This is a genomic window from Streptomyces sp. NPDC006552 (assembly GCF_040611655.1).
GTDB lineage: Bacteria > Actinomycetota > Actinomycetes > Streptomycetales > Streptomycetaceae > Streptomyces.
This window is the reverse complement of sequence record NZ_JBEXOS010000029.1, coordinates 1-56,545: the sequence shown is the minus strand read 5'-3', so window position 1 is coordinate 56,545 and position 56,545 is coordinate 1. Positions and strand designations below refer to the sequence as shown.

Genomic DNA, 56,545 nt, shown 5'->3' with positions numbered 1-56,545 from the left:
GGGACTCGCGCAGCGGCCGGATCAGCGGGATCGCGCCGGCCACGGCCGCTTCGTAGTACAGGTCGCGGCCGTGCTCGACGGCGGCCGCGTGCAGGGCCGCGCCGTCCTGGGCGAGCAGCGCCTTGTTGGCCGAGACGACGGAGGCGCCGTGCTCGAAGGCGGTGGTGATCAGGGTCCGCGCGGGCTCGATCCCTCCGATGACTTCGAGCACCACGTCGATGTCGCCCCGTTTGACGAGGGCGGTGGCGTCGGTGGTCACCAGGGCGGGGTCGATGCCCTCGCGCACCTTGGAGGGGCGGCGCACAGCGACTCCGGCGAGCTCCAGCGGAGCACCGATACGGGCGGCGAGGTCGGCGGCGTGCGTCGTCATGATGCGCGCCACCTCTGAGCCGACTACCCCGCAGCCCAGCAGCGCCACCTTCAGCGGACGCGTACGCATCATCCGACCTCGTTTCCTCTACTACTTCCGCCGCCGCGCCTGCTCGCGCGGTTCTCTACGGTCTTCGGTTCTCTACGGTTCTCTACGGTTCTCTAACGGTGCAACCAGTCTCACCCACCGGACCGGGCTTTCTGTCCCCGGTCCGGATGATGAGACAGATATTTCATCATCCGACGTCGAGACGCAGGAGATCTTCCTCCGTCTCGCGCCGCACGATCACCCGGGCCTCGCCGTCGCGCACGGCGACGACCGGCGGGCGCAGCGCGTGGTTGTAGTTGCTGGCCATGGAGCGGCAGTACGCGCCCGTGGCCGGGACCGCGATGAGGTCACCGGGGGCGATGTCCGCCGGCAGGAAGGCGTCCTTCACGACGATGTCGCCGCTCTCGCAGTGCTTGCCGACGACGCGGACCAGCATCGGCTCCGCGTCGGAGCGGCGGGAGACGAGGGCGACCGTGTACTCGGCGTCGTAGAGCGCGGTCCTGATGTTGTCCGACATGCCGCCGTCGACGGAGACGTACGTGCGCAGCCCGTCGAGCGGCTTGACCGTGCCGACGGTGTAGAGCGTGAAGGCGGTCGGCCCGACGATGGCGCGCCCCGGTTCGACGGAGATCCGCGGCGTCGCCAGCGAGGCCGCGTCGCACTCGCGCGTGACGATCTCCTCGAGCGCCTTGGCGATCTCCTGCGGCTCGCGGGGGTCGTCCTCGCTGGTGTACGCGATGCCGAGGCCGCCGCCGAGGTCGATCTCCGGCAGCTCGACGCCGTGCTCGTCGCGCACCTCGGCGAGCAGGCCGACGACGCGGCGGGCGGCGACCTCGAAGCCCGCCATGTCGAAGATCTGCGAGCCGATGTGCGAGTGGATGCCGATGAGTTCGAGGCCATCGAGCTTCAGGGCCCGCCGCACGGCCTCCGCGGCCTGGCCGCCGGCCAGCGCGATACCGAACTTCTGGTCCTCGTGCGCGGTCGCGATGAACTCGTGGGTGTGCGCCTCGACGCCCACGGTCACCCGGATCTGCACGCGCTGACGCTTGCCGAGGCTGTCGGCGATGTGCGCGACGCGGACGATCTCCTGGAAGGAGTCGAGGACGATGCGCCCGACGCCGGCCTCGACGGCGCGCTCGATCTCCTCCTCGGTCTTGTTGTTGCCGTGGAAGGCGATGCGCTCGGCGGGCATCCCGGCGGAGAGGGCGGTGGCCAGTTCGCCGCCGGAGCAGACGTCGAGGTTGAGCCCCTCCTCGTGCAGCCACCGCACGACGGCGCGGGAGAGGAACGCCTTGCCGGCGTAGAAGACGTCGGCGCCCGGCCCGAAGGCGTCCCGCCAGGCGGCGCACCGGGCGCGGAAGTCGGCCTCGTCGAGGAAGTAGGCCGGGGTGCCGAACTCCTCGGCGAGCCGGGCCACCTCGATCCCGCCGACGCGCACGCCACCGTCGGCGCTACGGGTCACGGTCTGCGCCCACACCTTCGGATCGAGGGCGTTGAGGTCGGTGGGCGGGGCGGTGTAGTGCCCGTCGGGCAGCACGTCGGCGTGACGGGGGCCTGCGGGGTGTGCGGAACGGCTCATGACTGCGGGGCGCTCTCTTCGTCTTCTCTACAGGTGTGCGGGGGCGTCGATGCCGAGCAGGGTCAGGCCGCCGGCCAGCACCGTCCCGACGGCTTCGGCGAGCGCGAGCCGGGCGCGGTGGGCGGCCGAGGGTTTCTCCTCACCCTGGGGCAGCACGGTGGCGTCGAGGCGCGCCAGAAAGAGACCGGCGACCTCGACGAGGTGCCGGGCGAGCCGGTCCGGGGCGCGGTGGCGGGCGGCGTCGCGCAGGACGCGGGGGTGATCGGCGAGGGCGGCGAGCAGGTCTTCCTGACCGTGCACGGCACCGGGCTCGGCGCTGAACCCCAGGTCGGCGGCGTTGCGGCGCAGGGCGTGGGTGCGGGCGTGTGCGTAACGGACGCGGAAGAGGGGGTTGCTGTCCCGCTGGAGGAGGTGCGGGTTGTCCCGCTGCTGGTCGCCGAGGTGCGGGGGGTCGTGCGGAGCGGGATGGAGCAGGGCCCAGCGGGCGGCGTCGCGGCCCAGGGAGACGGGGTCCAGGGCGGGGGGGCCGGCGGGGGTGCGGGGGCGGGCTGGGGTGGGGCGGATGGTGAGGGTGCCCGGGGTGTCTGGGGTGCCCGGGGTACGGGTGGCGGCGTCGACCTCGACGCCGAGGATCCGGGTCCACTCCGGGCGGGGCGCGGCGTCGCAGCTCGTCCGTACGGGGGTGCCCTGGGAACGCAGGATGCGGGCGGTGGCGTCCATGACGACGAGGGCCCGGATCTCGTGGGGGGCGTGGAGCGGGACGGGGTGGGGCTGGGGGGTGGGGGGTGTGTAGGGGGCGGGCCCATCGGGGTCGGGCCCGCCGAAATGATCAGGCTCATCGTGCTCATCGTGCTCATCGTGCTCATCGTGCTCATCGTGCTCATCGGCGAACCCGTAGCGGGGGCCGCTGCGCAGGATGCGGGTGACGAGGGCGGAGGCGGCGGAGTCCCGCAGGCGGAGGTTGAGGAACCCGGGGCCGGTGACGCTGACACCGGCGATGCCCTCGCTCTCCCCCAGATAGACCTTGAGGACCTCGGCGACGTGCCGCGGGGGCCGACCGGCGGGCCGGGCGAGCTGCAACGCGGCGTTCGTGGCGTAATCCCCGTACCCGCCGGGCCGGGGCCGCTCCACGACGATCCGCCCGGCACCCGGCTCCGCCGCGGCAGCATCGAGCTCACCATCGTCGACCGCGCGCCGCACGGCACGCAGGACGGTGTGGGAGAGCTCTGCGGGGGTCACGGGGTCAAGCGTAGGGGAGGAGGGGGGTGGGTAGGCGAGTTCATTTGGCGGATGGTCCGGGATACGGACGGGTGGGCGCCGCCCGGGGCCGGATCAGGCTCGGCCGGGGTGGGGGGATCGGCGGGGGTGGGCCGGGCTCGGCTCGGGGTGTAGGGCGTCGGTAGATCGGCCGCACGCCGGGAGCGGGCTGGGTGACGGGGAGAGGCTGACGGGCGACGAAGTCAACCGAATGCCGAACGGAAACCTCATCCAGACCTCAGCTGTCCGCGATACCGCCGGCGCCGGAGCCGGCGCCACCGCCACCGTCCTCCTCCACCGCGGCGACGGTCCCACCCTCCGAGGAGACCGATGACGCGGAGGATGCAGAGGCGAGGGAGGCAGGGGACGCGGGCGCTACGGGAGATGTGGACGCCGACGCGGAACGCCCCTGCGCACACAACTTCCGTACAACGCCCACGAGTTCATTGGGCTCGAAGGGCTTGGCGAGGAAGGCGTCGACACCGGCTTCGAGCCCGCTCTCCACTTCGTACTGCGAACTCGCGCTGACGACGACGATGGGGAGCCCGCTGGTCCGCGCGTCCTCGCGCAGGTACGCGGCAGTACGCATACCGTCGAGACGCGGCATGACCACGTCCAGCGTGACGACATCGGGCCGCACCTGATGCACCACGTCCAGGCATTCGGCACCATCGGCCGCGGTCACGACCTCGAAGCCCTCAAGCTCGAGGTTGACCCTGATCAGTTGCCGGATGACCTTGTTGTCGTCGACAACGAGGACCCGGCCGGTAGCGCCTGGCACAACTCGAGAGTAGGTCGGCACCGGCCACCGCGTCCGGGTTTTCCCCACTTCCACCCCGTACAGGGGAACTGGGCCGCCCCCACCCCCTCCCCCGGGCCCGCTCCCGGCCCGTAATACCTGTTCATGAGGACCCCGGATGAGCTGGTAGGGTTCTACCCGTCGCCGCACACCAAGCGGCACACGCCCCCGTAGCTCAGGGGATAGAGCAACGGCCTCCGGAGCCGTGTGCGCAGGTTCGAATCCTGCCGGGGGCACCTCTCATGAGGTGCCCAAAGACCCCGTCACCAGCGGAAACGCTGAGGCCGGGGTCTTCGCGTATGTGCAGGCAGATGCAGTCCGAAGCGGCTCCATGTCAGGGTCTGTGGACGAGGCGTGGACGGGATCTTGAGGCATTCCCGCAGGTGACGCCGCGCATCGAAGCCAAGCAGCTGTGCCGCTCGCTATCGTCGTCCCGGCATTGGATGGCGCCGCGGGTGGGAAGCCTGAGCGTTGCTCAGTGCTGTCGCGCCGCCTTCGACCGCCGCGGGCGGACAGACGATCGGACGAGGTGGGGGATCTCGTGGACGTGACCACGCTTGCAGTCGCGCTTATCGGCGTCGGAGGAACACTGGGCGGAACCCTGGGCGGGGCACTGCTCAGCCAGCGCGTCACCCGGGAGCAGAACCAGCGCGCGGATCGGGAACGAGCAGAAGACCGTCACGACCGAGCGCAAGAAGCCAGACGGGATCTCTACGCCCGCCTGAACACCACGGCGCGCGCTTACCGAGTCGCTGCCCGAGACTCCGTCCGAGCAGCTGAGCGCGGTGAAAGCATCGAGCCAGCAGTCCTGGCAACCGCCAAGGACGCTTGGTTGGAGCAATACTCTTCGGCGCAGATGGCGCTGCCGAAGGATGTTCACGAGGTTGCCTCGACCCTCAACAGGGCGCTCGGAGTCGGATACTCCGTCGTCAAGCAGCTGCCGAGCAGCCCTGCCCCAGCCGAGTCGTACAACCGTGCCAAAGCTTGGTTCAGCGGCCCAATGTCCGACGGGGTGTACCTGTTGCGGGTCACCCTGCGCCATGACCTCGGCGTCGAGGTCGAGCCTAACTTCGAGCACACCCGTACGCGGATGCTCACTGTGCTCGACACAGAGCGTAGGAGTCTTGAGCGGCAACTCATCTCCGAACAGGCTCAGGCCACCAGGCCCGTTTAACAGGCCTGGCAGGCAACAAGGCTCCCGGATATCGCGCCACAGGCCTCAAACACGAGCAAAAGTCATGTCGTCCTTGGCAAGACCTGGCTCCAGGCCTGTCGATGGCGTGCGACGCCGTACACCTGCTCTACCTGCTCGGCCGTCAGCACCCCTGAGAGCGGCGCCAGCGCCGCCACCTCACGCTCCTTGTACACGCGCACGCTGAGCTGTGTCGCGACCACCTTGAGATCGGTCACGCCGACGAAAACGAGCACCGGCTCCACCGATACAGAGAACCCGCAATAGTGCTCAAGCACTCGGCCTACTCGCTTGGCTTCCGCCCGGCTCTTGCGCGCGTATGGTGCCGGCTTTCCGTGATCGACCTTCACGGAGTCATCGCCGACCCAGACAGCCCTTTTGTGGTGGTGCTTCGTATTGATACTGAACACGCCACCGGGACCGATCAGCAAGTGATCGACATCCACCTTGTCGGCCAGAGGGATGGAGTGCAGGACGCGCCAGCCGTGGCGCGATAAGCGGTTCAGCTCTGCTCCCACCCTCTTCTCCCCCGCCAGGCCCTTCCGCCAGGAGTCCCACTCTGCAGGGCGCCGCAGGAGCTGCGAGACGACTCGCTTGATCAGGCCGGGCCCGGATTTGTCGAGCAGAGACTCTCCGGGACGGTTGGCGGACAGGTCGTCGGCCGCCGTCAGAGGCGGCAGCAGCGGGGGCACCTCAGCCTCGGGCGTCCTGGGCGTCGCGTGTGGCGGGACCGGTTCGGGGTTGTTCCGTAAGTGGTCTGTCAGTACGGCGATCACGTCGTCGCGATACTCGGCGACCAGGACTGTGATGTCCCCCGTCTTCACATCCGCCCAGCCGACCGCCGTGCCATCAGGCAGGTTCGCGTACAGGCGATCATGTCCGTACCGCTTCCAGCGCGTGACCTTCAGCTCCACGAGTCCCCCCTCGTCCGCTCTCGGCTCGAAGCGTCGCAGCAGGTAGGGCTCAAGACGAGAGAGGCCCCGGACAAGTTGTCCGGGGCCTCGGTGGGGTGCAGGGTGTCTCACTCGTATTCGCGGAGCAGATCCTCGATACGCCGGTTGGCGACGTCCTGCCGTCCGTCGAGGCACTTCGCGTAGCGGGTCAGCAGGACCTCGACGCTGTTGCCGGCGCGCTCGGCCACCTCGGTCGGCTCAACCCCCGCATTGAGGTTCTTCGAGTTGGCCACCGATCGGGTGATGGGCCGTGAAGCGCAACGAGCGAGGCCCCCGGACCGTTGATCGAGATGTCTGACGTCTCAATCTCGTTGCTCGGGGGCCTCGTCGGTCATCCATCCTGCCGCACTCGACCTGCCGCACGCACTCGTGGAGTGGGTCAGCATGCTGATCGTCACCCGTGAAGGCGACCGACGCTGTAAGCTCCGGCCGTCCCAGTGCGCGATGGTGGCACTGGTGTACCCCCTGCTCGACGGCACCCTCGCCGAGTGCGACCGGGTCGGCGACGGCCGAGCCGATTACTCCCACAAACACCGGCGCCACGCCGTGAACGTGCAGGTCGTCACCGACCCCGCTGGTCGGCTGCTGTGGCTCTCGCCCGCCCTGCCGGGGCGCACTCACGACCTGACCGCCGCACGCACCCACCGGATCATCCGCATCTGCGAGCGCCAGGTCGTTCCGATCGTGGCTGATCTCGCCTACCAGGGCGCCGGGCCCTGGCTGACCACCGGCATCAAACGCAAGCCTCTGCAGGAACTCACTCCCACCGACAGGACCCGCAACCGTGCCCTGGCCGCGGCACGAGCACCCGTCGAACGAGGCGTCGCACGCCTGAAGTCCTGGCGGATCTTCCGCAGCTCCCGATGCAGCCCCAATCGCATGACGTCAATCGCCAAGGCCATCCTCACACTGGAGGGGCAACGCTGAAGAAGCTCACTGGAAGCGACTGGAGTACAACCACCCTTGGGTGATCGAGCTGTCTGCGCTGCTCCAGACCATGCCGATCTACCCCGAAGCAGCACGCACCGAGCTGTTCCGGAATCCCAACGGCGTGGCCCGCAAGACCGTCAACATCACGTGCCGACACGCGGACTACCCCGGGAAGCCAACTAACGGCAACGCACTCGATGTCGCAGTCCTGAACGATTTCCTAGCCCGGCCGGTCGGGATGACGAAGATGGCTCAGCACATCCGAGACGGCCTCACCGCAGGTGAATTCCAGGCCGTACCGCCGGGGGTCAGAGGAGGAAGACGACTACAGCGCACCCGAGGGCAGGTTGTTGATACGCCGCCACAAGAGTCGTGAGCGGGACAAACGGCTGCGCAAGAAGAAGATTGACGCCGTGCTGCGTCAGGGCCACCGCCTCGCCTGTGCGGCATGCGGCTTCGACTTCGAGGCGACGTACTGCCCGCGGGGCACGGGATAGATACATTGAGTGTCATCACGTCGTGCCCTTGCACGAGGCCGGCGAGGGGCGGACCAAGCTCAGCGATCTTGCACTGACCTGTGCCAACTGCCACCGATGATCCACCGCCACGCCCCGTGGCCTAACCCCAACGAACTCCGAGAATTCACCCGGGAAGCAGCGCTTCAAAGCGGCGCACAAATTCCCGACCTGCAATGAACCGCGAAGCTCAGCCCTTCATCCAAGACTCTGAATGCCACCGGCTCGCCGCCGCTAGTCGATTGACATCAGATTGCGGGGGCCAACCCGCGGGCCAGACCTCCGCAAGTCCGGAACTTAGCTGACGTTTGGATACTATTGAGGACGGGCGACAAAAGCTGACCAGTAGCGACTAGAACAAACGACCCAACTGAGCAGGACCACTGGATACCAGCTCACCCGTATCACCGGCCTCATAAGCGCGTACATGGTCAGTGAGGCATTGCCCAATCACCTCACCGAGGCGTACCGGGACAGCGTTGCCAATCATCCGTCCCAGTCGGCTGAAGGTTACCTGCTCACCCCGCTTGAGGAACTTGTAGTCCCGAGGAAATGTCTGCAGCATCGCTGCTTCACGGAGCGAGATTGCGCGATCTTGAGTGGGATGCCCGAATCGCCCATTCCCGTAACCAAAGCACTGCGTGGTAATGGTAGGCGCCGGCGCATCCCACTCCATGCGCCCATAGACGCTCGGATAGGTTGAGCCGGTCTTTTTGCGGTGACAAGCCGCGATCAATTTCGGATCCCAGTCGCGCCAGGTACCTCCCGGCTTAGAGGCCTGGATCCGCTTCATGTTGGTTTCACTAAGAGATGAGGCAATGTGCAAGGAATCCCCCGGATGCTGCCCCCCCGCGGCAATCGGCGGAAGCTTGCCGATCTCATCGCGAACCGTTCGCGGTGATTGCACGAACTGTGGCGTGAGGTCTAGTCCGTGTGCACCGAGCTTAGAAGCCAGAAGAACAAGCCGCTTGCGGGACTGAGGAATTCCGATTTTTGTGCACTCGACCTTTGCCCAGCTTACGGAGTATCCATTTAGTGACTCTAGGAACTCTGAGAAAACTCCATGGTCCGCGAGCTGTACAACATTCTCCATGGTCACAAGATCAGGCTGCAGGTCAGCAACAATGGATCCGAAATTGAGGACGAGACGCCAATCCATGCCTCGCTTCTTGCTTCGACCTTTTTGGCTGTAAGTCGAGAAAGGCTGACACGGTGCGCAGCCAGCGAGAAGAGAGTACTTCCCATCAGCGAAATATGGCTTAAGGTCGGCAGCCTTGAGATCTTTGACGTCCCGCTCAATGAATGGCGCCGAGTTGTTGGCCTCAAACGGATAACGGCAATGCGGGTCTAGGTCAACGCCAGCCGTGACGTTGATTCCACTACGCACCAGACCATGAGTGAGCCCTCCGACACCGCAAAACAGATCAACCGCTGAAATGGTAGGGGAGTCATCACTCATGCCGTATCACCGCTCGGTCTGCTATCTGGTCGGAGGAAATTATGGGAATCGATGTAATCTCTAAAGCATGTGATCACTTCACGTAGGTACGCCTCTACGCACTGTGACATCTCACGCAGCTCCCGCACTACGACGCCATCCGCGCAGTCCACGAACGAGATCGAACCGTGAGCCAGGCCGTTCCTGCGGCTCTTGACCAGCTGGAGTGGGCCGAGCCCATCACGCCGCTTCCGCTTAACGCTAGCTTGCGTTGTTACACTCAGCGACAAGGGGCAACCCAGGCGCTCGGCCATCTTGTAGATTACCTCATCGTCCCAGTTGCCTCCGCCACCGACGTCTATGACGAACGGCTTGACCGGTAGCTGCTGAACAATGTGCGTACTCATCTCAAGTGCGTGCTTTAGCCGACTCGGCGCAGACATGTCTGCGTGAGTACGAGCAGTGGACCTAACCCATTCCTGCAGAAGATGGTCGTTCAGCTGATGCGGCAGCCAGGTTCCGGCAGAGGACGTCGCTTCAGTCAGCTCGGAGACACATCTCGCCATTGTGGCTTCTACCAGATTATAAAGCTGCAGATAGACGCTCGAATAGAGAATTCTCTGCTGCTTAGCAGTGATTCTGTACTCGGACACGGCAAGGCGAGGAATTCCGTTTTGGGTAGCCTCCTCAAGCTTCTCAAGGAAGTCGACGTAGGAATCAACCTCACTGAACCGCTCCTCGAAGAACGGGAAAAGGTCCGCAGTGCTCATGCTTCCACCAGCTTTTCGCGCACGAACCCAATTCGCCCCTCCAGACGCGAACGGGCATTCGCTCCGTCAGATCCAGTGATCTCCACGAAAGCACTGCTTGTGAGCCACTCTGTGACGTTGAATCGCTCTCGCCCGAAATCTTTGATCTCAGGGCGCTCTTGCAATGCTTGATAGGAGCCGAGGATGATGGATTCATATCGTGCGCGAGGTGTGGCCTTGCCGTTCGATGTCTTCCGGAAACCATAGGGGAAGACCCTACTTACGAACTCCAACGTATCGCGAAAACGTCGACTGTAGGAAATCGACAAAGTCGAGTCAGTCGCAAAAGCAAGGTTCATTTTCTTCGCGTATTTAAAAATGAAATCAGATGGACGATCCTTGTAGTCACCAAGGCCATCTCCATAGGCAAAGAACCGCGTCACCAGTTCGTCATACCCACGCTCGTCCTTCTGCTTTTTACTCATCGGAGCAAGGGAATGGAGAAGCTGGTCGTCGGCAAGCTCGATCACTAGGTCCAGGAATGGGCCAGCAAGCGCCCCACGCCGTACTTCTGCCTTGTTTGCAATCTTGCTGCCAGTATTGATGCGCTCAAACATGTCGAGCCGTGCCGCTTCATCTGCGTGCTCGTTAAGAACGATTCCCCTAATCGACTTATTCTTGATCTTCCTCTGGCGAGATTCAGGCAGGTCAGTAAACCTGAAGCCGGAAATATTCGGGAGCTGGTCGAGCTCTCCAAGGCGGAAGTCACCTAGGATGAACTCCTCCAGTGTACGGAGCCGTTGAGACCCGTCCACCACTTCCAGCTTGCCTGTGTCCTCCATCTCCCAGAAAAACACAAACGGGATGGGCAGTCCCATGATGACCGATTCGAGAAATTTCGACTTACGCTCGGGCTCCCAGGTGAACTCTCTCTGGTAGCGAGGCACGACATACTCATTCGCCCGCATCTTGTTAGCCAAGATCTCGACCGTGTATTCGGTGATGTAAAAGTCGATGCGCTTGGATTGCTCCACGATCTGCTGCTCGGCAGCGGCCTGCTCCTCCGGGCCGATCAGGATGTCACCGTTCGTCATCATTCATCCCCCACCTACGAGTTCCGCCACACCAACTAGCCCACCTGATACACGATCATGCCACGCTCTGTCAGGTCGTTTCCAAGGTTCGCCTCCGGTGCCTGGCACGCGTCGCCCGGGGCCGGCATCTCGCGCAGCTAGGCACAGCCACTCGCCTGCAGTCGCTGCGGTAGGTCATCCTCGACGGGGACTCGAAGCATGCCGACTTCGGCACAGGGGCTGCGCACTATTCGTGGACTGGTCCGCACCCGAATGCCCTCCACACTGCACTGACCTCGTGGATCGCGACTAGATGACACACCCTCCGGAGCCGTGTGCGCAGGTTCGAATCCTGCCGGGGGCACAGAAGCCGGGACAGCGTGATCAAGTCGCCGACCAGCTGAAGTGCCACATACGAAGAGCCGGATCCAGGATCACTGGGTCCGGCTCTTCGTCGTAGTCACGCCCGTCGAGTCTCAGCCGCGCACCTCGCGCACCAACTCGTCCGCGTCATCGCTCGGTTCCAGGACGAACCCGAAGCCGGAGCGGCTCAGTAGGGTCGCCAGGGTGTTGACGTGCTCGGGGTCTGTCACGCCGTTCAGTAGGACCTCTTCCCCCTCCAGCGGATCGAGTTCGAGCCGTGCCCAGCTCGTCCACACCTCGTAGCCGTCGTAGGACGACGAGCGTGATGACCAGCCCGCGCGGACGAACGCAGCGGCTACGGGGGCGGCGTCTCGGCAAGCGCGTGCGATACCGCTGATGTTGTTGGCGGCGTCGTGCCAGTGGGGAGCGAGGTCCGGGCCGTCGTCGGATAGGTCCATCGTCGGATTGTTGCGCGTCTGCTCGGCGGCACCAACACGGGCCCCGTCCGACTTGCGGGGCGATGTCCGGCTCGCTCGCGTCGGTGGGTGTGACAGCCGCCACCCATCGTCGGCTCAGGTTTACGCGTGCCTCGGTGGGTGACTACGGTGCGTGGGATGTCGCGCAGCCACTTGAATCCCGCAAACCTGAGAAGACGCGAATTCGGGAGCCGGGGTTCCACGCGGGAGGGATCGTGAGCGAACCGGTAAGGCTGGTCCGCTCGCGGGCGCCGTTGCCTGCGCAGAGTGGCGACGTCACGGCCCCGCCCGTGCGCAGCGAGGCGGTCTCCGCCGCCGCGCCCAAGCCCGGCAAGAAGCGGGACGCGTACTTCGACAACGCCAAGTACCTGGCGATCGTGCTGGTCGCCATGGGGCACGCCTGGGAGCCGCTGCGCGGTGACAGCCGGGCCGCGTCCGCCCTGTACATGACCGTGTACGCCTTCCACATGCCGGCGTTCATCGTCATCTCCGGCTACTTCTCGCGCAGTTTCGACGCGAGCCCGGAACGGTTGAAGCGGCTGGTCACCGGGGTGGCCGTGCCGTACGTCGTCTTCGAGGTGGCGTACACGCTGTTCAAGCGGACAGCCGGGGGCGACCCCGATTACCCCTTCAGTCTGCTCGATCCCTGGTACCTGACCTGGTTCCTGATCGCGCTGTTCGTGTGGCGGCTGAGCACCCCGCTGTGGAAGGTGATCCGCCGGCCGCTGCCGGTGGCCCTCGGCGTCGCGGTGCTCGCGTCGGTCTCCCCCGACATCGGTGACGACCTGGACCTCCAGCGCGTCCTGCAGTTCCTCCCCTTCTTCGTGCTCGGCCTGTGCCTCAAGCCGGAGCACTTCCGGCTGGTGCGGCGGCGGGAGGCGCGCCTGCTGGCGGTGCCGGTGTTCGCGGCCGCCCTGCTGTTCGCCTACTGGGCGGCGCCGCGGATGAACGCCGCCTGGTTCTACCGGCGGGACAGCGCCCAGGAGTTGGCGGCGCCCGGCTGGAGCGGTGTCGTGATGACGCTCGCCATGTTCGGCTGCTCGATGCTGCTGGTCGCCTGTTTCCTGGCCTGGGTGCCGGGACGCAAGCTGTGGGTCACCGCACTGGGCGCGGGCACGTTGTACGGCTATCTGCTGCACGGTTTCCTGGCCAAGGGTTCCCGGTTCTGGGACTGGTACGACGTGCGGTGGGTGCATACGGCGCTCGGTGAGATCGGGGTGACCCTGATCGCCGCGTCCGTCATCACCGTGCTGTGTACGCCGCCGGTGCAGCGGATGTTCCGGTTCGTGATGGAACCGAAGATGGAGTGGGCCTTCCGGCGGGACGCCGCGGCGGTGGCCCGGCGGCGGTGATCGGATTGATCGCCGAGGACTCCAGCGGCTTCGCAGCCTGAGGAGCGGCGCGAGGGTGGTCCCGGGCCACCCTTGCGCCGTTCCTCAGGCCGACGTCTTCTTCCGGGGCTGACTCTTCTTCGCCGCCGACTTCTTCTTCATAGCGGCCGGAGCGGGCTTCTTCGTAGCGGCCGGAGCGGGCTTCTTCGCCGCACCTGCCTTCGATGTCGCTGACTTCTTCGCCGACGACGCCGCAGATGCCGTCTTCTTCGCGGGCGGCGCCGCTTTTCTCGCGGGCGGCTCCGCGCTCTTGCCAGGCTTCTTCCTGGGTGCCGTCTTCTTTCGGGAGCGGCCCGCGATCGAGGTCACCTCGGCCATGTCCCCACCGGTGCCGGGCTTCCCCTGCGCCTGTTTCGCGGCCCGCACGCTGCTCTCCAGCGCGGCCATCAGGTCGAGGACCTTGCCTCCGGAGTCCGGCGCCGACGGCGTCTCCGGCACGTCTCCGCCGGCCACCTTCGCCGCGACCATCTCCTCCACCGCGGCCCGGTAGTCGTCGTGCAGAGTCGCCATGTCGACTTCGCCGAGCGTGTCCATGAGGGCGTCCGCCAGGTCGAGTTCGGCGTCGCGCACCGTGACGTGGGTGTCCGGCGCGACCTCCTGTGGCGAGCGGATCTCGTCCGGCCACATCAGCCCGTGCAGGGCGATGACGTCACCGGTGACACGCAGCATGCCGAGCCGCTCACGGCCGCGCAGCGCGAACCTGGCGATGGCCACCTTCTGGCTCTGCCGCAGCGCTTCGCGGAGCAGGGTGTACGGCTTGGTGGCGTGGGCGCCGTTGGCCGAGAGGTAGTACGCGGTGTCCATCTGGAGCGGGTCGATCCGGTCCGCCGGGACGAACGCCAGGATCTCGATCGTCTTCTCCGTGTGGCTGGGCAGCGCCGCGAGGTCCTCGTCGGTGATCGGGACGACCGACCCGTCGGCGTCCACGTACCCCTTGCCGATCTCGGCGGACCCGACCTCCTTGTCCTCCAGCTCGCACACCTTGCGGTAGCGGATGCGTCCGCCGTCCTCCAGGTGGACCTGGCGGAAGGAGACCGCGTGGTTCTCGGTGGCGTTGATCAGCTTGATCGGGATGCTGACCAGACCGAAGGAGACGGCGCCGTTCCAGATGGAGCGCACGAGGTCCTCCCGTTCCGTGATCGTTCCGCGTCGTGCCGTGTCGTCGTGCTGTGTCGTCGTGCCGCGTGGTTGTTCTGCCGTCGTTCTGCCGTCGTTCTGTCGTACCGAGGGTGGCGTGTGGGGCGTTTTGCACGGAATGTCAGAGTATTACGGTATGACGCCCATCACAGAAGTCGAGGGACGGCGGCTGCCGCTCAGCAATCTGGAGAAGGTGCTCTACCCGGCCACCGGTTTCACCAAGGGCGAGCTGCTGCACTATTACGCGACGACGGCGGACGCCCTGCTCCCCCATCTCGCGGACCGCCCGATCTCCTTCCTCCGGTTCCCCGACGGCCCCGACGGCCAGCACTTCTTCGCCAAGAACGTGCCGCCGGGAGCACCCGCCTGGGTGAAGACGGCGGAGGTGCCGCGGTCCGACGGCGTCTCCCGGCAGGTCCTCGTCCAGGACCTGGCGACGCTCATGTGGGCGGCGAACCTCGTCACGGAGTTCCACACCCCGCAATGGCGGGCCGGCGCCCCGGCCCGGGCCGACCGCCTCGTGTTCGACCTGGACCCGGGGGCTCCGGCCGACATCGTCCAGTGCTGCGAGGTGGCCCGGTGGCTGCGCGCACGCCTGTCGGCCGACGGTCTGCACGCGTACGCCAAGACCTCCGGTTCCAAGGGGTTGCACCTCCTCGTCCCCCTGGTCCCGGTCCCGTCCGAGCAGGCCAGTGCCTACGCGAAGACGCTGGCGCAGGAGGCCGAGGCGGCGCTGCCGCACCTCGTCGTGCACCGGATGAACCGCAGCCTGCGCCCCGGCAAGGTGTTCGTCGACCACAGCCAGAACTCCGCCGCGAAGACGACCGCCGCCCCGTACACCCTGCGAGCCCGCACCGAGCCGACCGTGTCGACCCCCGTCACCTGGGACGAGGTCGAGGCCTGCCAGGACGGCGGAGACGCCCGTGACCTGGTGTTCCTCGCCGACGACATCGCGCCGCGGCTCGAACGGTACGGGGATCTGCTCGGGCCGCTGACCGAACCCGGCCGGGCCGGCGAGCTGCCCTCCTGAAGCCCCGCGAACGATCCCTCAGACCCGCCGCCACGTCCCGCGGTCCCGGGCCATCGCGTGCAGCGCCTCCACGTCCGCCGGTTTCAGGTGACCGCCCGTGCGCGCCAGACCGAGCAGCTCCGTGTCGGTCAGCAGACGTACCCCGCGGGGCGGAGCCTGGACCTCCAGGGCGGCTGGTGCCACCAGGACCAGACCGGCCCTGACCTCGGCCGTCAGCGCGAAGGACGCCCGCGACGCGTCCGCCCGCACCCTGCGCAGCAGCGGCTGCGGCTCGCCGCGGCCCGCGGTGACCATCGGGTCGCTCACCCGTACGCGCTGCCGGTGCGCGGGCAGGACGTGCAGCGCGAACAGTCCGCCGGGGCCGATCAGTAAGTGGTGGACATGGGAGCCACCGGGCAGCGGTACCGAGTGCAGGGTCCGCCAGCCCGCTCCTTCCAGCCCGTCGAGCGCCTCGCCGACCAGCTGCTGTGCGGCCAGCGCCCGGCGGCGCGGGTCGCTGCGCAGCCTGCGCTGCGGGGCCGGGGCCCGGTCCAGGGCGATCACGAGGGCCTCGCCGGGGCGGTTCGGCGCCAGGTCGTCGTCCGGGTGGAGGCTGAGCCTCGCCAGCTCGGCCGGCGTGGGCACCGGCGGCGGACCCACGGCGACGGGCCCGGCGATGAACGGGCGCAGCACGTCGAGCACCGCCTCCCGGCCCGCCTCGCTGAGCAGGTTGACCCGGCCCGATTCCCGGTCGTACCAGGCGACGTTCCGGCCGTCCTCCCCGTAGACGTAGAGCCGCTCCTGACCGTGCCGCCAGGTCGGTACGACGCGCAGTCCGTTCATGCCCCATCACCCCCTGACCATGGGAGCAGCAAGCCCGCCGCAGGGCAAGAAGCCCGCAGACCCGTCATGGTGCGGACACTCCCGTGACCGGTGTCGGCCACCGTTTCGTCCGTCCGTCGCCGGGCGCGGAGGGCGGGGTGGCGAAGGAGGCCGGTAACGGCGCGGGTTGGGGGGTGGCGCGGAGAAGGTCAGAGGGGTGGCCAGGGGGTGGGTGCCGGGGTGGCGGAGGAACGGGTGGCGGCGTGGGCGGGTGGGGTGGCGAACGAACGGGCGGGGCGGGGACGACGAGGGCGTGGGTGGTGGGGGCCAGGACGGCGGGGGGTGTGGGCGGCGGGGGGAGAAATCATTTCGGGCGCGGAGTGCAGGGACGTTGTTACACAGCCGCCGAACTGCCGTGATGCCCGGCTCCTACGGTTATGGAGTCAGATCGGACGCCTCTCGACGATCGGAGTCCCTATGCGCCTCGCCCTCCTTCGTAGTGCCGTGGTCACCGCTGTTCTCGGCGGGGCGGTGCTGGTGCCCACGGCCGCGTTCGCGGAATCCCTGGGCCATGCCGACCCGGCCTCCGCCGCCGCGCCCGCCCAGGAGCAGGGGCAGGTTCAGGTGCACGCCCCGGCGCCGGTGACCTACCGGACCGGCTCCCGGTCCGACTCCCAGGAGCGTCCTGCCACCGCGGCCTCGGACGGCATATCGGCCAACCCGTACTTCCTCATAGCGGGTGGCGCGATGGCCGCGGCCGGCGCCGCGGGTCTCGTGTACTCCACCGTCCGGCGGGGCCGCGCGGACGGCTGACCCGCCCTGGCCGAGCCCGTTCCGGGGCCCCGCGCCCCTGGCTCGACATGCGCCGGCCCCGGCCCCACCGGGAAAATAACAGGGACTTCCTCACCAATAAGGTGTACGCAGCCGCACACCGACGGCGGCCCGACCTCGCCCGCGCTGCGGCGAGCGGCCCTCAGGCAGGCAGGAGTGCAGTGACGCACAGGCGCCTCGTTCTCCCCGCTCCTGCCGGGCCCGCCCTCGTCGCGCCCGTTCTCGTCGTGCTCACCGCCCTGCTCCTCACGGGTTGCGGCGCCAGTGGCGGGCTCGAAGGCGCGGGTCCAACCCCGACGGCGGTGGGCCCGCGCCATCTGTGGCCCTCGCTCTCCCCCGCGTCCGCACCGGCCGACGACTACGGAGCGGGCGAGACCCACGTGGTCAAGGGCGTCGCGGTGCCGGGCGGCGATCTGCGCGAGGTCGATCCGGTGGCGGTGATCCGTGCCCAGGCCGCCGCGGACCCCGATACGTACGAGGACATCAAGAAGGGCCTGACCGACTGCGGCGATCCGGGTCGCAAGGGCCCCGACTGCCCGGTGCTTCAGGCCTACTTCTCGGACCTGACCGGTGACGGCAAGGCGGACATGGTCGTCGGTGTGCACGCGCCGAAGGACCAGCTTCTGGTGCGGGTCTATATGTACGCGGACGGCAAGCTGACGCAGATCATGAACGACGAGGACGCCGTCATCAGCGTCCAGCTGGCCGACCGCAGCGTGGTGGTGCGCGCCGTCGCCGACCTGTCCGGCTACGAGTACCGGACCTCGTGGTCGTACGACCGCCACCAGCGGGCGATGCTGCCGACGCGGGACGAGATCGTGCGCACCGGGCCGCCGGCCACGCCCGCGCCGGAGACACCGTCCGGGGGCGCCGTGTCCGCCTCCCCCTCCCCGGCTCCGGGGTCCGGTGCGGCGGACTCGGCCCGGACCGCGGCCCCCTCCGCCTCGCCCGCGGCGTACCGCTCCGCCCTCTCCGCCCCGTACCCGCCCCTTCCGGTGAGCGGCTCGTGACCCGCCCGCGCGTCCCGCGCCGACCTCGTCCACCGCGCCGGCCGCGGCTGCCCGCCTGGACCGCCTCGCTGACCTGGAAGGCGGCCGCGTTCCTCGCGGTGATCTGCTGTGCGCTCGCCGCGCTGCTCGGCATCCTTGTGCACGTCTCCGTCACGGACCAGACGGTGCGCGAGGCGCGGCAGCGGGCGTTGACGCGGTTGGACGAGGCGACGGAGGCCTTCCGGGCCGGCGGGCGGCTCGGGCCCGGCGCCGCGCTGGATCCGCCGGGGCTGCCCGCCCCGCTGCGGGACCTGGCGGTCGGCGGGGAGCGGGGCACGATGGTCGGCGGCCACGACAAGCACCCCACGATGTGGGCGGCGGGTCCGGCCGCGGGCGGCGAGGCGCTCGGGGTCCAGATCGACTACTCACAGAGCGCCCGCACCATCGACGGCCTCGACCGGGCGATCCTCGGTTCGTCGGCGCTGGCCATCGGCGCGACGCTGCTGGTCGGCGCGTTCGCGGTGACCCGGGTGACACGGCGGCTGCACACGACGGCGCGGGTGGCCCGCAAGATCAGCGCGGGCGATCTCGACGCGCGGGTCGGGGACCCGCGTACCGGGGATCCGGGCCGGCACCAGGACGAGGTCGCCGCCGTGGCCGGCGCGCTCGACAGCATGGCGTCGTCCTTGCAGGCCCGCATCCTCACCGAGCAGCGGTTCACCGCCGACGTCGCCCATGAGCTGCGGACCCCGCTGACCGGGCTGCACGCCGCGGCGGAGCTGCTGCCGCCGGGCCGCCCGACCGAGCTGGTGCGCGACCGGGTCGCCGCGCTGCGCACGCTCACCGAGGATCTGCTGGAGATCTCCCGGCTGGACGCGCGCAGTGAGCGCGTGGAGCTCGACGAGACCTGGCTGGGGCCGGTGGCCGAACGCGTGGTGCGGGCGTCCGGCGCCGGTGCGGTTGCCGGTCCGGGCGCGGGCCCGGTTATGAGTGCGGGTGCGAGTGCGGGTGCCGGTGCCGGTGCGGTTGCCGGTCCCGGCGCGAGCCCGGTTATGAGTGCGGGTGCTAGTGCGGGTGCGGGTGCGGGTGTCAGCCTGGACGCGGGCGCCCATACCAACACGGGCCCAGGCCCAGACGCGGACGCCAGCCCGGACACAGACGCTATCCCGGACACAGACGCCGGCCCGGACGCAGGCGCCGGCCCCGACGCGGGCGCCCATACGAACGCGGGTCGCGCCCCAGGCGCGGGTACAGCCACCGGCTCCGCCGTCACGGTCGTCGTCGTCCGGGACGTGTGCGTGGTGACCGACCGGCGGCGGCTGGAGCGGGTTCTGGGCAACCTCGTGGCCAACGCGCAGGGGCACGGTGGTCCGCCGGTCGAGCTGACCGTGGACGGGCCGGTCATCACCGTGCGGGATCACGGCGCGGGTTATCCGGCCTATCTCGTGGAGCACGGGCCGCAGCGGTTCCGTACCGAGGGCGGGGCGCGGGGGCACGGGCTCGGTCTGACCATCGCGCTCGGGCAGGCCGAGATCCTCGGCGCGGAGCTGCGCTTCGCCAACGCGCCGGGCGGCGGCGCCCTGGCCACGCTGACCCTGCCGTACGAGGAGGAACCGGCCTGACCCGGCCCACCGGCCCCGGCCCCGGCCCCGGCCCCGGCCCCTGGCAACCCCTACCCCTCCACCGCCGCGCCCCACCGAACCCCGAACCCCGACATGAGCGGATATCGCGGGCGGACTTGCTACGTTCCCGCCATGACCGGTTCCACGGGTGCGGCAGGAAAGCCGGCGGGGGTGAGCGCGCCGCCGTCGGTACCCGCCGTCCGCGTTCCCCGGCGCCGGGGGACCGAGCTGGCGCTGATCCTGCTGGCCGTGCTGCTGAGCGTCTACGGCTACTGCGACGTCGGCCTCGCGAAGAACGGCTCCGTGCCGCCGGGGGCCGCCGGTTACGGTGCCGGGCTCGGGGTGCTCGCGCTCCTCGCCCATGTCGCCGTCCGCTTCCGCGCCCCGTACGCGGACCCGCTGCTGCTGCCCATCGCGGTGCTCCTCAACGGTCTGGGCCTGGTCCTCATCTACCGGCTCGACCTGTCGACCCCCAGCGACGAGGCGGCGCCCACCCAGCTGGTCTGGTCGACCCTGGGCGTGGGCCTGTTCATCGCCTTCGTGCTCTTCCTGCGCGACCACCGGGTGCTCCAGCGGTACGCGTACCTCAGCGTCGTCGCGGCGCTCGTCCTGATGATCCTGCCGATCTTCTTCCCGGCCGTGAACGGTGCCCGGATCTGGATCAGGATCGGCGGTTTCTCCATCCAGCCCGGCGAGTTCGCCAAGATCCTGCTCGCGGTCTTCTTCGCCAGCTACCTCGCCGCCAACGCCAACGCCCTGAAGTACACCGGCAAGAAGCTCTGGAAGCTCCAGCTGCCGACGATGCGGGTGTTCGCGCCGATCCTCGCGATCTGGCTGCTTAGCGTCGGTGTCCTGGTCCTGGAGACCGACCTCGGCACCTCGCTGCTCTTCTTCGGCCTGTTCGTCGTGATGCTGTACGTGGCCACGGGCCGCGGCAGCTGGATCGCGATCGGCCTGCTGCTCGCGGCGGCGGGGGCGTTCGTCGTGGCGTCCTTCGAACCGCATGTGCACGGCCGTGTCCAGGACTGGCTGCACCCCTTCGCCTCGGTCGAGGCGGGCGACGGCGCGAACCAGCTGGCGCAGTCGCTGTTCGCGTTCGCGGCGGGCGGCATGCTCGGCGCCGGGCTCGGCCTCGGCCACTCGGTCCTCATCGGGTTCGCCGCCAAATCCGACTTCGTCCTGGCGACGGCCGGCGAGGAGCTCGGCCTGGTGGGTCTGACGGCGATCTTCCTGCTCTACGCACTGTTCGTGGAGCGGGGGTACCGGGCGGGGCTGGCGCTGCGCGACCCCTTCGGCCGGCTGCTGTCCATCGGGCTCGCGTCGATCGTCGCCCTCCAGGTCTTCGTCATCGCGGGCGGTGTCATGGGGCTCATCCCGCTGACCGGCATGGCGATGCCGTTCCTCGCGCAGGGCGGCTCGTCCCTCGTCACCAACTGGGTCATCGTCGCGATCCTCGTCCGGGTCAGCGACCGGGCCCGCGGCACGCCGCCGCCCGAGACCCCCGCGGCCGGCCAGGCCGTGCCGCAGGAGGCCGCCCCGTGACCACGTACATCCGCCGCGCGTCGGCGTTCTGTCTGCTCCTGCTGGTCGCGCTGCTGGTCAACGCGGCCCGCGTCCAGGTCTTCCAGGCCCCCTCCCTCGACGACAACCCGGCCAACCGGCGCGCCACGATCGAGCGGTACGACCAGCCGCGCGGCGACATCCTCGTCCACGGCCGGACCATCACCGGCTCCCGGGACACCGGGCAGGCGCTGCGCTACGAACGCACCTACAAGAACGGCCCGCTGTACGCGCCGGTCACCGGCTACGCCTCGCAGACGTACGGCACGACGTTCGTGGAGAGCGCCGAGGACGACGTCCTGTCCGGCACCGATCCGCTGCTCGCGACGATCCCGTTCTGGAACGAGATCTCCCGCGCCCAGGAGCCCGGCGGCAAGGTGGAGACCACCATCGTCGCCGCCGCGCAGCAGGCCGCGTACGCGGGGCTCGGCCGCAGGAAGGGCGCGGTCGCGGCGGTCGAACCGTCGAGCGGGAAGATCCTGGCGCTGGTCTCCACCCCCTCCTACGACCCCGGGGACATCGCGGGCACCGGCTCGCCGGCGACCCGCGCGTGGTCGCGGCTGAACGGCGACCCGGACCAGCCGATGCTCAACCGGGCGCTGCGCGAGACGTATCCGCCGGGTTCGACGTTCAAGGTGGTGACGGCGGCGGCCGTGCTGGAGAACGGGGTCGTCGCGAGCCCCTCGGCGAAGACGCACACCCCCTCGCCCTACACGCTGCCCGGCACGAGCACCCGGCTGTCCAACGAGTCCTCCTCCGACGCCTGCGAGGACGCGAGTCTGGAGTACGCGCTGCGGGTCTCCTGCAACACCGTCTTCGCCAACCTGGGGGTCCGGGTGGGCCTCAGCGGCATGGTGCGGACGGCGGAGAAGTTCGGGTTCAACGACAGCGGCGTCAAGATCCCGATGACCGCCGCCCCTTCCGTCTTCGACACCGATATGAACGCCTCGCAGCTCGCGCTCTCCTCCATCGGCCAGTACGACACCGCCGCGACGCCGCTGCAGATGGCGATGGTCGCGGCGGCGGTGGCCAACGGCGGGACGCTGATGGCCCCGCACCTGGTGGAGCGGACGGCGGCCGAGGACGGTTCCACGGTCTCCACCACCGAGGGCAGGACCTACAAGCAGGTGATGTCGCCGTACACGGCGTCGCGGTTGCAGCGGATGATGGTCGACGTCGTGGAGGAGGGCACCGGCACGAACGCGCGGATCTCCGGGGCGACGGTGGGCGGCAAGACGGGCACCGCGCAGAACGGGGTGCACAACGAGGGCGTGCCGTACGCCTGGTTCCTCTCCTACGCGCAGGACCGCACCGCCTCCGCGCCGCAGGTGGCGGTGGCCGTGGTGGTGGAGGACGCGGCGGCGGACCGGGCGGACATCAGCGGGGGCGGCAGCGCGGCGCCGATCGCCCGGTCGGTGATGGAGGCCGTGCTCGACTCCGCCGACCGGTGACCCGGGCCGTCCGCGCCGCAGACTCGGGTCCGAAGACCGGCTCTCAGTCCTGCGCGCCCGCCCTGATCGCGTCGGCGACCTCCGCGACCCGCTCCTGCTCCTCGGCCGCGAAGCGTTCGGCGTCGAGCTTCTCGGCGAGCTCCTCGTCCTGGGTCATGAGGGCGTCGAGGTTGGAGTTGCCCATCTCGAAGACGCCCATGTCGACATAGGCCTGTTGCAGGCGCGGGCCCCACAGGCCGATGTCCTTGACGCAGGGCACGATCCGCGAGAACAGCAGCTGGCGGAAGAGGGCCAGGAACTCGGACTGCTCGGTGTACTCGTCGGCCTGCGCCTTCGGGATGCCGAAGTCCTCCAGGACCTCGACGCCGCGCAGCCGGTCGCGCATCAGGTAGCAGCCCTCGATGACGAACTCCTCGCGTTCGCGCAGTTCGGCGTCGGTGAGCTGCTTGTAGTAGTCGCGCAGCGCCATCCGCCCGAAGGCGACGTGGCGGGCCTCGTCCTGCATCACGTAGGCGAGGATCTGCTTGGGCAGCGGCTTGTCGGTGGTGTCGCGGATCATGCCGAACGCCGCGAGCGCGAGGCCCTCGATGAGGACCTGCATGCCGAGGTAGGGCATGTCCCAGCGGGAGTCGGCGAGGGTGTCGCCGAGCAGGGCCTGGAGGTTGTCGTTGATCGGGTAGAGCATCCCGATCTTCTCGTGGAGGAAGCGGCCGTAGATCTCGGCGTGCCGCGCCTCGTCCATGGTCTGCGTCGCGGAGTAGAGCTTGGCGTCGAGGTCGGGGACCGACTCGACGATGCGCGCCGCGCAGACCATCGCGCCCTGTTCGCCGTGGAGGAACTGGCTGAACTGCCAGGAGGCGTAGTGCTTGCGCAGCTCGCCCTTGTCCTTCTCGGTCATCTTCGCCCAGTGGGGCGTGCCGTACAGGGACAGCGCCTCGTCCGGGGTGCCGAGCGGGTCGTACGGGTCGACCTCCAGCTCCCAGTCGATGCGCTTGGCGCCGTCCCACTGCTTGTCCTTGCCCTTCTGGTACAGGGCGAGCAGGCGGTCGCGTCCGTCGTCGTAGTCCCAGCTGAAACGGGCCGAACCGGTCGACGGTACCGACCAGTCGGGCGCGTCGGGGGCCCTGGTGTACAGCTCGTGCGTCGACATACCGGCAGGCTCACACGGTGGTAGACGCGCGGTCAACAAGTCGCACACAGGGGATTGACGCCCTTTGCTGACGCGCAGTCTCATAAGGGGGGCGGTGCTGTGACGGCCGGTAACTCTGGGACAGGGACGAGGAGTCAGCGATGACGACCACGACACAAGCCGGTGCGCCGGCGGGGCTGCGTGACGCGCTCGGCCTGCTCAAGGACCGCGAGCAGGTGGCCGAGCGGCTGCTGGACTCCTCCGCGAAGCACTCCTTCGACCCGGACAGGGAACTGGACTGGGACGCCCCCTTCGAGGACGGCAAGTGGTTCTGGCCGCCGGAGCTGGTCTCGCTCTACGACACCCCGATGTGGCGGCGGATGAGCGAGGAGCAGCGGCTCGACCTCTCCCGCCACGAGGCCGCGGCGCTCGCCTCGCTCGGCATCTGGTTCGAGCTGATCCTGATGCAGCTGCTGGTGCGGCACGTCTACGACAAGGCGGCCACGAGCGCGCACGTCCGGTACGCGCTGACCGAGATCGAGGACGAGTGCCGGCACTCGAAGATGTTCGCGCGGCTCATCACCCGCGGGCAGACCCCCCACTACCCGGTGGCGCGCGTCCACCACTCGCTGGGCCGCCTCTTCAAGACCGTCTCCACCACGCCCGGCTCGTTCACGGCGACGCTGCTCGGCGAGGAGATCCTCGACTGGATGCAGCGCCTCACGTTCCCCGACGAGCGCGTGCAGAGCCTGGTCCGCGGGGTGACCCGCATCCATGTGGTCGAGGAGGCGCGCCATGTCCGGTACGCGCGTGAGGAGTTGCGCCGCCAGATGGTGGAGGCGCCGCGCTGGTCGCGGGAGTTCACCCGCCTGACCTCCGGCGAGTTCGCCCGCGTCTTCTCGGAGGCCTTCATCAACCCCGAGGTCTACTCGAACGTAGGACTCGACAAGCGCGAGGCCATGGCCCAGGTCAGGGCGAGCGGCCACCGCCGGGAGATCATGCAGACCGGCGCGCGGCGGCTGACGGACTTCCTGGACGACATCGGCGTGCTGCGGGGCCCGGGCCGCCGGCTGTGGCAGTCCTCGGGCCTGCTGGCCTGACGCGGACCGCGACGGGCCGGATACGCTCCCGCCATGACGTCGGCAACCGGTACGCCTGCCTACAAACGGCTCAGCGTCGAGGTGCGGCGGGCGCAGCTGCTCGAAGCGGCGCTGTCGCTGTTCGCGCACCGGGCTCCCGAGGAGGTCTCGCTCGACGACGTGGCGGAGGCCGCGGGCGTCTCCCGGCCGCTCGTCTACCGCTACTTCCCGGGCGGCAAGCAGCAGTTGTACGAGGCCGCCCTCCGCTCCGCCGCGGACGTGCTGGAGCAGTGCTTCGCCGAGCCTGCCGCGGGTGCCCTGACCACCCGCCTGGCCCGTGCGCTCGACCGCTATCTGGCCTTCGTCGACCAGCACGACATGGGTTTCGCGGCCCTGCTCCAGGGCGGCAGCGTCGTGGAGACCTCCCGGACGACCGCCATCGTGGACGGGGTGCGCCGGGCCGCCGCCGAGCACATCCTGAGCCATCTGTCCGTCGCCGTGCCGGGGCCGCGGCTGCGGATGACGGTCCGCATGTGGATCACGGCGGTGGAGGCGGCCTCCCTCATCTGGCTCGACGAGGACAAGCAGCCCCCGCTGGACGAGTTGCGCGACGGCCTGGTCGACCAGTTCATGGTGGCCGTGACGGCCACGGCGACCCGTGACCCCGAGACGGCGGCGGTGGTGCGCCGCGCGCTCGCCCTGGAGAGTCCGGACGGGCCGGTGGGCGACCTGGCCCGGCGGGTGCTGCCGGTGGTGAGCGACGCCGCGCACCTGCTGTGACAGGGGGCGCGCCGCGCTCGCTGTGAGAGGAGACTGGGGGCGTGAAGAGTGAATCCATCCCCTTTGCCGGCGGGCCCCTCGACGGGCGGGAGCTGCCGGTGCTCGTGACCGCCACCGGCAATCCGCCCAAGGTGTACAAGGTGCCCGTGCCGGACCGCGACGGCGGACCCGACACCGTCCTCGTCTATGTACGCGAGCCCGTGCCGGACGGGAAGGCCGTGCGGCTCGTGCAGAAATGGCGGTACGTGTTCGTGCCCGACGGGAAGGTCGGACGCGGCGTCAGGTGGCCGTGGTCCAGGAAGAGTACGCGGGAGGGTCCGGCGTAAACGCGGCCCGTCGCACGCCCATCGGAGGAGTGGCCGGGTTCGGCCGAACCGAGCAGTCCGCCGGGTGGAACGGGCCGCCGCCTGTGAGGGTCCCGGTGCGGGACGCAGGGTGCGGCCCGCACCGGAGGTGATGAGGTGTCAGGCAGGCTGGTGCGATGGGTGTGCGCGGCCGCCGTCGCCGGAGCGGTGGCGGCGCCGCTCCCGGCGAGCGCGGTCCCGGAGCCGGGAGCGGGCGGGGAACGGTCCGTGGCCGGGCTGCTGACGGACCTCCAGACGCTGTATCAGGAGACCGAGGAGGCCACCGAGGCGTACGACGCCACCGCGGAGGAGCTGGCGAGGCGCCGGGCGCAGGCCGAGGCGCTCACCCGCAAGCTGGCCGCGGCCCGTGGCTCGCTGTACGGGAGCCGGGTGGCGGCCGGCCGGCTCGCCCGGGCGCAGTACCAGGGGCGCAGCACCATCTCCCCATATGTGCGGCTGCTGCTCGCGCGTGATCCGCAGCACGCCCTCGACCAGGGCCATGTGGTCCTGCGGGCCGAGCGCGAGCAGCGGGCCACCGTCGACCGGCTGGTCGGCGCCGAGCGGACGGCGGACGGGCTCGCCACCCGGGCGCGGGCCGCGCTCGACCGGCAGCTGCGGCTCGCGGCGGAACGCAAGAAGGACCGGGACGCCGTAAGGGCGCGGCTCGACGACGTCGAGCAGATGCTGGCGTCGCTCTCGCCGGACCAGCTCGCCGACATGGCCCGGCTGGAGGAGCGCGGGACGGCCACCGCGCAGCGGGCCCTGGTGACGTCGGGGGCGCTGGGTTCGGCGGCCCGGGCCCCCTCGAAGGCGGGCGGCGCCGCGCTCTCGTACGCGGTGCGGCAGATCGGGAAGCCGTATGTGTGGGGCGCGCAGGGGCCGGGTGCCTTCGACTGCTCCGGGCTCACCTCGCAGGCGTGGGCGCACGCGGGGCGGCGCATCCCGCGCACCTCGCAGCAGCAGTGGGCGAAGCTGCCCCGGGTGCCGCTGTCCCGGTTGCGGCCGGGCGACCTCGTCGTGTACTTCCCGCGGGCCACGCATGTCGCGCTGTACCTCGGCCAGGGCAAGGTGATCCAGGCGCCGCGGCCGGGGTCGCGGGTGAAGGTGTCGCCGATCGCGGCGAATCCGCTGCTCGGCGCGGTGCGCCCGGACCCGGGAGCCAGGCCGATGAGCGGGTACCGGCCGCCGTCCCTGCCGCGCGGCGCCATGGCGGGCGCCGACGAGGGGTACGCCGCCGGGGCGCCCGGCGCCCGGCGCCCGGTAGACGGGTGAGCCCCCTGGCCGGTGGTGCGGCACAGGGGGCTCAGGTGGTCCGGAGCGTCTGTCAGCCGACCGAGGCCAGGTAGGCGTTCGTCTTCTCCGGGTCGTAGAAGAAGTTCTCGAAGTCGGCCGGGTCGTTGAACCCGTTCGCGAACCGGTCGGCGACCGGCTGGAGCTGGCCGGCCGCGCCGATCAGGTTCAGGACGTGCTCCGGCGGGGCGCCGAGCATCGCGTTCGTCCACTTGGTGACGTGCTGCGCGGTCTGCCAGTACCGGTCGAACGCGGACTGCATCCACGCCTCGTCGAAGGGCCGGTCGCCGTGGTCGACGATGGCGGCGAGGTAGGCGGCCGCGCACTTGGACGCTGAGTTGGAGCCCTGCCCGGTGACGGGGTCGTTGGCGACGACCACGTCCGCGACGCCCAGGACCGCGCCGCCGCCGGGCAGCCGCCCGATGGGGTTGCGGACGGTGGGGGCGTAGCGGCCGGCCAGTGTGCCGTTGGCGTCGGTCAGTTCGACGTTCGTGGCCCGCGCGTACTCCCAGGGCACGAACTTCTCCATCAGCTCCAGGGTCAGCGCCAGGTGCTCGGCAGGGTCCTTGACACCCTTGAACGCGTCGAGCGGGCCGCCCGGGACGCCCTCCCAGAAGAGGATGTCGGCGCGGCCGGACGTGGTCAGCGTCGGCATGACGAACAGCTCGCCGACGCCGGGCACGAGGTTGCAGCGGACCGCGTCGAAGTCCGGGTGCTCGGGGCGGACGGCGAGGCCGTGCACGTAGGCGACGGCGAGCGCCCGCTGCGGCTCGCTGTAGGGCGAGCGCGCGGCGTCGCGGCCGAACATCGAGACCAGCTCGCCCTTGCCCGCCGAGACCAGCACGAGGTCGTACGTGCGCGCGAAGTAGTCCAGGTCGGAGACGGCCGCGCCGTGGATGACGAGCTGGCCGCCGCGCTGGGCGAAGGTCTCCATCCAGCCGGCCATCTTCACGCGCTGGTCGACGGACTGGGCGTACCCGTCGAGCTTGCCCACCCAGTCGACGGCGCGCTGGGAGGGCCCGGGGTCGAAGGAGCCCGGGGCGGCGACGGAGACGCCGAGGCCCTCGATCTTCGGCGCCTGCGACTCCCAGAAGTTGAGCTGGAGGTCGCGCTCGTGCTGGAGCGCGGTGTGGAACATGCACTGCGTCGACATGACCCGCCCGGAGCGGACCTCGTCGGCGGTGCGGTTGGACATCAGGGTGACCTCGTAGCCGTGGGACTGGAGCCCCAGGGCGAGCTGGAGACCGGACTGGCCGGCTCCGACGACGAGTATCTTCCGCGACATACGGCTGCCTCTAACTGATGACTGAACGGGGCGTACGGGAGGGGAGTTATTCGGGGGTGGCGTCCAGGGCGTGGCCGACCAGGGCGAGCAGCGTCTCGATCGCCGATATCCGGCGCCGCGCGTCCATGATCAGGACGGGGACGTGCGGCGGGACGGTCAGGGCCTCGCGCACGTCGGCCGCCTCGAACTCCTCGGAGCCGTCGAAGTGGTTGACGGCCACGACGTACGGCAGTCCGCAGCTCTCGAAGTAGTCGAGGGCCGGGAAGCAGTCCGGCAGCCGGCGGGTGTCGGCGAGGACGACGGCGCCGATCGCGCCGCGCACCAGGTCGTCCCACATGAACCAGAACCGCTGCTGGCCCGGCGTGCCGAACAGGTACAGGACCAGGTCGTCGTCGAGCGTGATGCGGCCGAAGTCCATGGCGACGGTCGTGGTCGTCTTCTCCGGCGTCGCGGTGAGGTCGTCGGTCTCCTCGCTCGCCTGGGTCATCAGCGCCTCCGTCTGGAGGGGCTGGATCTCCGAGACGGCGGTGACCAGCGTCGTCTTGCCGACGCCGAAGCCGCCGGCCACCACGATCTTCGTGGCGACGGGGGCCCGGGTGCGGTCCGTCTGCCAGGGCTGCAACTGCTCCTCCTCGCCGGGCAGTCCGGCGAGGAGGTCAGAGACGGCGGAGTCCACTCAGCACCCTTTCCAGGAGCGCGCGGTCCGGCTGGCCGGGGCCGTGGCCGGTTCCGTACACGCGGATCTTTCCCTGGTCGGCGAGGTCGCTCAGCAGGACGCGGACCACGCCCAGGGGCATCTTCAGCAGCGCGGCGATCTCGGCGACCGTGCGCATGCGGCGGCAGAGCTCGACGATGGCACGCATCTCCGGCATGACACCCGCGAGCGTCCCCTTCCCTATTTCGAGGCGCTCGTCGGGCCCCTCGATGGCGGCCGTGCTCGCGATGAACGTCTCGACGAGCAGGACGTGCCCGAAGCGGGTGCGGCCGCCGGTCAGGGAGTAGGGGCGTACGCGGGCGGCTCTGCGGTCGCCGCCGCGTACGGGGAGTTTCGCACTGGTCACCGGGGGCTCTCCATGGACTGGCGCAGTTCGCTGCGGAGTTCGGGCGTCAGGACGTGCCCGGCCCGGCCGACGAAGAGCGCCATGTGGTACGCGACGACGCTCATGTCGCAGTCCGGGGTGGCGTGCACGCCGAGCAGGGAACCGTCGCTGATGGACATGACGAAGAGACTGCCCTCTTCCATCGCGATCATGGTCTGCTTGACGGCCCCGCCGTCCATGAGCTTGGCGGCGCCGATGGTGAGGCTGCCCACGCCGGAGACGATGGTGGCCAGGTCGGCGCTGGATCCCCTGGGTCCGCCGCTGTGGTCGGCCGGGGTCTCGGTGTTCCTCCCGGGGTCGGAGGAGAGCAGGAGCAGCCCGTCGGACGAGACGACCGCGACGGAGAGGAGCCCTGGCACCTCCTCTACGAGATTGGTCAGCAGCCAGTGCAGATTGCGTGCCTCGCTGCTGAGCGCGCGGTTGTTGAGTGCAGGGGTGGGCGCAGTCAACTGCTTGCCTCCTCGGCTGAGTCCCCCTTGGCTTCTCCGGTACGTTCCTGGGCGGCGGTCCGGGTCGTGGCCGGCCGGCCCCCGATCTCCGCCTCGACAGCGCGCCGGCCCTGCTGCGCGCCGCTGTGGAAACCGCCGAGCCTGCGACGCAGCGCGTCCGCGTCGACGGCGCCGGTGCGCGGTTTCGGGGCGGCGGCGGGCGCGGCCACCTTCGGGGTCCGCTTGGGCAGCCCCTTGTCGGTGACGCGCTCCCACTGGGGCGCGCGGGGCGCGGGGACACCGGCGCTGCGGTCCGCGTCGGCTGCCGCCGGGGCCGGGTCCGCCTGCGGCTCTGCGGGGCGCTCGTCCGGGGTGCTGTCCGCGCCGGGGCCGGCGTCCGGGGTGGCGGCGGCACCGGGTTCCTCGGGCGGTGCCGGGGCGACCAGCTCCATCGTGGTCTCGGACGCGGACTCCGGCTCGGACTCGGACGCGGGGTGCGCGTCCGGGGTCTGCGAGGTCGGCGGGGTCTCGGGCTCGGGGGCCGGGTCGGTCCCGGCCGCGCGGACCGCGTGTTCCGCCGCCTTGATGAGGGGGTCCGCGGCCGGGGCCTGGGGCGGGAGGGGGGTGTGGCCGGACGCGCGGCCGTCCAGGACGTTGGAGTTGGCCTCGGCCTCGGAACCCGGCAGGTGCACGGCGGGGGCCCCGCCCGGCACCGGCACGGGCGGCGGCGCCGCGACGGCGGGCACGGCGGCGAGCAGCGCGGTGGGCAGCACGACGACGGCCGCGATGCCCCCCTGCTTCTGCTCGCGCAGGCGGACCCGCACCCCGTGCCGCGCCGCGAGCCGCGCGACGACGTACAGGCCGAGTCCCAGCCCTTGCGCGTCCTGCGCGTCGTGGGCCTGCTCGGCGGAGAAGGAGGAGAGCCGGGCGTTCAGCTCCCGCATCCGGTCCTCGGCGATGCCGATGCCCTCGTCCTGGACGGAGAGCATGACCTCGCTGTTCTCCAGGAGCCAGGCGGAGACCTCGACGGCGGCGTCCGGCGGCGAGAACGTCGTGGCGTTCTCCAGCAGCTCGGCGACGAGGTGGCTGAGGTCGTCCGCGGCGAACCCGGCGATGTGGGCGTGCGGCGGCAGCGCGGCGATCCGGACCCGCTCGTACCGCTCGATCTCCGAGACGGCGGCGCGCAGGACGTCGACGAGCGGCACGGAACCGGCGTGCTGCTGGCCGTGCTCGGCGCCGGCCAGGACGAGCAGGTTCTCGCTGTGGCGCCGCATGACGGTGGCGAAGTGGTCCAGCTTGAAGAGGGTGGCGAGCCGCTCGGGGTCCTGCTCGCGGTCCTCCAGGCCCTCGATGATCCCGAGCTGCCGCTCCACGAGCCCGAGCGTGCGCAGCGCGAGATTCACGAACGTGCTGTCGATGGAGTGCCGGACCCGCTCCAGCTGCGTCGCGGCCTCGGCCAGCTCGGCGCGGAGCGCGTCGCGGTCGTCCGCCATCCGCTGCCGCTCGCCGACGAGGTGCTTGCGGTCGGACTCCAGGGTGCCCTGCCGCTCCTGGAGCGCGACGGCGTGCGCGTGCAGCGCGTTGACGGAGCGGACCACCTGGGCGAACTCGTCGTTGCGCCCGGTGAACTTGACGGGCTCCTCGCCGGCCGGGTCGGCGGCGACCCGGGCGGAGCCGAGGCGGAGCACGGCGAGCGGCCGGGTCAGCGAACGGGCGGTCCCCATGACGACGCCGACCGCCGCGAGGAGGCAGATCCCGACCAGGGCGACACGCAGTTCGAGCCCGTCGACGTCCTCGTCGCGCAGCCGCTCCAGGCTCTTGACGCGCGCGTCCCCGAGGGCGGACTCGGCGCCGCGCATCGCGTCGATCCGGGCGGTCAGGGCGGCGTCGACGCTCTTGGGGTCGTAGTCCAGCTCCGCGTCGGAGAGGGCCGGCGCGTCGGTGAGCCGGGCCAGGTACTTGTCGCCCTTCGAGACGTCGGGCCCGGTGACGGTGGCGTCGTACGCGGAGACGGACGCGGCCGGGGCGGAGTCGCGGAAGTCGTCGAGGGCGGCCTGTTCGCGGACGCGGGCCTGCTGGGCGGCGGCGCTCAGTTCGGCGCGCTGTCCGCTGCCCGCGGAGTCCTGGTCGGTGACGGTCTTCGGCAGCCCGGTGACGGGGTCGATGACGGTCGTCGTCGACTTCGGTACGGCGAACGCGGCGAGCAGCAGACCGCGGGTGGCGGAGGCCTGGTCGACGGCGCGGTCGAGGTCGGCGAGGGCGTGCGCGCCGGAGCCCGCGCGGGGCGGCATCGCGTCGGCCAGCTGCTCGGCCAGGCGGTGCAGTTCCGTGATGGCCTGCGAGTAGGCGGTGTGCGCCTCCAGGGCGGAGCCCTTGCCGGTGAGGGCGGCGCGCCGGACGGCGGCGATCTCGTCGACGGTGCGCCGCAGGGAGCCGGTCGCGTCGGCGCGCACCTCGTCCACCTGCCGGTCGACGCGGGCGCTGCGCGCCTCGCTCAGCCCCTGACTCTTGGGGCGTCCGGCGGCGATGTAGGCGCTGACCTCGTCGCGTTCGTCGGCCAGGGCGTGCGACAGGGCGAGGGCCAGCTGGGTCTGTTCGGCGTCGTCGACCAGGCCCTGTGACTCGCCGACCCGCTCCGAGGCGGCCATGAGGACGGGGGCGCCCGCGCCGAGGACGGCGGCGGCCACGACGGCGACGGCGATGATCAGCCGGTTGCGCACCCGGGCCCGCTTGCCCTTGCCCGCGGGGACCGGCGCCGGGGCCTTGGCGGGGGCGGGGCGAGCCGCGTTCGGGGCGGCAGGCGCCGCGGGGGTGTCCGCACTCTCGGGCCGCGAGGCCGTCACACTCTCCGGGGCCGACGCCGATTCCAGGCCATCCGAACCACCCGCGCCGTCCGGCCCACCCGTCCCACTGGCCCCGTTACCGCCGGAGGTGTTCCGCACCTGGTGCTCGCATTCCTGACTCGTCCTACCTTGGGCGCAGGTGACGGACCGTCAACCCACGCGCCCCTCTGGCATGGCTCCTGACCATTCCAGTGCCGGTGAGCAGGGGGCGCACATCACCTTGCCCGCCACCCGAAGGAGTGAACATCGAGCGGGAGTTGGGGAGCAAGTTCCCCGGGCACCGGCGCGACGCCCCCGCGGCGGGCCGGTTGGACGTCTTTCGCAGGCTTTGGCAAGATGCCCCGCCACGCGCCATCGGAGTTGATCATTCCGGCCCAAAACAGGCGGCTCACCTGCCGGTACCGGCTCCGGCGCACCAACCGCCCGGGCCCGCGTGGACCTCGGGCAGACTGGCCGGATGCGCATCGAACTGACCACCGGGCCCGGCGCCCCGGACCGCCCGAACGAGGACTACGCGTCGGTCGCGGTTCCGGCCTGCGGACAGGGCGGATCACTGGTCGTCCTGGACGGGGTCACGCCGCCGGCCACCGAGAACGGCTGTCTGCATTCCGTCCCCTGGTTCACGGCCCGACTGGGCGGCACCCTGGGGGAACTGTCCGCTTCGCGACGCGATATGACGTTGTGTGACATCCTCGCGGCGGCGATCACCCGTACCGCCGACGCACACCGCGCGACCTGTGACCTTTCTCACCCGCGCACGCCGCAGGCAACCGTCGTCCTGGTGCGCTGGGACGCGGACCGGGTCGAACATCTGGTGCTCTCCGACTCGGCGCTGCTCGTCGAGGCGCCGGGCGGCTCGGTCTCGGCGCTGCTCGACGACCGCCTGAGCCGGGTCCCGCGCGCGTCCCTGGTCTCGGACGAGGTGGCCGACGCGACGGTACGCAACAAGGAGGGCGGCTTCTTCACGGCCGCCGCCGACCCCGAGGTGGCGGCCCGCGCCGTGGTCGGCACGCTCCCCCGCGACCGGGTCCGGGCGCTGGCGGCGCTGACCGACGGGGTGACGCGCTGGGTGGAGAAGTTCCACGCGGGCGACTGGACGGACCTGTTCGCGCTCATACGGAAGGAGGGCGCGGAGGCGGTGGTGGCCCGCGTCCGGGCCCTGGAACAGGCGGACGCACAGACCCGCACGCATCTGCGCCGCAGCAAGACCCACGACGACGCGACGCTGGTCTACGCGGAGTTCTGACCCCCCGCCCCCAGCAGCCCCAGACCCAGCCCCTCCGGCGCTTCAGGAGCGGGGGTCCGGGGCGGAGCCCCGTGACGGCGAGCAGAATCCGGCGCCATGACTCCACCCACGCAGCCCCAGATCCAGCCCTTCCGGCGCTTGAGGAGCGGGGTCCGGGGCGGAGCCCCGTGGCGGTGCGCCGGGGCTGCCCGCCCTACTCCGCGCCCGCGTTCAGCTGATGCAGCAGCCGCGCCAGTTCAGCCACCTCCACCCGGTCCCACCCGGCAAGCTGCCGCACATACCGCATGCGCCGAGCCTCCCGCACCCGCCCGAAATCCACCCGCCCGCGCTCGGTGAGCGAGACGAGCCAGGCGCGCCCGTCGGCCGGATCGGGCTCCCGCGCGATGAACCCGAGCTCCTCCAGGGCCCGCAACTGACGGCTCATCGTCGCCTTGCCGACCCCGATGTAGGCGGCGAGCTCGGTGGCCCGCTGCGCCCCGCACTCCTCCAGCCGCACGAGAAGCCCGTACGCGGCCGGCTCCAGGTCCGGATGGACCTCGCGGGCCATCTCCCCGGACGAGGCCCGGGCGCGACGCAGGAAGACCGTCAACTCCCGCTCCAGGGAAAGGAATTCGTGGTCCACACCAGTCGGCGCGGGCCCTGAATTCGTGGCACGCCCAGCGGACCGCCGCCCGTCGTTCCCGTCTTCGTGCACGTCAGCACCCATGGCCAGAGTTTCCCCGGGTTTCCCTGTTCTGAAAGTTTTCGCCAACTGCCGCCATCACCGCAGCTCCGCCAGTATTTCGCAGGAGTAGACCAACGGCACCATCCGATGCCCCTTCCCACCCCCCGGTCCACCTGCGTAGCGTCATGCATGGCATGTCCATACCAGCACGGCCCGCAGCGGGTCCGGCAGGGCATGCCGACCGGCCGCACACCCCAGCACAGGTCCCCGATCAGCGCCGCGCTGGTCCCCCACGGCCTTCATGGAGGCATGCCATGCCCGTGCACAGACCCGGCTCCACCAAGCGGAGAAGCGCCGCCGCAGGCGCCCTGTTCGCCGCCCTCTCCCTCCTCCTCGCCCTGCCGGCCAGCGCGGGGGCCGCCGACGTCCCCGCCCGCGGCGACGCCCACCTCGGCATGGGGGTCGCCGCGCACGACGGCGACACCGGCCAGGGCCCGGTCGGCCGCGCCACCCAGACCGAGGGCGTCGACGTCAGCAGCCACCAGGGCAACGTCGCCTGGTCGACCCTGTGGAACAGCGGCGTGAAGTGGGCCTACACCAAGGCCACCGAAGGCACGTACTACACGAACCCGTACTTCGCGCAGCAGTACAACGGTTCGTACAACGTGGGCATGATCCGCGGCGCGTACCACTTCGCGACCCCGGACACCACGAACGGCGCGACGCAGGCCAACTACTTCGTGGACCACGGGGGCGGCTGGTCGAAGGACGGCAGGACGCTGCCGGGCGTGCTCGACATCGAGTGGAACCCGTACGGCGCCTCCTGCTACGGCAAGACGGCCGCCGGGATGGTCACGTGGATCCGGGACTTCGTGAACCAGTACAAGGCGCGTACCGGCCGGGACGCCGTGATCTACACGGCGACCAGCTGGTGGACCGAGTGCACGGGCAACTCCAGCGCGTTCGGTGCCACCAACCCGCTGTGGATCGCCCGGTACGCCGCCACCGTGGGCACGCTCCCCGCGGGCTGGGGCTTCCAGACGATCTGGCAGTACACGTCGAGCGGCCCGACCGTCGGCGACCACAACAAGTTCAACGGCGCGCTCGACCGCGTCCAGGCACTCGCCAACGGCTGACCGCCCCCGTCGAGTCCCGCCCAGATCAAGCCCGTCCGGCGATTGAGGACCGGGGTCCGGGGCAGAGCCCCGTGACGGTACGCGGGCCCCCGTGAAGGTACGCGAAGGCCCGGGCCCCCAAGGGGAGCCCGGGCCTTCACCATCCGGCCGCACACTCACGCCGCGACCGGAACCTCCAGACCCGCCGAGGCCGACGCAGGCGCAAGCGCCAGCTCAAGAACCTGTCGCACATCCGTCACCGGGTGCACGTCCAGCTTCTCCAGCACCTCGGCCGGGACATCATCCAGATCCGCCTCGTTCCGCTTCGGGATGATCACCGTCGTGACGCCGGCCCGGTGCGCGGCGAGCAGCTTCTGCTTCACCCCGCCGATGGGCAGGACCCGGCCGGTCAGCGACACCTCACCGGTCATCGCCACATCCGTACGGACCAGCCGCCCGCTGAGCAGCGAGGCGAGGGCGGTCGTCATGGTGACGCCCGCGCTCGGCCCGTCCTTGGGCACCGCGCCGGCCGGGAAGTGGATGTGCACGCCGCGCTCCTTCAGGTCGGCGACGGGCAGCTCCAGTTCGGCGCCGTGCGAGCGCAGGAAGGAGAGCGCGATCTGCGCCGACTCCTTCATGACGTCGCCCAGCTGGCCGGTGAGGGTCAGTCCGGCCGCGCCGGTCTCCGGGTCGGCGAGGGACGCCTCCACGAAGAGCACGTCGCCGCCGGCCCCGGTCACCGCGAGCCCGGTCGCGACCCCGGGCACCGCCGTGCGCCGCTCGGCCGGGTCCTGCGCCGACTCGGGCACGTGGTGCGGCCGCCCGATGAGGGAGCGCAGATCGGCGTCGGTCACCGTGAACGGCAGCTCGCGCTCGCCCAGTTCGTGCTGGGCCGCGACCTTGCGCAGCAGCCGGGCCACGGAGCGCTCCAGGTTACGGACGCCCGCCTCCCGGGTGTACTCGCCGGCGAGCTTGCGCAGCGCGCTCTCGTCGAGGGTGACCTCGTCCTGCTCCAGGCCGGCCCGCTCCAGCTGGCGCGGGAGCAGGTGGTCGCGGGCGATGACGACCTTCTCGTCCTCGGTGTACCCGTCGAGCCGCACCAGCTCCATACGGTCGAGCAGCGCCTCCGGGATGGCCTCCAGGACGTTCGCCGTCGCGAGGAACACCACGTCGGACAGGTCGAGTTCGACCTCCAGGTAGTGGTCGCGGAAGGTGTGGTTCTGGGCGGGGTCGAGGACTTCGAGCAGGGCCGCGGCGGGGTCGCCGCGGAAGTCGGAGCCGACCTTGTCGATCTCGTCGAGCAGCACGACCGGGTTCATCGACCCGGCTTCCTTGATGGCCCGCACGATGCGGCCCGGCAGTGCGCCCACGTACGTACGGCGGTGACCGCGGATCTCGGCCTCGTCGCGCACGCCGCCGAGAGCGACCCGGACGAACTTGCGGCCCATCGCGTGCGCCACGGACTCGCCGAGCGAGGTCTTGCCGACGCCGGGCGGGCCGACGAGGGCGAGCACGGCGCCGCCGCGGCGGCCGCCCACCACCCCGAGGCCGCGGTCGCTGCGCCGCTTGCGCACGGCCAGGTACTCGGTGATGCGCTCCTTCACGTCCTGGAGTCCGGAGTGCTCGGCGTCGAGGATCTCCTGGGCGCCCTTGATGTCGTACTCGTCCTCGGTCCGCTCGTTCCACGGCAGTTCGAGGACGGTGTCGAGCCAGGTGCGGATCCAGGAGCCCTCGGGGGACTGGTCGCTGGAGCGCTCCAGCTTCTCGACCTCCTTGAGCGCGGCCTCGCGGACCTTCTCGGGCAGGTCGGCGGCCTCGACGCGGGCGCGGTAGTCGTCGGACTCCTCGCCCTCCGCCTCGCCGTTGATCTCGCGCAGTTCCTTGCGGACCGCGTCGAGCTGGCGCCGCAGCAGGAACTCGCGCTGCTGCTTGTCGACGCCCTCCTGGACGTCCTTGGCGATCGACTCGGCGACGTCCTGCTCGGCGAGGTGCTCGCGCAGCTGCTCGGTGGCGAGCTTGAGGCGGGCGACGGGGTCGGCGGTCTCCAGGAGTTCGATCTTCTGGTCGGTGGTGAGGAAAGGCGAGTAGCCGGAGTTGTCGGCCAGGACGGAGACATCGTCGATCTGCTGGACGCGGTCCACGACCTGCCAGGCGCCCCGCTTCTTCAGCCAGTTCGTGGCGAGCGCCTTGTACTCCTTGACCAGCTCGGTGACGGCGCCGGGCAGCGGCTCGGGCACCTCCTCCTCGACGGTCAGGCCCTCCACCCACAGGGCGGCGCCGGGCCCGGTGGTGCCCGCGCCGATCCGCACGCGGCGGCGGCCGCGGATCAGTGCGCCGGGGTCACCGTCGGCGAGGCGTCCCACCTGCTCGACGGTGCCGAGCACCCCCGTGTTCGCGTACGTGCCGTCGATGCGCGGAACAAGCAGCACCTTCGGCTTGCTGTCCCCGCTGGATCGCGCGGCGGCCTGGGCGGCCTCCACGGCGGCGCGGACGTCCGTGTCGTTCAGGTCCAGGGGCACCACCATGCCGGGCAGCACGACCTCGTCGTCGAGCGGCAGCACGGGCAGAGTGAGCGGTGTGGACGTCGAAGCCATGATCTCCCCTTCGGCAGTCAAGTTGAGCTATGTCGACTCAATGCTTGGCTGTCCCCGAATGTTCCCGGCCATGCGTTCGCTCTCAGCGATCGGCTCCGCCGCGTCGTGCGGCCGCGGGCGCGTGGGCCAGGGGGCGCAGCAGCGGCCACGTCGCGAGCCCGACGGCCAGCGCCAGCAAATGGCCCCAGCTCGTCATCGGGTCGGTGAAGGTGAGCAGGTCCGCGACGAGCATCGCCGTGAAAGCGCCGAGCACCAGCCACCGCGGCCAGGGCGTGAGCAGTCCGGCCAGCGCCCCGGCGCTCGCCGCGACACCGAAGCTCACGCCGTAGTCGAGGCGGTGCAGCGAGGTGCCGGGCAGGTGGCCCGCCATCACGGAAAGACCGACCGGGACCTCGGTGGCCAGCGTCGCCAGGACGTGGCCGAGCAGGAAGACGGCGGCGGTGCGCCGGCCGCCGATCCGCCGCTCCAGCGCGCTCAGCACGAGCAGGAAGGCGAGCACGAGCGGCGACGTGACCCCGCCCGCGATCCACAGCGCGCTGGCCCCGAGCGCCAGGACCGGCGAGCGCACCAGGTGCGCGACGTCCGTACTGGACGCCCGGAGCACCGCGGCGACCGTGTCCGGGGCAGCGGCCGCCATGAACAGCGAGGTGCCGGCGAGGACGACCGCGTACCCGAAGGTGAAGGGGGTGCCGGCCGGCGAGGGCAGCAGCCGCGCCAGGGCACGGAGGCGGCCGGGGCGGCGGCGCGCCGGCACGGTCTCCGGCACGGGCGGGCCGGTCTGCGCCGGGATGCCGGTCGCCGGAGGCAGCACCTCGGACCCGGACGCCGTCCCGGCGCCGGCCCTCACACCTGTCTCCACGTGCCGCAACCCTTCCGCGCAGCTCCCCGTCGCGCGGCTGCGCAACCGAAGATCTATCCCAGATTCCGCACCCGCCGGCGCCACGGCCCCCGGCCCGGACAGCGAATGTGACCAGATTCACAGCAACCTGTCAGGGCCCCACGGCGTCCGCCCCGGACCCTCCCGCGCGGCCCACCACAATGTCCCCATGCCCGACAGCCTTCCCCCGGAACCTCCGACCGTCCTGGACCGCCGGACCGGCCCGCACGGCGAGGTCGTCCTGCGCCGCCACGGCGACCTGCTCCAGATCATCGCCAACGGCACGTTCCTGATGGACACCTCCGACGGCCGCTCGGAGCGGCTCCTGATCGACGCGGCACTGGCCGAGCTGCCGCCCGACCGGCCGCGGCCGAGCCTGCTCATCGGCGGACTCGGCGTCGGGTTCTCCCTGGCCCATGCCGCCAACACCCCCCGCTGGGGCCGGATCACGGTCGTCGAGCGCGAGCGGGCCATCATCGAGTGGCACCTCGACGGACCGCTGCGGCCCCTTTCCGCCGAGGCCCTCGACGACCCCCGCACGGAGATCGTCGAGGCCGACCTGGTGCGCCACCTGCACACGGCGTCCACCACCTACGACGCCCTCTGCCTGGACATCGACAACGGCCCGGACTGGACCGTCACCGAGGACAACGACAGCCTCTACTCCCCCGCAGGTCTCGCCGCCTGCCGGGCCCGCCTCACCCCTGGCGGCGTGCTGGCCGTCTGGTCCGCACAGCCCTCCGCAAATTTCGAAGGAACCTTGCGGAATGCCGGATTCCGGGCGGTCCGCACCGAAGAGATCCCCGTTGTCCGAGGCGTACCCGACGTGGTGCACCTCGCAGTACGGGCCGCGTAGCCGACCGGCGGTAACTCCCCGTACGCTGACGTCCGAAACCCAGATCATTCAAGCGTCAAGCGCGCCAGGACGGCGCGCATTCAGGGGCGGGGCGATGGAGCAGACACACACCTCCCAGAACGGCAGCACGGCGACGCCGGGCGCCCAGCGACGGGTTCTCGTCGTCGAGGACGACCCGACGATCGTGGACGCCATCGCCGCCCGGCTGCGGGCCGAGGGATTCCTCGTGCAAACCGCACAGGACGGTCCGGCGGCGGTCGACACCGCCGAGGCGTGGCAGCCCGACCTGCTGATCCTCGACATCATGCTGCCCGGCTTCGACGGACTGGAGGTCTGCCGCCGCGTGCAGGCGGCGCGGCCGGTCCCGGTCATGATGCTGACGGCACGCGACGACGAGACGGACATGCTCGTCGGGCTCGGCGTCGGCGCCGACGACTACATGACCAAGCCGTTCTCCATGCGCGAGCTGGCGGCGCGGGTCCACGTCCTGCTGCGCCGCGTCGAGCGGGCGGCGCTCGCCGCGGCCACCCCGCGCAGCGGCATCCTGCGCCTGGGCGAGCTGGAGATCGACCACGCGCAGCGGCGCGTGCGGGTGCGCAGCGAGGACGTGCACCTCACGCCCACCGAGTTCGACCTGCTGGTCTGCCTGGCGAACACCCCGCGCGCCGTCCTCTCCCGCGAGCAGTTGCTCGCCGAGGTGTGGGACTGGGCGGACGCCTCGGGCACCCGCACCGTCGACAGCCACATCAAGGCGCTGCGCCGCAAGATCGGCGCCGAGCGCATCCGCACCGTGCACGGTGTGGGCTACGCGCTGGAGACGCCGAACCCATGAGTGCCGGGGACCGGGCACCGTACGGCCGCCCCCACCGGCCGCATCCCCTCAACCCGCACTGGGCCACGGGCGGCCTGCGCCCCTTCTCGATCAAGGCGAAGCTCGGCACGCTCGTCGTCGTCTCCGTCTTCATCACCACGGGCCTGCTCATGGTGGCGATGTACACGGCGACGGAGCTGCGCTTCATCACCGTGTTCTCGATCATCGCGACCCTGCTGATCACCCAGTTCGTGGCGCACAGCCTCACCGCGCCGCTGGACGAGATGAACACGGTGGCGCGCTCCATCTCCAACGGCGACTACACCCGCCGCGTCCGGGGCGCCGACCGCCGCGACGAGCTGGGTGACCTCGCCGTCACGATCAATCGCATGGCCGACGAGCTGGCCGCGCAGGACCTCCAGCGCAAAGAGCTGGTCGCCAACGTCTCGCACGAGCTGCGCACCCCCATCGCCGGGCTGCGCGCCGTCCTGGAGAACGTGGTGGACGGCGTCATGTCCGCCGACCCCGAGACGATGCGCACCGCGCTGAAGCAGACGGAGCGGCTCGGCCGGCTCGTGGAGACCCTGCTCGACCTCTCCCGCCTGGACAACGGCGTCGTGCCGCTCAAGGCCCGCCGCTTCGAGGTGTGGCCGTACCTCTCGGGCGTGCTCAAGGAGGCGAACATGGCGGTGTCCCAGCGCGCGGGCATCGCCTCCGGCTCCGGCACCCACACGCGGACCGACGTCCACCTCCACCTGGACGTCTCACCGCCGGAGCTGACGGCGCACGCCGACCCGGAGCGCATCCACCAGGTCGTGGCGAACCTCATCGACAACGCGGTGAAGCACTCGCCGCCGCACGGCCGCGTCACCGTACGGGCCCGGCGCGGCCTCGCTCCCGAATCCCTGGAACTGGAAGTGCTCGACGAGGGCCCCGGCATCCCGCAGTCGGAGTGGCACCGGGTCTTCGAGCGCTTCAACCGGGGCAACGCGGGAGCGGGCGGCAACGGCAAGGGCGACGGCGGCACCGGTCTCGGCCTCGCCATCGCGCGCTGGGCCGTGGACCTGCACGGAGGCCGGATCGGCGTGGCCGAATCGGAGCGCGGGTGCCGGATCAAGGTCACCCTTCCGGGAGAACCCCGAACGCAAAGTTGACGTAGGGTTCCGGTCAGGCGGAGGTCAAGCCGCGCCCAGCTGTACGCAGGTACGCCGGGCGCGTAGCCGAACGTACCGGAACCCCGGTTGTTTCCCGCCATTTCCCGGCCCGAAACCCGGCTTCCGATGTGACTTACGCGACGGATGACCGGCCCGGCCTGCACGTCCCGCCGATGGAGGCGTAGCCTTTATTCCCGCTGTCCATCACCTTGTGAGAAGCGGAAGAGGGCGGTTACCGCCGTGTCGCCACAGTCCCCCAGTAACTCGAGCATCTCGACCGAGACCGACCAAGCCGGGCAGGGAAAAAACCCTGCCGCTGCCTTCGGTCCCAATGAGTGGCTCGTCGACGAGATCTATCAGCAGTACCTCCAGGACCCGAATTCGGTCGACAGAGCCTGGTGGGACTTCTTCGCCGACTACAAGCCAGGTGCCGCAGCCGCGGGGGCTGCGCCGACCGCGGCGCCGGAGCAGAAGCCCGCGGCCCCGGCCGAGCAGGCGCCCGCCGCACCGGCCCCGGCCCCCGCGAAGCCCGCCGAGGCGCCCGCTGCTCAGGCCGCCGCCCCGGCGGCCGCGAAGCCCGCGCCCGCGCAGCCGGCCCCCGCCGCCGCGAAGCCCGCTCCCGCCGCCCCCGCTCCGAAGAAGGCTGAACCAGTGACGACCGAGGCCCCGGCCGGCCCCGAGCTCGTGACGCTGCGCGGTCCCGCCGCCGCCGTCGCGAAGAACATGAACGCCTCCATCGAGGTCCCCACGGCCACGTCCGTGCGCGCCGTCCCGGTGAAGCTGCTGTTCGACAACCGCATCGTCATCAACAACCACCTCAAGCGCGCCCGCGGCGGGAAGATCTCCTTCACGCACCTCATCGGGTACGCGATGGTGCAGGCCATCAAGGCCATGCCGTCGATGAACTACTCGTTCGCGGTCAAGGACGGCAAGCCGACCCTGGTCAAGCCGGAGCACATCAACTTCGGCCTCGCGATCGACCTCGTGAAGCCCAACGGCGACCGCCAGCTGGTCGTCGCGGGCATCAAGAAGGCCGAGACGCTGAACTTCTTCGAGTTCTGGCAGGCCTACGAGGACATCGTCCGCCGCGCCCGCGACGGCAAGCTCGGCATGGACGACTTCACCGGCGTCACGGTCTCCCTGACCAACCCCGGCGGCCTCGGCACCGTCCACTCCGTCCCGCGCCTGATGCCCGGCCAGTCGGTCATCATGGGTGTCGGCTCGATGGACTACCCCGCGGAGTTCCAGGGCACCTCCCAGGACACCCTGAACAAGCTCGGCATCTCGAAGGTCATGACGCTCACGTCGACCTACGACCACCGGGTCATCCAGGGCGCCGCCTCCGGCGAGTTCCTGCGCATCGTCGCGAACCTCCTCCTCGGGGAGAACGAGTTCTACGACGAGATCTTCAAGGCCCTGCGCATCCCCTACGAGCCGGTCCGCTGGTTCAAGGACATCGACGCCAGCCACGACGACGACGTCACCAAGGCCGCGCGGGTCTTCGAGCTGATCCACTCCTACCGGGTCCGCGGCCACGTCATGGCCGACACCGACCCGCTGGAGTACAAGCAGCGCAAGCACCCCGACCTGGACATCACCGAGCACGGCCTCACCCTGTGGGACCTGGAGCGCGAGTTCGCGGTCGGCGGCTTCGCCGGCAAGTCGATGATGAAGCTGCGCGACATCCTCGGCGTGCTGCGCGACTCGTACTGCCGCACCACCGGCGTCGAGTTCATGCACATCCAGGACCCGAAGCAGCGCAAGTGGATCCAGGACCGGATCGAGCGCTCGCACTCCAACCCGGAGCGCGAGGAGCAGCTGCGCATCCTGCGCCGGCTGAACGCGGCCGAGGCCTTCGAGACCTTCCTTCAGACGAAGTACGTCGGCCAGAAGCGGTTCTCCCTGGAGGGCGGCGAGTCCGTCATCCCGCTGCTCGACGCGGTCATCGACTCCGCCGCCGAGGCCCGCCTCGACGAGGTCGTCATCGGCATGGCCCACCGCGGCCGGCTGAACGTGCTGGCCAACATCGTCGGCAAGTCGTACGCGCAGATCTTCCGCGAGTTCGAGGGCAACCTCGACCCGAAGTCGATGCACGGCTCCGGCGACGTCAAGTACCACCTGGGCGCGCAGGGCACCTTCACCGGCCTGGACGGCGAGCAGATCAACGTCTCGCTGGCCGCGAACCCCTCCCACCTGGAGACGGTCGACCCGGTCATCGAGGGCATCGTCCGCGCCAAGCAGGACATCATCAACAAGGGCGGCACGGACTTCACGGTCCTGCCGGTCGCCCTCCACGGTGACGCGGCCTTCGCGGGCCAGGGTGTGGTCGCCGAGACGCTCAACATGTCTCAGCTGCGCGGTTACCGCACGGGCGGCACGGTCCACATCGTCATCAACAACCAGGTCGGCTTCACCGCCGCCCCGGAGTCCTCGCGCTCCTCCATGTACGCCACCGACGTGGCCCGCATGATCGAGGCGCCGATCTTCCACGTGAACGGCGACGACCCCGAGGCCGTCGTCCGCGTTGCCCGTCTGGCCTTCGAGTTCCGCCAGGCGTTCAACAAGGATGTCGTCATCGACCTCATCTGCTACCGCCGCCGCGGTCACAACGAGTCGGACAACCCGGCGTTCACGCAGCCGCTGATGTACGACCTGATCGACAAGAAGCGCTCGGTGCGCAAGCTCTACACCGAGTCCCTCATCGGTCGCGGCGACATCACCCTGGAAGAGGCCGAGCAGGCGCTCCAGGACTTCCAGGGCCAGCTGGAGAAGGTCTTCACCGAGGTCCGCGAGGCCGTCTCGCAGCCGGGCGAGGCCCAGCTGCCCGAGCCGCAGCCGGAGTTCCCGGTGGCCGTGCAGACGGCGATCTCCCAGGAGGTCGTCAAGCGCATCGCCGAGTCCCAGGTGAACATCCCGGACAACGTCACGGTGCACCCGCGCCTGCTGCCGCAGCTGCAGCGCCGCGCCGCGATGATCGAGGACGGGACGATCGACTGGGGCATGGGCGAGACCCTCGCCGTCGGCTCGCTCCTCCTGGAGGGCACCCCGGTGCGCCTGTCCGGCCAGGACTCGCGCCGCGGCACCTTCGGCCAGCGCCACGCGGTCCTCATCGACCGGGCGACGGGCGAGGACTACACCCCGCTCCTCTACCTGTCGCCCGAGCAGGCCCGCTACAACGTCTACGACTCGCTGCTCTCCGAGTACGCGGTCATGGGCTTCGAGTACGGCTACTCGCTGGCACGTCCCGAGTCCCTCGTGCTGTGGGAAGCGCAGTTCGGTGACTTCGTCAACGGCGCGCAGACGATCGTCGACGAGTACATCTCGGCCGCCGAGCAGAAGTGGGGCCAGACCTCCGGCGTCACGCTGCTGCTGCCGCACGGCTACGAGGGCCAGGGCCCGGACCACTCCTCGGCCCGTGTCGAGCGCTTCCTCCAGCTCTGCGCGCAGAACAACATGACGGTCGCCATGCCGACGCTGCCGTCGAACTACTTCCACCTCCTGCGGTGGCAGGTGCACAACCCGCACCACAAGCCGCTGGTGGTCTTCACCCCGAAGTCGATGCTGCGCCTCAAGGCCGCCGCGTCGAAGGTGGAGGAGTTCACGTCGGGCGGCTTCCGTCCGGTCATCGGTGACGATTCGGTGGACGCGAACGCGGTCAAGAAGGTCGTCTTCGTGGCGGGCAAGCTGTACTACGACCTGGAGGCGGAGCGGAAGAAGAGCGGCGTCACCGACACCGCGATCATCCGCGTCGAGCGCCTGTACCCGCTGCCGGGCACCGAGCTCCAGGCCGAGATCGCCAAGTACCCGAACGCCGAGAAATACCTGTGGGCGCAGGAGGAGCCGGCGAACCAGGGTGCCTGGCCGTTCATCGCCCTCAACCTGATCGACCACCTGGACCTGGCGGTCGGCGCCGACATCCCGCACGGCGAGCGGCTGCGGCGCATCTCGCGCCCGCACGGCTCCTCGCCCGCGGTCGGCTCCGCCAAGCGCCACCAGGCCGAGCAGGAGCAGCTGGTGCGTGAGGTGTTCGAGGCGTAGCACGTCCGTGCCGTACGCCGGTCGGGCCCGGCTCCCCTCGGGGGGGCCGGGCCCTTCCGTGTCCGCGCCCTCACCTGTCCGGGCCCGGCGGGGCGGGGGCCCGCGGCGCTCTTTTATCCTGGGTGCGCAAGCGCGTCCACAAGCCTCCGGAGCACCCCCATGTACTTCACCGACCGCGGCATCGAAGAGCTGGCGAAGCGGCGCGGCGAGGAGGAGGTCACCTTCGAGTGGCTCGCCGAGCAGCTCCGTACGTTCGTCGACCTCAACCCGGACTTCGAGGTCCCGGTGGAGCGCCTCGCCACCTGGCTGGCGCGCCTGGACGACGAGGACGAGGACGAGTAGGCGGCCGGCGCGGATGAGCGGGGCCGTCAGTCGCGGGCCGCGCGGAGCCGGTCGTACGCGAGTCCGAGCACGCCGTGCACGAGGAGCAGGGTCCCGGCCGTGAGCCAGCCGCCGCTGCGCCGGCGCAGGCCGTGGAAGGCGAGCGGCAGGCCCGTCGCGAGCTGGGCGGCGGCCAGGCGGCGCCCCTTGGGGCCGCGCATCCAGGGGCCGACGCCGGTGGTCTCCACGACGTCGAGTTCGGCGTGGACGGCGTCCCGCCAGCCCCGCCACTCGACCGTCTCGACGCCGTCCAGGACCCGGGCGGCCTCCCGCAGCCGCTGCGCCGGTGCGCCGGGCGTCAGGCCCGCGGGGAGCGTGAGGCCGGTGCGGGTGAGGACCGCGAGCAGCCCTCGCAGCCGGGCCGCGGCGTCGGCCGCGTCGTCCGGCCGGGCCAGCACATCGAGGGACTGCATGTCGAGCACCGGGTCGAGGCCGAGCCGGGCGGCGAAGGTGCGCATGGCCTCGTCCTCGCCGACCGGGGTGCCGTTCGCCAGCCATTCGTAGCCGACGGGGCGGCGGAAGCCCGAGGCGAGCGTGAAGCCGCCGTGGTCGGCGTCCCACCACAGGGCGAGCACCGGCCAGGGGGCGCCGACGGCGAGGGCGCCGGCCCAGCCGCCGAGCACGCGGTCGACGGGGTCGCCGCCGCCCTGCGTCGAGGCCAGCCACGGCGCCCCCTCCGGCACGAGGACGCTCCACGCCTCACCGGCGGGCAGGAGCAGCATCCGCTCGCGCAGGAGCTGGGCGGCGGGGCCGACGAGGGCGGGCTCGGCACGGCAGAGCAGCAGCGCACCGGACGGGCCGGACGGACCAGACGGGTCGGGCTGGGGGGACGACATGGCCCCACGCTAGGGCAATTCGCCCGACTTGGACCACAAATGAGTACCCCGGTGCGGGACGGAGCGACGGGTACGGTCTTGACTTTCCGTAACCGCGATATATCGTGTTTGACAGTGGACGCGATATGGCGCGTTCACTCCGGAGGAGGTCGCACCATGCCCGAATGGTCCGTCGCGGAGCCGCGCAAGCTCGCCTTCGACGAGCCGGTGACGGCCCTGCACGTACGCATCGTGAACGGAACGGTGAACGTGGTGGGCACCGACGAAGGTTCCGCGCGCCTGGAGGTCTCGCACCTCGAGGGCCCCCCGCTGCGGGTCACCCAGCAGGACGGCACGCTCTCCGTCGCCTATGACGACCTGCCCTGGAAGGGCCTCCTGAAGTGGCTCGACCGCAAGGGCTGGCACCGCAGCGCCGTGGTCTCGCTCGCGGTGCCGAGCGGCACCCGGGTCGAGCTCGGCGTGGTCGGCGCGGGCGCCGTCGTCTCCGGCATGGCGGGGCACACGGAGGTGAAGGGCGTCACCGGCGACACCACACTGGTCGGTGTCACGGGGCCGGTGCGCACCAGCACGGTCTCCGGGGGCGTGGAGGCCCAGGCGGTCACCGGCGACCTCCGGTTCAACTCGGTGTCGGGCGATCTGACGGTCGTCGAGGGCTCGGGCTCCTTCGTGAAGGCGGAGACCGTGAGCGGCTCGATGATCGTGGACCTGGACCCCGCGGGCCCCACGGACGTGCACCTCACGAGCGTCTCCGGCGAGATCGCCATCCGCATCCCGCACCCCGCGGACACGGAGGTCGAGGCGAACACGGCGAGCGGCGCGGTGTCGAACGCCTTCGACGGGCTGCGGGTCTCCGGACAGTGGGGCGCCCACAAGATCACCGGGCGGCTCGGGGCGGGCACCGGGGCCCTGAAGGCAACCACCGTCTCCGGCTCGATCGCGCTGCTGCGCAGGCCCTCCGGCGAGGACGACCACCCGGGGGCGGCCGGGACGCGGGAGGCCGCCGGTCCGGACGCGGACACCACCGCCGGGGCCCCGGCAGCGACGGACCCGGCCCCGTCACCACCGCCGGCACGGCCCACGCAGAGCCCCGCTGACGACCCCACCAACGGCCCCACCGATGGCCCGACTGACGGCCCCGCCGACAAGAAGGTGCTCTGACATGCCTCCCGTCTTCGCCCACGGCCGTCTGCGCCTCTACCTCCTGAAGCTGCTCGACGAGGCACCGCGCCACGGCTACGAGGTGATCCGCCTGCTGGAGGAGCGTTTCCACGGCCTGTACGCGCCCTCGGCGGGCACCGTCTACCCACGGCTGGCCAAGCTGGAGTCCGAGGGGCTCGTCACCCACACGACCGAGGGCGGCCGGAAGGTCTACGCGATCACCGACGCCGGCCGCGCCGAGCTGGCCGACCGCAGCGGTGAACTGGCCGACCTGGAGCTGGAGATCCGCGAATCGGTGGCCGAGCTGGCCGCCGAGATCCGGGACGACGTGCGCGGGGCGGCGGGCGAGCTGCGCCGCGAGGTGCGCGCGGCCACGTCACAGGCCCACGGCGCCCGCGCCGGGACGGGGCCGGACCTGGGTGACCTGCGGGACCTGCGGGACCTCAAGGACTTCACCGACGGGGAGTCCTGGCGCACCGCCAAGGAGGAGCTGCGCCGGGCCAGGCAGGAGTGGAAGGAGCAGGCGCGGCGCGCGAAGGACGAGAGCCGCCGGGCCCGCGAGGAGGCGCAGCGGGCGCGCCGTCAGGCCAAGGAGACCCAGGACAAGGTCCGGGCGCAGGCGCAGGACGAGTTGCAGCGGATGGCCAAGCGCGTCCAGGACCAGGTGCAGGACCACTTCGCGCGCGGCGACTGGCCGACGGGCGTGCGCGAGGGCCTGTCCGAGCTGGCCAGGGAGTTCGGCGACTTCGGCAAGACGTTCGGCAAGGACTTCGGAAAGGATGCCGGGAGCGGTTCCGGCACCGGCCCGGTCACGGAGCCCCCGGCCGCGGCGGAGCCGGTGTACCGCCCGGCGTCGGACGCGGTCCCCGCCGAGTACGTCCCGTCGTGGGCGGCGGAGGACCTCTCCGGCGACCCCACCGGCGACCCGGCCCGGGACCTGGACCGGCTCCTGGACCGCTTCCGCGACGACATCCGCGACACAGCCCGCGACCACGGCGTCTCCGCCGACCAGCTCCACACGGCCCGCCACCACCTCGCGGAGGCGGCGGCGCACATCACGGCGACGCTGCGCACGCCGAAGAGATGACGGGGCCCGCCGGGGATCCGGGTCGGGGGTGAGCCGGGGTTCTTGCGGTCACTGGCGCGCGGGGTCACATCTCAGTTGACCGGGCCCCGCCGCGGGTCCCGCGCCGGATCCGCGGGGGGGTCAGCTCGGCGCGGGTGGGTCCGTCTCGCCCCCCGCACCCGCACCCCCGGCACCCCCGCTCCCGGCACCCCGGTCTCCGTACAGCACCCGCTCGACCGCCGGCAGTGTCACCCCGTGGCCCGCGAGGGTCTCGGAGGCGATGCCGGGGCGGGAGGCGAGGGCGAGGAGGAGGTGTTCGTCGCCGATGGCGCGGTCGCGGTGGGCCAGGGCCATGCGCAGGGACGACTCCAGGACCCCCTTGGCCTCCTTGGCGAAGGGCCGTCGGCCGCCGACCCGCCGGTCTCCGCTGAGAGCACCGACGCCGTGGGTCTGTTCGACCCGGGCGACGATCTCGTCGACGTCGATGCCGAGCCCCGCGAGCGCCTCCGCGTCCGCCTGTGACAGGCCCGCGCGGCGGCGGGCGGCGAGCAGCGCGTCGCCGATCGACGCCCGCTTGTCGTCGGCGTCCATGCCGAGCGCGCCCAGGGCGAAGGAGCCGCGGGTGCCACGGGCGTCGAGGACCGCCAGGAGCAGATGTCCCTCGTCGACGCGCGGGGCGCGCTCGCGCTCCGCGTGGGTGACGGCGCCCTTGACCACGTCCCGGGCACCTTGGGTGAACCGCTCGAACATCATCGCCTCCCGTACTTCTTGTGCACGGCCTGTCGGCTGACTCCCAGCTCGGCCGCGATCTCCTGCCACGACCAGCCCTGCCGGCGCGCGCTGCGCACCTGTACCGCTTCCAGTTGCTCGAGCAGCCGCCGCAGCGCGGCGACCGACCGCAGCCCGACACGCGGGTCGCGGTCGCCCGCCTGCTCGGCGAGATCCGTTGCCTCGGTCATGGTGTCAATGTAAGTTGACAGACCCTTCCTGTCAACGAGAGTTGACAGGAAGGGCGCGAAAAAGGGGCGCCGCAGCACGCCGCAGCACCCCTTCTCCCGCCCCGCTCCCGCAGCTCTCAGACGGTCAGCACGACCTTGCCGAAGAGGTCGCCGCCGACCATCTTCGAGAACCCCTCGCGCGCCCGGTCCAGCGGCAGCACCTCGTCGATGACGGGCCGCACCCCGGTGGCGGCGCAGAAGGACAGCAGGTCCTCCAGCTCGTCCTTGGAGCCCATGGTGGAGCCGACGACCTTCAGCTCCAGGAAGAAGATGCGGTTCAGCTCGGCGGACTTCGGGCTGGGCCCGCTGGTCGCGCCCGAGATGACCAGCGTGCCGCCCGGCTTGAGGGACTTGACCGAGTGCGACCACGTGGCCGCGCCGACCGTCTCGATCACGGCGTCCACCCGCTGCGGCAGCCGCGCCCCGGACTCCACGGCCTCGACGGCTCCCAGCTCCAGGGCCCGCTCGCGCTTGGCCTCGTCGCGGCTGGTCGCGAAGACGCGCAGCCCGGCCGCCTTGCCGAGGACGATCGCGGCCGTGGCGACACCGCCGCCCGCCCCCTGCACCAGCACCGAGTCACCGGGGCGCACCCCGGCGTTGGTGAAGAGCATCCGGTACGCGGTCAGCCAGGCGGTCGGCAGGCACGCGGCCTCGGCGAAGGAGAGCTCCTTCGGCTTGGGCAGCACGTTCCACTCGGGGACGGTGACCTGCTCGGCGAAGGTGCCCTGGTACTTCTCGGTGAGGATGGAGCGGCCCTCGCGCGCCCCGACCCCGTGTCCGGACTGGCCGATGACGGAGTGGAGCACGACCTCGTTGCCCTCGCTGTCGATGCCGGCGGCGTCGCAGCCGAGGATCATCGGCAGCGCCTCCTCGCCGAGCCCGACCCCGCGCAGGGACCACAGGTCGTGATGGTTGAGGGAGGCGGCCTTGACGTTCACGGTGGTCCAGCCCGGCCGGTCCACGGGGGCGGGACGCTCCCCCGTCTCCAGTCCGTTCAGCGGCTGATCACGGTCGATGCGGGCGGCGTAGGCAGCGAACATGACCTTGACGATAGGCGCCGCGCCCGGAGCGGGGAACCACCCGCGGCTGTGACGCACGTCCTCTGGCGCACCCCGCGAAAACGCGGCAGGCCCCCCGAGAGGACGCGGTCGGCGCCCCACCGGAACAGAGCAGTCTCAGACGCCTCGCGGCACCGCCGCAGGCGAAAGGCCCCGCACAAGGCGGGGCCTTCACCATGCGCAGCCGGGCGCGCGCGGCGGGACTCCCGCGGCGCTCGCACCCGCACGGTTGTCGCCGCTACCGGCGCGCCACGCCCTCCGCCCGCGCCGCCGCGGCCACGGCCGCGGTGACCGCCGGCGCGACCCGCTCGTCGAACGGCGACGGGATGACGTACTCGGCGGACAGGTCGTCGCCGACCACCGCGGCCAGCGCCTCCGCCGCGGCGATCTTCATCGTCTCGGTGATCCGCGAGGCCCGGACCTGCAGCGCGCCCGCGAAGATCCCGGGGAACGCCAGCACGTTGTTGATCTGGTTCGGGAAGTCCGAGCGCCCGGTCGCGACGACGGCCGCGTACTTGTGGGCGACGTCCGGGTGGACCTCGGGGTTCGGGTTGGCCATCGCGAAGACGAAGGAACCCGGCGCCATGGAGGCGACCGCGGACTCGGGGACCGTACCGCCGGAGACGCCGATGTAGACGTCGGCGCCCGCGAGGGCGTCCTCCAGGGAGCCGGAGAGACCGGCCTTGTTGGTGATCTCCGCCAGCTCGCGCTTGACCGCGGTGAGGTCCTCGCGGTCGCGGCTGACGATGCCCTTGCGGTCGGTGACCGCGACGTCGCCGAGGCCCGCCTCGATCAGGAACTTCGCGATCGCCACACCGGCCGCGCCGGCGCCCGAGATCACGGCCCGCAGCTCACCGAGGGTGCGGCCGCTGAGCCGGACCGCGTTCTTCAGCGCGGCCAGCGTGACGACGGCCGTGCCGTGCTGGTCGTCGTGGAAGACCGGGATGTCGAGCTTCTCCTGGAGCCGGCGCTCGATCTCGAAGCAGCGCGGCGCCGAGATGTCCTCCAGGTTGACGCCGCCGAAGGACGGAGCGAGCCGCACGACGGTGTCGACGATCTCGTCCACGTCCGTCGTCGCGAGCGCGATCGGCACCGCGTCCACGCCGCCGAACTGCTTGAAGAGGATGGCCTTGCCCTCCATCACCGGGAGGGACGCCTCGGGGCCGATGTCACCGAGGCCGAGGACGGCCGTACCGTCGGTGACCACGGCCACGACGCTCGACTTCCACGTGTAGTCGTGGACGAGTTCCGGCTGCTCGGCGATGGCGCTGCACACCTTGGCGACGCCGGGCGTGTACGCCAGGGACAGGTCGTCCTTGTCGCGGATCGGCACGGTGGCCTGCACGGCCATCTTGCCGCCGCGGTGCAGCGCGAAGGCCGGATCGAAGGACTCGGCGAGATCGCTGCTGCCTTCGTTGCCGGTACTGCTGTCGCTGCGAGGATTGACGATCTCCGCTGCCACTTGTCTTACCCCTTAAGTCTTAAACATCAGTTGAGGGTGTCCGCTCCTGGTTGAGGAGCGGGCGGGCACCGCGTACGCACCGCTCGGCCCCGTTGGGGAACCGCTGCACAGGCACGTACACGACGGGCGCGCCGCACGCGCGCCCTGAGCCCCGGATGAGGGGTGTAAAGAACCTTCTTACCCGACGGACGGCGCTGCGGACGAGCCCATACGTGATCGATCACGCCCCGGTGACATGACTCATAGCCGAATATCTGGACAAGTCGCCGACGGGCGCTCGACACCGGGGGAAACCTGGCCCGAATGGTGAGACAGCGGACAGTTCGCCGGAGATTCTTCCGTCGCGCGGCGGCCGGTCAGCAGATGCTGCGGCCCCATGCACCGTGATGGGCGGTGGTGTTGGTGGTCTTGGCACACCTGTTATCCGATTTTGACATCGGCGACCCCCTGAAGTGACCCGTCCGAATGGCAAGATGCCGTAATCACACAAGGTCGCGACACCCGAAGGTGTGTGCCAGGCGACCGGATTCGGCAACTCCACCCATCCCGCCGGAGGACCCAACCATGACCGCAAGCACCACCCGTCGTACGACCGCGCGCTCCGCGAAGTCCCGGACAGCCGCGGTCGGCGCGATCGCGGTCGCCGGCACCCTGCTGCTGACCGGCTGCGGCGACCAGACGAAGGACAAGGACGCGGACAGCGGTTCCTCGTCCGCCAAGAGCGCGCCGCTCGCCGCCAAGCTTCCCCAGAAGATCCGCGACAAGGGCGTCGTCCGCGTCGGTTCGGACATCGCGTACGCCCCGGTCGAGTTCAAGGACAAGTCCGGCAAGGCCGTCGGTATCGATCCCGACCTCGCGGCCGCGCTGGGCAAGCAGCTCGGCGTGACCTTCGAGTTCCAGAACGGCACCTTCGACACCCTGGTGACCGGCCTGCGCTCGAACCGCTACGACATCGCGATGTCGGCCATGACCGACACCAAGGACCGCCAGGAAGGCGTCGACTCCGACACCGGCAAGAAGGTCGGCGAGGGCATCGACTTCGTCGACTACTTCAACGCGGGCGTCTCGATCTACACGCCGAAGGGCAAGACCCAGGGGATCAAGACCTGGGACGACCTGTGCGGCAAGAAGATCGTGGTGCAGCGCGGCACCGTCTCCCACGACCTCGCCAAGGCGCAGGCCAAGAAGTGCCCGGCCGGCAAGAAGCTGGGCATCCAGGCCTTCGACGACGACCAGCAGGCCCAGACCCGGTTGCGTTCCGGTGGCGCGGACGCCGGCTCCTCCGACTTCCCGGTCGCCGCGTACGCGGTGAAGACGGCGGGCGGCGGCAAGGACTTCGAGCTCGTCGGCGACCAGGTCGAGGCCGCGCCGTACGGCATCGCCGTCTCCAAGGAACAGACGCAGCTGCGCGACGCCATCAAGGCCGCGCTCGACGCGGTCATCAAGAACGGCGAGTACGACAAGATCATCGCGAAGTGGGGCGTCGAGGCGGGTGCCGTCAAGACGGCCGTCGTCAACGGCGGCAAGTAGCGGCACCCACAGCGCCTGACGCGTCGTTGAAAGGCAAGATCCGTGTCTGTTGACATAGCCAAGACGGGCGGCGGTCCCGACGGGACGCCGCCGCCCGCGGCCGCGCCGGAATCCCTCAAGGCGATCCCGGTCCGGCACTACGGGCGGTACGTCGCCGCGGTGGTCGCCCTCGCGCTCCTCGGTTCGATCGTCTACGCGTTCAGCCAGGGCAAGATCAACTGGGGCGCGGTCCCCGACTACTTCTTCGACGACCGCATCCTGACGGGCGTCGGCAAGACCCTGCTCCTGACGGTCCTGTCGATGCTGATCGGTGTGGTCGGCGGTGTCACCCTCGCCGTGATGCGCCTGTCGAAGAACCCGGTGACCAGCTCGATCGCCTGGTTCTACATCTGGTTCTTCCGCGGCACCCCGGTCCTGGTCCAGTTGTTCATCTGGTTCAACCTGGGCCTGGTCTTCGAGTACATCAACCTCGGGCCGATCTACAAGGACTACTGGTCGTCCTTCATGACGCCGCTGCTCACGGCCCTCCTGGGGCTCGGCCTCAACGAGGCGGCGTACATGGCGGAGATCTGCCGCGCGGGTCTGCTCTCGGTCGACGAGGGCCAGACCGAGGCGTCGCACGCGCTCGGCATGAGCCACGCGAAGACGCTGCGCCGCATCGTGATCCCGCAGGCGATGCGGGTCATCGTGCCGCCGACCGGCAACGAGTTCATCAACATGCTCAAGACCACCTCGCTCGTCGCGGCGGTCCAGTTCAACGAACTCTTCCGGTACGCCCAGGACATCGGCACGCAGTCCGGCTCCCCGGTGGAGATGTACTTCACCGCCGCGGCCTGGTACCTGATCATGACGTCGGTCCTGAGCGTGGGGCAGTTCTACATCGAGCGCTACTACGCGCGGGGCACCTCACGGCAGCTGCCCAGCACGCCGTGGCAGAAGGTGAAGGCCAACATGCTGTCCTTCTCGAACCGTTCGGGCGCGGGGGTGTCGGCATGAGCCAGAACGCGATGGTCAAGGCCGAGGGCGTACACAAGTCCTTCGGCAGCGTCGAGGTCCTCAAGGGCATCGACCTGGAGGTCAGGCAGGGCGAGGTCTTCTGCCTCATCGGCCCCTCCGGGTCCGGCAAGTCGACGTTCCTGCGCTGCATCAATCACCTGGAGAAGGTCAGCGCCGGACGGCTGTACGTCGACGGGGAGCTGGTCGGTTACCGGCAGCAGGGCGACAAGCTCTACGAGCTCCGCGACCGGGAGGTCGCCCTGAAGCGGCGCGACATCGGCATGGTGTTCCAGCGCTTCAACCTCTTCCCGCACCTGACCGCGGTGGAGAACGTCATGGAAGCGCCGGTCCAGGTCAAGGGGGTCTCCAAGGCCCAGGCCCGGGCCCGCGCCCAGGAGCTGCTCGAACGCGTCGGCCTTGCCGACAAGGCCGGCAACTTCCCCTCGCAGCTCTCCGGCGGCCAGCAGCAGCGCGTGGCGATCGCGCGGGCGCTGGCGATGGACCCGAAGCTGATGCTCTTCGACGAGCCGACGTCGGCGCTCGACCCGGAGCTGGTCGGTGACGTCCTCGACGTCATGCGCGACCTCGCCGAGTCCGGTATGACGATGGTCGTCGTGACGCACGAGATGGGGTTCGCGCGGGAGGTCGGCGACAGTCTCGTCTTCATGGACGAGGGGGTCGTGGTCGAGTCGGGCCATCCGCGTGACGTCCTGACGGACCCGCAGCACGAGCGGACGAAGTCGTTCCTGTCGAAGGTGCTCTGAACTCTTTCGGCGGGACAGAGGGGGCGGAGAGCGGGCCAGCTGCGGCACCGTCGACAGGACACCGATGCTGAAGGTGTTCCGCAGGGCGTTCCAGAAGAAGTCCGACGTG

At 70.5% G+C, this 56,545-nt stretch carries 52 protein-coding genes, 1 tRNA gene and 1 pseudogene (1 of these 54 cut by a window edge); 28 read left to right on the top strand and 26 right to left on the bottom strand.

Going from position 1 to position 56,545, the window contains the following annotated elements; all coding sequences use genetic code 11:
- The 4 genes from ABZY33_RS18475 to ABZY33_RS18460 form a co-directional block, all read right to left on the bottom strand.
- A protein-coding gene (locus ABZY33_RS18475) for a homoserine dehydrogenase (protein ID WP_356492645.1) crosses the window boundary here: on the bottom strand, positions 1–442 show its start. Its footprint begins 905 nt before the window's first position; only the first 442 of its 1,347 coding nucleotides appear in the window; it begins with the start codon at positions 440–442; the stop codon falls past the left edge of the window.
- A 163-nt stretch (positions 443–605) separates the two neighbouring features.
- A complete protein-coding gene (gene lysA, locus ABZY33_RS18470; RefSeq protein WP_356492644.1) occupies positions 606–1,997 on the bottom strand; it encodes a diaminopimelate decarboxylase in 1,392 nt (463 codons plus the stop codon).
- 27 nt (positions 1,998–2,024) lie between these two features.
- Positions 2,025–3,236 carry an ArgS-related anticodon-binding protein NrtL gene (gene nrtL / locus ABZY33_RS18465; protein ID WP_356492643.1) on the bottom strand — a complete coding sequence of 404 codons (1,212 nt, stop codon included), beginning with the start codon at positions 3,234–3,236 and terminating at the stop codon, positions 2,025–2,027.
- Positions 3,237–3,492: 256 nt separating this feature from the next.
- On the bottom strand, positions 3,493–4,035 hold the full coding sequence (locus tag ABZY33_RS18460) for a response regulator (protein WP_356492642.1): 543 nt from the start codon (positions 4,033–4,035) through the stop codon (positions 3,493–3,495).
- Between the two features lie 182 nt (positions 4,036–4,217).
- On the opposite strand from ABZY33_RS18460, the gene ABZY33_RS18455 reads away from it, so the two are divergent.
- Positions 4,218–4,289, top strand: a tRNA-Arg gene (locus tag ABZY33_RS18455).
- Positions 4,290–4,594: 305 nt separating this feature from the next.
- Positions 4,595–5,227 carry a hypothetical protein gene (locus tag ABZY33_RS18450; RefSeq protein WP_356492641.1) on the top strand — a complete coding sequence of 211 codons (633 nt, stop codon included), beginning with the start codon at positions 4,595–4,597 and terminating at the stop codon, positions 5,225–5,227.
- A gap of 62 nt (positions 5,228–5,289) precedes the next feature.
- On the opposite strand, the gene ABZY33_RS18445 is transcribed toward ABZY33_RS18450, so the two are convergent.
- Both ABZY33_RS18445 and ABZY33_RS18440 read right to left on the bottom strand, forming a co-directional pair.
- Complete coding sequence (locus ABZY33_RS18445; RefSeq protein WP_356492640.1) at positions 5,290–6,159, bottom strand: nuclease-related domain-containing protein; 870 nt, start codon at positions 6,157–6,159, stop codon at positions 5,290–5,292.
- A 107-nt stretch (positions 6,160–6,266) separates the two neighbouring features.
- Positions 6,267–6,413: pseudogene (locus ABZY33_RS18440) on the bottom strand (site-specific integrase); the annotation flags it as partial.
- A 169-nt stretch (positions 6,414–6,582) separates the two neighbouring features.
- On the opposite strand from ABZY33_RS18440, the gene ABZY33_RS18435 reads away from it, so the two are divergent.
- Genes ABZY33_RS18435 through ABZY33_RS18425 form a run of 3 tightly spaced genes read left to right on the top strand, consistent with a single transcriptional unit; the run spans position 6,583 to position 7,725 of the window.
- Complete coding sequence (locus tag ABZY33_RS18435) at positions 6,583–7,125, top strand: transposase family protein (RefSeq protein WP_356492639.1); 543 nt, start codon at positions 6,583–6,585, stop codon at positions 7,123–7,125.
- 40 nt (positions 7,126–7,165) lie between these two features.
- On the top strand, positions 7,166–7,504 hold the full coding sequence (locus ABZY33_RS18430; RefSeq protein ID WP_356492638.1) for a hypothetical protein: 339 nt from the start codon (positions 7,166–7,168) through the stop codon (positions 7,502–7,504).
- Positions 7,501–7,725: an HNH endonuclease gene (locus ABZY33_RS18425; RefSeq protein ID WP_356492637.1), complete on the top strand. Its 225-nt coding sequence runs from the start codon at positions 7,501–7,503 to the stop codon at positions 7,723–7,725. The genes ABZY33_RS18430 and ABZY33_RS18425 overlap by 4 nt, the downstream gene beginning before the upstream one ends.
- A 270-nt stretch (positions 7,726–7,995) precedes the next feature.
- Here ABZY33_RS18425 and ABZY33_RS18420 read toward each other — a convergent pair whose 3' ends face one another.
- The 4 genes from ABZY33_RS18420 to ABZY33_RS18405 all read right to left on the bottom strand — a co-directional run bounded on the left by ABZY33_RS18420 (position 7,996) and on the right by ABZY33_RS18405 (position 11,724).
- Positions 7,996–9,102, bottom strand: coding sequence for a DNA cytosine methyltransferase (locus ABZY33_RS18420; RefSeq protein ID WP_356492636.1), 1,107 nt, complete (start codon positions 9,100–9,102; stop codon positions 7,996–7,998).
- A complete protein-coding gene (locus tag ABZY33_RS18415; protein WP_356492635.1) occupies positions 9,099–9,851 on the bottom strand; it encodes an MAE_28990/MAE_18760 family HEPN-like nuclease in 753 nt (250 codons plus the stop codon). The genes ABZY33_RS18420 and ABZY33_RS18415 overlap by 4 nt, the downstream gene beginning before the upstream one ends.
- The gene (locus ABZY33_RS18410) at positions 9,848–10,927 is read right to left on the bottom strand and encodes a DUF262 domain-containing protein (RefSeq protein WP_356492634.1); all 1,080 of its coding nucleotides are present in this window, start codon (positions 10,925–10,927) and stop codon (positions 9,848–9,850) included. The genes ABZY33_RS18415 and ABZY33_RS18410 overlap by 4 nt, the downstream gene beginning before the upstream one ends.
- A 452-nt stretch (positions 10,928–11,379) precedes the next feature.
- Positions 11,380–11,724 (bottom strand): hypothetical protein, encoded by a 345-nt coding sequence (locus ABZY33_RS18405; protein ID WP_356492633.1) that lies wholly within the window; start codon positions 11,722–11,724, stop codon positions 11,380–11,382.
- 308 nt (positions 11,725–12,032) lie between these two features.
- On the opposite strand from ABZY33_RS18405, the gene ABZY33_RS18400 reads away from it, so the two are divergent.
- On the top strand, positions 12,033–13,094 hold the full coding sequence (locus ABZY33_RS18400; RefSeq protein ID WP_356492678.1) for an acyltransferase family protein: 1,062 nt from the start codon (positions 12,033–12,035) through the stop codon (positions 13,092–13,094).
- A gap of 84 nt (positions 13,095–13,178) precedes the next feature.
- Here ABZY33_RS18400 and ABZY33_RS18395 read toward each other — a convergent pair whose 3' ends face one another.
- Positions 13,179–14,252, bottom strand: coding sequence for a Ku protein (locus tag ABZY33_RS18395; RefSeq protein ID WP_356492632.1), 1,074 nt, complete (start codon positions 14,250–14,252; stop codon positions 13,179–13,181).
- A 154-nt stretch (positions 14,253–14,406) separates the two neighbouring features.
- On the opposite strand from ABZY33_RS18395, the gene ligD reads away from it, so the two are divergent.
- On the top strand, positions 14,407–15,300 hold the full coding sequence (ligD, locus tag ABZY33_RS18390; RefSeq protein WP_356492631.1) for a non-homologous end-joining DNA ligase: 894 nt from the start codon (positions 14,407–14,409) through the stop codon (positions 15,298–15,300).
- Positions 15,301–15,318: 18 nt separating this feature from the next.
- Here the strand turns inward: ligD and ABZY33_RS18385 are convergent, their stop codons facing one another.
- Positions 15,319–16,122, bottom strand: a complete 804-nt coding sequence (locus ABZY33_RS18385; protein ID WP_356492630.1) for an NERD domain-containing protein — start codon at positions 16,120–16,122, stop codon at positions 15,319–15,321.
- A gap of 456 nt (positions 16,123–16,578) precedes the next feature.
- On the opposite strand from ABZY33_RS18385, the gene ABZY33_RS18380 reads away from it, so the two are divergent.
- From ABZY33_RS18380 to ABZY33_RS18360, 5 genes are all read left to right on the top strand, one after another.
- The gene (locus ABZY33_RS18380; protein ID WP_356492629.1) at positions 16,579–16,914 is read left to right on the top strand and encodes a hypothetical protein; all 336 of its coding nucleotides are present in this window, start codon (positions 16,579–16,581) and stop codon (positions 16,912–16,914) included.
- 179 nt (positions 16,915–17,093) lie between these two features.
- Entirely contained in the window at positions 17,094–17,942 is an 849-nt protein-coding gene (locus tag ABZY33_RS18375) for a hypothetical protein (RefSeq protein ID WP_356492628.1), read from the top strand.
- A complete protein-coding gene (locus tag ABZY33_RS18370) occupies positions 17,939–19,543 on the top strand; it encodes a HAMP domain-containing sensor histidine kinase (protein WP_356492627.1) in 1,605 nt (534 codons plus the stop codon). The genes ABZY33_RS18375 and ABZY33_RS18370 overlap by 4 nt, the downstream gene beginning before the upstream one ends.
- A gap of 132 nt (positions 19,544–19,675) precedes the next feature.
- Positions 19,676–21,085 (top strand): FtsW/RodA/SpoVE family cell cycle protein, encoded by a 1,410-nt coding sequence (locus ABZY33_RS18365; protein ID WP_356492626.1) that lies wholly within the window; start codon positions 19,676–19,678, stop codon positions 21,083–21,085.
- Positions 21,082–22,554 (top strand): penicillin-binding transpeptidase domain-containing protein, encoded by a 1,473-nt coding sequence (locus ABZY33_RS18360; RefSeq protein ID WP_356492625.1) that lies wholly within the window; start codon positions 21,082–21,084, stop codon positions 22,552–22,554. Before ABZY33_RS18365 ends, ABZY33_RS18360 begins: the two co-directional genes overlap by 4 nt.
- Positions 22,555–22,597: 43 nt before the next feature.
- Here the strand turns inward: ABZY33_RS18360 and ABZY33_RS18355 are convergent, their stop codons facing one another.
- Positions 22,598–23,704 carry a ferritin-like domain-containing protein gene (locus tag ABZY33_RS18355; RefSeq protein ID WP_356492624.1) on the bottom strand — a complete coding sequence of 369 codons (1,107 nt, stop codon included), beginning with the start codon at positions 23,702–23,704 and terminating at the stop codon, positions 22,598–22,600.
- A 140-nt stretch (positions 23,705–23,844) separates the two neighbouring features.
- Between ABZY33_RS18355 and ABZY33_RS18350 the strand changes: the two genes are divergently transcribed.
- The 4 genes from ABZY33_RS18350 to ABZY33_RS18335 all read left to right on the top strand — a co-directional run bounded on the left by ABZY33_RS18350 (position 23,845) and on the right by ABZY33_RS18335 (position 27,158).
- Positions 23,845–24,783: a diiron oxygenase gene (locus ABZY33_RS18350; RefSeq protein ID WP_356492623.1), complete on the top strand. Its 939-nt coding sequence runs from the start codon at positions 23,845–23,847 to the stop codon at positions 24,781–24,783.
- A 33-nt stretch (positions 24,784–24,816) separates the two neighbouring features.
- Entirely contained in the window at positions 24,817–25,542 is a 726-nt protein-coding gene (locus ABZY33_RS18345) for a helix-turn-helix domain-containing protein (protein ID WP_356492622.1), read from the top strand.
- A gap of 41 nt (positions 25,543–25,583) precedes the next feature.
- Complete coding sequence (locus ABZY33_RS18340) at positions 25,584–25,868, top strand: hypothetical protein (protein WP_356492621.1); 285 nt, start codon at positions 25,584–25,586, stop codon at positions 25,866–25,868.
- 135 nt (positions 25,869–26,003) lie between these two features.
- Entirely contained in the window at positions 26,004–27,158 is a 1,155-nt protein-coding gene (locus ABZY33_RS18335; protein WP_356492620.1) for a C40 family peptidase, read from the top strand.
- 52 nt (positions 27,159–27,210) lie between these two features.
- Here ABZY33_RS18335 and ABZY33_RS18330 read toward each other — a convergent pair whose 3' ends face one another.
- The 5 genes from ABZY33_RS18330 to ABZY33_RS18310 are packed head-to-tail and all read right to left on the bottom strand — an operon-like array spanning position 27,211 to position 32,709.
- A complete protein-coding gene (locus ABZY33_RS18330; protein WP_356492619.1) occupies positions 27,211–28,461 on the bottom strand; it encodes a styrene monooxygenase/indole monooxygenase family protein in 1,251 nt (416 codons plus the stop codon).
- A 46-nt stretch (positions 28,462–28,507) separates the two neighbouring features.
- On the bottom strand, positions 28,508–29,137 hold the full coding sequence (locus ABZY33_RS18325) for an ATP/GTP-binding protein (protein WP_356492618.1): 630 nt from the start codon (positions 29,135–29,137) through the stop codon (positions 28,508–28,510).
- The gene (locus ABZY33_RS18320) at positions 29,118–29,522 is read right to left on the bottom strand and encodes a DUF742 domain-containing protein (protein WP_356492617.1); all 405 of its coding nucleotides are present in this window, start codon (positions 29,520–29,522) and stop codon (positions 29,118–29,120) included. Before ABZY33_RS18320 ends, ABZY33_RS18325 begins: the two co-directional genes overlap by 20 nt.
- Positions 29,519–30,010 carry a roadblock/LC7 domain-containing protein gene (locus ABZY33_RS18315; RefSeq protein WP_356492616.1) on the bottom strand — a complete coding sequence of 164 codons (492 nt, stop codon included), beginning with the start codon at positions 30,008–30,010 and terminating at the stop codon, positions 29,519–29,521. Before ABZY33_RS18315 ends, ABZY33_RS18320 begins: the two co-directional genes overlap by 4 nt.
- Positions 30,007–32,709 carry a nitrate- and nitrite sensing domain-containing protein gene (locus tag ABZY33_RS18310; protein ID WP_356492677.1) on the bottom strand — a complete coding sequence of 901 codons (2,703 nt, stop codon included), beginning with the start codon at positions 32,707–32,709 and terminating at the stop codon, positions 30,007–30,009. Before ABZY33_RS18310 ends, ABZY33_RS18315 begins: the two co-directional genes overlap by 4 nt.
- Before the next feature lie 580 nt (positions 32,710–33,289).
- On the opposite strand from ABZY33_RS18310, the gene ABZY33_RS18305 reads away from it, so the two are divergent.
- A complete protein-coding gene (locus tag ABZY33_RS18305) occupies positions 33,290–34,078 on the top strand; it encodes a protein phosphatase 2C domain-containing protein (RefSeq protein WP_356492615.1) in 789 nt (262 codons plus the stop codon).
- Between the two features lie 193 nt (positions 34,079–34,271).
- Here ABZY33_RS18305 and ABZY33_RS18300 read toward each other — a convergent pair whose 3' ends face one another.
- Complete coding sequence (locus ABZY33_RS18300) at positions 34,272–34,700, bottom strand: MarR family transcriptional regulator (protein WP_356492614.1); 429 nt, start codon at positions 34,698–34,700, stop codon at positions 34,272–34,274.
- Positions 34,701–35,056: 356 nt separating this feature from the next.
- On the opposite strand from ABZY33_RS18300, the gene ABZY33_RS18295 reads away from it, so the two are divergent.
- Positions 35,057–35,878: a lysozyme gene (locus ABZY33_RS18295; RefSeq protein WP_356492613.1), complete on the top strand. Its 822-nt coding sequence runs from the start codon at positions 35,057–35,059 to the stop codon at positions 35,876–35,878.
- Positions 35,879–36,033: 155 nt separating this feature from the next.
- Here the strand turns inward: ABZY33_RS18295 and lon are convergent, their stop codons facing one another.
- Positions 36,034–38,451, bottom strand: a complete 2,418-nt coding sequence (gene lon, locus ABZY33_RS18290; protein WP_356492612.1) for an endopeptidase La — start codon at positions 38,449–38,451, stop codon at positions 36,034–36,036.
- Positions 38,452–38,533: 82 nt separating this feature from the next.
- The gene (locus ABZY33_RS18285; protein ID WP_356492676.1) at positions 38,534–39,217 is read right to left on the bottom strand and encodes a rhomboid-like protein; all 684 of its coding nucleotides are present in this window, start codon (positions 39,215–39,217) and stop codon (positions 38,534–38,536) included.
- 280 nt (positions 39,218–39,497) lie between these two features.
- On the opposite strand from ABZY33_RS18285, the gene ABZY33_RS18280 reads away from it, so the two are divergent.
- From ABZY33_RS18280 to ABZY33_RS18260, 5 genes are all read left to right on the top strand, one after another.
- Positions 39,498–40,184, top strand: a complete 687-nt coding sequence (locus tag ABZY33_RS18280; protein ID WP_356492611.1) for a spermidine synthase — start codon at positions 39,498–39,500, stop codon at positions 40,182–40,184.
- A 94-nt stretch (positions 40,185–40,278) separates the two neighbouring features.
- Positions 40,279–41,016: a response regulator transcription factor gene (locus ABZY33_RS18275; RefSeq protein ID WP_356492610.1), complete on the top strand. Its 738-nt coding sequence runs from the start codon at positions 40,279–40,281 to the stop codon at positions 41,014–41,016.
- Positions 41,013–42,149 carry a HAMP domain-containing sensor histidine kinase gene (locus ABZY33_RS18270; protein ID WP_356492609.1) on the top strand — a complete coding sequence of 379 codons (1,137 nt, stop codon included), beginning with the start codon at positions 41,013–41,015 and terminating at the stop codon, positions 42,147–42,149. Before ABZY33_RS18275 ends, ABZY33_RS18270 begins: the two co-directional genes overlap by 4 nt.
- 240 nt (positions 42,150–42,389) lie before the next feature.
- Positions 42,390–46,187, top strand: a complete 3,798-nt coding sequence (locus ABZY33_RS18265) for a multifunctional oxoglutarate decarboxylase/oxoglutarate dehydrogenase thiamine pyrophosphate-binding subunit/dihydrolipoyllysine-residue succinyltransferase subunit (protein ID WP_356492608.1) — start codon at positions 42,390–42,392, stop codon at positions 46,185–46,187.
- Positions 46,188–46,346: 159 nt separating this feature from the next.
- Positions 46,347–46,529, top strand: a complete 183-nt coding sequence (locus ABZY33_RS18260; protein ID WP_161252429.1) for a DUF6104 family protein — start codon at positions 46,347–46,349, stop codon at positions 46,527–46,529.
- Between the two features lie 26 nt (positions 46,530–46,555).
- Here the strand turns inward: ABZY33_RS18260 and ABZY33_RS18255 are convergent, their stop codons facing one another.
- On the bottom strand, positions 46,556–47,404 hold the full coding sequence (locus tag ABZY33_RS18255) for a hypothetical protein (protein ID WP_356492607.1): 849 nt from the start codon (positions 47,402–47,404) through the stop codon (positions 46,556–46,558).
- 156 nt (positions 47,405–47,560) lie between these two features.
- On the opposite strand from ABZY33_RS18255, the gene ABZY33_RS18250 reads away from it, so the two are divergent.
- On the top strand, positions 47,561–48,562 hold the full coding sequence (locus ABZY33_RS18250) for a DUF4097 family beta strand repeat-containing protein (RefSeq protein ID WP_356492606.1): 1,002 nt from the start codon (positions 47,561–47,563) through the stop codon (positions 48,560–48,562).
- 1 nt (position 48,563) lies between these two features.
- Positions 48,564–49,649 carry a helix-turn-helix transcriptional regulator gene (locus ABZY33_RS18245; protein ID WP_356492605.1) on the top strand — a complete coding sequence of 362 codons (1,086 nt, stop codon included), beginning with the start codon at positions 48,564–48,566 and terminating at the stop codon, positions 49,647–49,649.
- A gap of 120 nt (positions 49,650–49,769) precedes the next feature.
- Here the strand turns inward: ABZY33_RS18245 and ABZY33_RS18240 are convergent, their stop codons facing one another.
- The 4 genes from ABZY33_RS18240 to ABZY33_RS18225 form a co-directional block, all read right to left on the bottom strand.
- Positions 49,770–50,378: a Clp protease N-terminal domain-containing protein gene (locus tag ABZY33_RS18240; protein ID WP_356492675.1), complete on the bottom strand. Its 609-nt coding sequence runs from the start codon at positions 50,376–50,378 to the stop codon at positions 49,770–49,772.
- Positions 50,378–50,587 carry a helix-turn-helix domain-containing protein gene (locus tag ABZY33_RS18235; RefSeq protein ID WP_356492604.1) on the bottom strand — a complete coding sequence of 70 codons (210 nt, stop codon included), beginning with the start codon at positions 50,585–50,587 and terminating at the stop codon, positions 50,378–50,380. Before ABZY33_RS18235 ends, ABZY33_RS18240 begins: the two co-directional genes overlap by 1 nt.
- Before the next feature lie 116 nt (positions 50,588–50,703).
- On the bottom strand, positions 50,704–51,666 hold the full coding sequence (locus ABZY33_RS18230) for a zinc-binding dehydrogenase (RefSeq protein WP_356492603.1): 963 nt from the start codon (positions 51,664–51,666) through the stop codon (positions 50,704–50,706).
- A 256-nt stretch (positions 51,667–51,922) separates the two neighbouring features.
- On the bottom strand, positions 51,923–53,146 hold the full coding sequence (locus tag ABZY33_RS18225; RefSeq protein WP_356492602.1) for an NADP-dependent malic enzyme: 1,224 nt from the start codon (positions 53,144–53,146) through the stop codon (positions 51,923–51,925).
- Between the two features lie 564 nt (positions 53,147–53,710).
- Here ABZY33_RS18225 and ABZY33_RS18220 point away from each other — a divergent pair.
- Genes ABZY33_RS18220 through ABZY33_RS18210 form a run of 3 tightly spaced genes read left to right on the top strand, consistent with a single transcriptional unit; the run spans position 53,711 to position 56,436 of the window.
- Positions 53,711–54,676: a transporter substrate-binding domain-containing protein gene (locus ABZY33_RS18220; protein ID WP_356492601.1), complete on the top strand. Its 966-nt coding sequence runs from the start codon at positions 53,711–53,713 to the stop codon at positions 54,674–54,676.
- Positions 54,677–54,718: 42 nt separating this feature from the next.
- Positions 54,719–55,672, top strand: a complete 954-nt coding sequence (locus ABZY33_RS18215) for an amino acid ABC transporter permease (protein WP_356492600.1) — start codon at positions 54,719–54,721, stop codon at positions 55,670–55,672.
- Between the two features lie 11 nt (positions 55,673–55,683).
- Positions 55,684–56,436: an amino acid ABC transporter ATP-binding protein gene (locus ABZY33_RS18210; RefSeq protein WP_356492674.1), complete on the top strand. Its 753-nt coding sequence runs from the start codon at positions 55,684–55,686 to the stop codon at positions 56,434–56,436.
- Positions 56,437–56,545 lie beyond the last annotated feature (109 nt).

What these genes read in the sequence shown, in the direction of transcription:
- ABZY33_RS18350 (WP_356492623.1), top strand. Translation starts at nt 23,845, where the DNA reads ATGACGACCACGACACAAGCCGGTGCGCCGGCGGGGCTGCGTGACGCG.
- ABZY33_RS18355 (WP_356492624.1), bottom strand. Translation starts at nt 23,704, where the DNA reads ATGTCGACGCACGAGCTGTACACCAGGGCCCCCGACGCGCCCGACTGG.
- ABZY33_RS18295 (WP_356492613.1), top strand. Translation starts at nt 35,057, where the DNA reads ATGCCCGTGCACAGACCCGGCTCCACCAAGCGGAGAAGCGCCGCCGCA.
- ABZY33_RS18280 (WP_356492611.1), top strand. Translation starts at nt 39,498, where the DNA reads ATGCCCGACAGCCTTCCCCCGGAACCTCCGACCGTCCTGGACCGCCGG.
- ABZY33_RS18270 (WP_356492609.1), top strand. Translation starts at nt 41,013, where the DNA reads ATGAGTGCCGGGGACCGGGCACCGTACGGCCGCCCCCACCGGCCGCAT.
- ABZY33_RS18385 (WP_356492630.1), bottom strand. Translation starts at nt 16,122, where the DNA reads ATGAACGGACTGCGCGTCGTACCGACCTGGCGGCACGGTCAGGAGCGG.
- ABZY33_RS18305 (WP_356492615.1), top strand. Translation starts at nt 33,290, where the DNA reads ATGCGCATCGAACTGACCACCGGGCCCGGCGCCCCGGACCGCCCGAAC.
- ABZY33_RS18255 (WP_356492607.1), bottom strand. Translation starts at nt 47,404, where the DNA reads ATGTCGTCCCCCCAGCCCGACCCGTCTGGTCCGTCCGGCCCGTCCGGT.
- ABZY33_RS18275 (WP_356492610.1), top strand. Translation starts at nt 40,279, where the DNA reads ATGGAGCAGACACACACCTCCCAGAACGGCAGCACGGCGACGCCGGGC.
- ABZY33_RS18405 (WP_356492633.1), bottom strand. Translation starts at nt 11,724, where the DNA reads ATGGACCTATCCGACGACGGCCCGGACCTCGCTCCCCACTGGCACGAC.
- ABZY33_RS18420 (WP_356492636.1), bottom strand. Translation starts at nt 9,102, where the DNA reads ATGAGTGATGACTCCCCTACCATTTCAGCGGTTGATCTGTTTTGCGGT.
- ABZY33_RS18435 (WP_356492639.1), top strand. Translation starts at nt 6,583, where the DNA reads ATGCTGATCGTCACCCGTGAAGGCGACCGACGCTGTAAGCTCCGGCCG.
- ligD (WP_356492631.1), top strand. Translation starts at nt 14,407, where the DNA reads ATGACGCCCATCACAGAAGTCGAGGGACGGCGGCTGCCGCTCAGCAAT.
- ABZY33_RS18410 (WP_356492634.1), bottom strand. Translation starts at nt 10,927, where the DNA reads ATGATGACGAACGGTGACATCCTGATCGGCCCGGAGGAGCAGGCCGCT.
- ABZY33_RS18220 (WP_356492601.1), top strand. Translation starts at nt 53,711, where the DNA reads ATGACCGCAAGCACCACCCGTCGTACGACCGCGCGCTCCGCGAAGTCC.
- lysA (WP_356492644.1), bottom strand. Translation starts at nt 1,997, where the DNA reads ATGAGCCGTTCCGCACACCCCGCAGGCCCCCGTCACGCCGACGTGCTG.
- ABZY33_RS18415 (WP_356492635.1), bottom strand. Translation starts at nt 9,851, where the DNA reads ATGAGCACTGCGGACCTTTTCCCGTTCTTCGAGGAGCGGTTCAGTGAG.
- ABZY33_RS18235 (WP_356492604.1), bottom strand. Translation starts at nt 50,587, where the DNA reads ATGACCGAGGCAACGGATCTCGCCGAGCAGGCGGGCGACCGCGACCCG.
- ABZY33_RS18245 (WP_356492605.1), top strand. Translation starts at nt 48,564, where the DNA reads ATGCCTCCCGTCTTCGCCCACGGCCGTCTGCGCCTCTACCTCCTGAAG.
- ABZY33_RS18250 (WP_356492606.1), top strand. Translation starts at nt 47,561, where the DNA reads ATGCCCGAATGGTCCGTCGCGGAGCCGCGCAAGCTCGCCTTCGACGAG.
- lon (WP_356492612.1), bottom strand. Translation starts at nt 38,451, where the DNA reads ATGGCTTCGACGTCCACACCGCTCACTCTGCCCGTGCTGCCGCTCGAC.
- ABZY33_RS18365 (WP_356492626.1), top strand. Translation starts at nt 19,676, where the DNA reads ATGACCGGTTCCACGGGTGCGGCAGGAAAGCCGGCGGGGGTGAGCGCG.
- ABZY33_RS18345 (WP_356492622.1), top strand. Translation starts at nt 24,817, where the DNA reads ATGACGTCGGCAACCGGTACGCCTGCCTACAAACGGCTCAGCGTCGAG.
- ABZY33_RS18330 (WP_356492619.1), bottom strand. Translation starts at nt 28,461, where the DNA reads ATGTCGCGGAAGATACTCGTCGTCGGAGCCGGCCAGTCCGGTCTCCAG.
- ABZY33_RS18230 (WP_356492603.1), bottom strand. Translation starts at nt 51,666, where the DNA reads ATGTTCGCTGCCTACGCCGCCCGCATCGACCGTGATCAGCCGCTGAAC.
- ABZY33_RS18210 (WP_356492674.1), top strand. Translation starts at nt 55,684, where the DNA reads ATGGTCAAGGCCGAGGGCGTACACAAGTCCTTCGGCAGCGTCGAGGTC.
- ABZY33_RS18260 (WP_161252429.1), top strand. Translation starts at nt 46,347, where the DNA reads ATGTACTTCACCGACCGCGGCATCGAAGAGCTGGCGAAGCGGCGCGGC.
- ABZY33_RS18240 (WP_356492675.1), bottom strand. Translation starts at nt 50,378, where the DNA reads ATGTTCGAGCGGTTCACCCAAGGTGCCCGGGACGTGGTCAAGGGCGCC.
- ABZY33_RS18380 (WP_356492629.1), top strand. Translation starts at nt 16,579, where the DNA reads ATGCGCCTCGCCCTCCTTCGTAGTGCCGTGGTCACCGCTGTTCTCGGC.